The 48,844-nt window shown below is 73.4% G+C and carries 46 protein-coding genes; 25 read left to right on the plus strand and 21 right to left on the minus strand.

Features of this window, described 5'->3' with window-relative positions:
• Positions 1–156: 156 nt before the first annotated feature.
• A complete protein-coding gene (locus ACZ38L_RS07660) occupies positions 157–465 on the plus strand; it encodes a hypothetical protein (RefSeq protein WP_465690222.1) in 309 nt (102 codons plus the stop codon).
• Between the two features lie 6 nt (positions 466–471).
• Here the strand turns inward: ACZ38L_RS07660 and ACZ38L_RS07665 are convergent, their stop codons facing one another.
• The 3 genes from ACZ38L_RS07665 to ACZ38L_RS07675 form a co-directional block, all read right to left on the minus strand.
• Complete coding sequence (locus tag ACZ38L_RS07665) at positions 472–1,818, minus strand: pyridoxal phosphate-dependent decarboxylase family protein (protein ID WP_465690224.1); 1,347 nt, start codon at positions 1,816–1,818, stop codon at positions 472–474.
• 152 nt (positions 1,819–1,970) lie between these two features.
• Positions 1,971–2,435: an Lrp/AsnC family transcriptional regulator gene (locus ACZ38L_RS07670; protein WP_465690226.1), complete on the minus strand. Its 465-nt coding sequence runs from the start codon at positions 2,433–2,435 to the stop codon at positions 1,971–1,973.
• A 77-nt stretch (positions 2,436–2,512) separates the two neighbouring features.
• Positions 2,513–3,439, minus strand: a complete 927-nt coding sequence (locus ACZ38L_RS07675; RefSeq protein WP_465690228.1) for an NADP-dependent oxidoreductase — start codon at positions 3,437–3,439, stop codon at positions 2,513–2,515.
• A 193-nt stretch (positions 3,440–3,632) separates the two neighbouring features.
• On the opposite strand from ACZ38L_RS07675, the gene nadA reads away from it, so the two are divergent.
• Entirely contained in the window at positions 3,633–4,817 is a 1,185-nt protein-coding gene (gene nadA, locus ACZ38L_RS07680; RefSeq protein WP_465690230.1) for a quinolinate synthase NadA, read from the plus strand.
• A gap of 78 nt (positions 4,818–4,895) precedes the next feature.
• On the opposite strand, the gene pspAA is transcribed toward nadA, so the two are convergent.
• Together pspAA and ACZ38L_RS07690 are read right to left on the minus strand one after the other, a co-directional pair.
• Positions 4,896–5,189, minus strand: coding sequence for a PspA-associated protein PspAA (pspAA, locus tag ACZ38L_RS07685; protein WP_396561732.1), 294 nt, complete (start codon positions 5,187–5,189; stop codon positions 4,896–4,898).
• 39 nt (positions 5,190–5,228) lie between these two features.
• The gene (locus tag ACZ38L_RS07690) at positions 5,229–6,044 is read right to left on the minus strand and encodes a PspA/IM30 family protein (protein WP_465690233.1); all 816 of its coding nucleotides are present in this window, start codon (positions 6,042–6,044) and stop codon (positions 5,229–5,231) included.
• 251 nt (positions 6,045–6,295) lie between these two features.
• On the opposite strand from ACZ38L_RS07690, the gene ACZ38L_RS07695 reads away from it, so the two are divergent.
• Together ACZ38L_RS07695 and ACZ38L_RS07700 are read left to right on the plus strand one after the other, a co-directional pair.
• On the plus strand, positions 6,296–6,895 hold the full coding sequence (locus ACZ38L_RS07695; RefSeq protein ID WP_465690235.1) for a DUF3043 domain-containing protein: 600 nt from the start codon (positions 6,296–6,298) through the stop codon (positions 6,893–6,895).
• 155 nt (positions 6,896–7,050) lie between these two features.
• Positions 7,051–7,848, plus strand: a complete 798-nt coding sequence (locus ACZ38L_RS07700; RefSeq protein ID WP_465690237.1) for a methyltransferase domain-containing protein — start codon at positions 7,051–7,053, stop codon at positions 7,846–7,848.
• Positions 7,849–7,885: 37 nt separating this feature from the next.
• Here ACZ38L_RS07700 and ACZ38L_RS07705 read toward each other — a convergent pair whose 3' ends face one another.
• Positions 7,886–8,086, minus strand: a complete 201-nt coding sequence (locus ACZ38L_RS07705) for a hypothetical protein (protein ID WP_396561739.1) — start codon at positions 8,084–8,086, stop codon at positions 7,886–7,888.
• A 125-nt stretch (positions 8,087–8,211) separates the two neighbouring features.
• Between ACZ38L_RS07705 and cobU the strand changes: the two genes are divergently transcribed.
• A complete protein-coding gene (cobU, locus tag ACZ38L_RS07710; protein WP_465690239.1) occupies positions 8,212–8,772 on the plus strand; it encodes a bifunctional adenosylcobinamide kinase/adenosylcobinamide-phosphate guanylyltransferase in 561 nt (186 codons plus the stop codon).
• Positions 8,773–8,790: 18 nt separating this feature from the next.
• Here the strand turns inward: cobU and ACZ38L_RS07715 are convergent, their stop codons facing one another.
• On the minus strand, positions 8,791–9,252 hold the full coding sequence (locus ACZ38L_RS07715) for a hypothetical protein (protein ID WP_465690313.1): 462 nt from the start codon (positions 9,250–9,252) through the stop codon (positions 8,791–8,793).
• Positions 9,253–9,371: 119 nt separating this feature from the next.
• Between ACZ38L_RS07715 and ACZ38L_RS07720 the strand changes: the two genes are divergently transcribed.
• From ACZ38L_RS07720 to ACZ38L_RS07745, 6 genes are all read left to right on the plus strand, one after another.
• Positions 9,372–10,487 carry a nicotinate-nucleotide--dimethylbenzimidazole phosphoribosyltransferase gene (locus ACZ38L_RS07720; RefSeq protein WP_465690241.1) on the plus strand — a complete coding sequence of 372 codons (1,116 nt, stop codon included), beginning with the start codon at positions 9,372–9,374 and terminating at the stop codon, positions 10,485–10,487.
• Between the two features lie 5 nt (positions 10,488–10,492).
• The gene (locus tag ACZ38L_RS07725) at positions 10,493–11,239 is read left to right on the plus strand and encodes an adenosylcobinamide-GDP ribazoletransferase (RefSeq protein WP_465690243.1); all 747 of its coding nucleotides are present in this window, start codon (positions 10,493–10,495) and stop codon (positions 11,237–11,239) included.
• Between the two features lie 162 nt (positions 11,240–11,401).
• Positions 11,402–12,895 carry a leucyl aminopeptidase gene (locus ACZ38L_RS07730; RefSeq protein ID WP_465690245.1) on the plus strand — a complete coding sequence of 498 codons (1,494 nt, stop codon included), beginning with the start codon at positions 11,402–11,404 and terminating at the stop codon, positions 12,893–12,895.
• A 413-nt stretch (positions 12,896–13,308) separates the two neighbouring features.
• The gene (lpdA, locus tag ACZ38L_RS07735) at positions 13,309–14,697 is read left to right on the plus strand and encodes a dihydrolipoyl dehydrogenase (protein WP_396561750.1); all 1,389 of its coding nucleotides are present in this window, start codon (positions 13,309–13,311) and stop codon (positions 14,695–14,697) included.
• Between the two features lie 65 nt (positions 14,698–14,762).
• Positions 14,763–16,571 (plus strand): 2-oxoglutarate dehydrogenase, E2 component, dihydrolipoamide succinyltransferase, encoded by a 1,809-nt coding sequence (gene sucB, locus ACZ38L_RS07740; protein ID WP_465690247.1) that lies wholly within the window; start codon positions 14,763–14,765, stop codon positions 16,569–16,571.
• Between the two features lie 172 nt (positions 16,572–16,743).
• Positions 16,744–17,259 (plus strand): DUF4240 domain-containing protein, encoded by a 516-nt coding sequence (locus ACZ38L_RS07745; protein WP_465690249.1) that lies wholly within the window; start codon positions 16,744–16,746, stop codon positions 17,257–17,259.
• A 41-nt stretch (positions 17,260–17,300) separates the two neighbouring features.
• Here ACZ38L_RS07745 and ACZ38L_RS07750 read toward each other — a convergent pair whose 3' ends face one another.
• Positions 17,301–18,377, minus strand: a complete 1,077-nt coding sequence (locus tag ACZ38L_RS07750; protein WP_465690251.1) for a hypothetical protein — start codon at positions 18,375–18,377, stop codon at positions 17,301–17,303.
• Between the two features lie 149 nt (positions 18,378–18,526).
• On the opposite strand from ACZ38L_RS07750, the gene ACZ38L_RS07755 reads away from it, so the two are divergent.
• Positions 18,527–19,432 (plus strand): TIGR01777 family oxidoreductase, encoded by a 906-nt coding sequence (locus ACZ38L_RS07755; protein ID WP_465690253.1) that lies wholly within the window; start codon positions 18,527–18,529, stop codon positions 19,430–19,432.
• A 255-nt stretch (positions 19,433–19,687) separates the two neighbouring features.
• Entirely contained in the window at positions 19,688–21,016 is a 1,329-nt protein-coding gene (locus ACZ38L_RS07760) for an NAD(P)/FAD-dependent oxidoreductase (protein WP_465690255.1), read from the plus strand.
• 68 nt (positions 21,017–21,084) lie between these two features.
• Here the strand turns inward: ACZ38L_RS07760 and ACZ38L_RS07765 are convergent, their stop codons facing one another.
• Positions 21,085–22,824, minus strand: a complete 1,740-nt coding sequence (locus tag ACZ38L_RS07765) for a regulator (RefSeq protein ID WP_465690257.1) — start codon at positions 22,822–22,824, stop codon at positions 21,085–21,087.
• Positions 22,825–23,156: 332 nt separating this feature from the next.
• Between ACZ38L_RS07765 and lipB the strand changes: the two genes are divergently transcribed.
• The 4 genes from lipB to ACZ38L_RS07785 all read left to right on the plus strand — a co-directional run bounded on the left by lipB (position 23,157) and on the right by ACZ38L_RS07785 (position 26,214).
• Positions 23,157–23,963, plus strand: a complete 807-nt coding sequence (gene lipB, locus ACZ38L_RS07770; RefSeq protein WP_465690315.1) for a lipoyl(octanoyl) transferase LipB — start codon at positions 23,157–23,159, stop codon at positions 23,961–23,963.
• Between the two features lie 136 nt (positions 23,964–24,099).
• Positions 24,100–25,056 (plus strand): lipoyl synthase, encoded by a 957-nt coding sequence (lipA, locus tag ACZ38L_RS07775; protein WP_465690259.1) that lies wholly within the window; start codon positions 24,100–24,102, stop codon positions 25,054–25,056.
• A 204-nt stretch (positions 25,057–25,260) separates the two neighbouring features.
• Positions 25,261–25,437 (plus strand): hypothetical protein, encoded by a 177-nt coding sequence (locus ACZ38L_RS07780; RefSeq protein ID WP_465690261.1) that lies wholly within the window; start codon positions 25,261–25,263, stop codon positions 25,435–25,437.
• An 87-nt stretch (positions 25,438–25,524) separates the two neighbouring features.
• Positions 25,525–26,214, plus strand: a complete 690-nt coding sequence (locus tag ACZ38L_RS07785) for a DUF4191 domain-containing protein (protein ID WP_465690263.1) — start codon at positions 25,525–25,527, stop codon at positions 26,212–26,214.
• A gap of 114 nt (positions 26,215–26,328) precedes the next feature.
• Here ACZ38L_RS07785 and ACZ38L_RS07790 read toward each other — a convergent pair whose 3' ends face one another.
• Positions 26,329–26,796 (minus strand): RDD family protein, encoded by a 468-nt coding sequence (locus tag ACZ38L_RS07790; protein ID WP_465690265.1) that lies wholly within the window; start codon positions 26,794–26,796, stop codon positions 26,329–26,331.
• Positions 26,797–27,101: 305 nt separating this feature from the next.
• Between ACZ38L_RS07790 and glnA the strand changes: the two genes are divergently transcribed.
• Together glnA and ACZ38L_RS07800 are read left to right on the plus strand one after the other, a co-directional pair.
• Positions 27,102–28,514 carry a type I glutamate--ammonia ligase gene (gene glnA, locus ACZ38L_RS07795; protein WP_396561770.1) on the plus strand — a complete coding sequence of 471 codons (1,413 nt, stop codon included), beginning with the start codon at positions 27,102–27,104 and terminating at the stop codon, positions 28,512–28,514.
• 272 nt (positions 28,515–28,786) lie between these two features.
• A complete protein-coding gene (locus ACZ38L_RS07800; RefSeq protein WP_465690267.1) occupies positions 28,787–28,954 on the plus strand; it encodes a hypothetical protein in 168 nt (55 codons plus the stop codon).
• Positions 28,955–29,032: 78 nt separating this feature from the next.
• Here ACZ38L_RS07800 and ACZ38L_RS07805 read toward each other — a convergent pair whose 3' ends face one another.
• Together ACZ38L_RS07805 and ACZ38L_RS07810 are read right to left on the minus strand one after the other, a co-directional pair.
• Complete coding sequence (locus ACZ38L_RS07805) at positions 29,033–29,671, minus strand: hypothetical protein (RefSeq protein WP_465690269.1); 639 nt, start codon at positions 29,669–29,671, stop codon at positions 29,033–29,035.
• A gap of 211 nt (positions 29,672–29,882) precedes the next feature.
• Positions 29,883–31,103, minus strand: a complete 1,221-nt coding sequence (locus tag ACZ38L_RS07810) for a cytochrome P450 (RefSeq protein WP_465690271.1) — start codon at positions 31,101–31,103, stop codon at positions 29,883–29,885.
• Between the two features lie 108 nt (positions 31,104–31,211).
• On the opposite strand from ACZ38L_RS07810, the gene ACZ38L_RS07815 reads away from it, so the two are divergent.
• The gene (locus ACZ38L_RS07815; RefSeq protein WP_465690273.1) at positions 31,212–31,568 is read left to right on the plus strand and encodes an arsenate reductase family protein; all 357 of its coding nucleotides are present in this window, start codon (positions 31,212–31,214) and stop codon (positions 31,566–31,568) included.
• A 55-nt stretch (positions 31,569–31,623) separates the two neighbouring features.
• Here ACZ38L_RS07815 and ACZ38L_RS07820 read toward each other — a convergent pair whose 3' ends face one another.
• Positions 31,624–32,100 carry a pyridoxamine 5'-phosphate oxidase family protein gene (locus ACZ38L_RS07820; RefSeq protein WP_465690275.1) on the minus strand — a complete coding sequence of 159 codons (477 nt, stop codon included), beginning with the start codon at positions 32,098–32,100 and terminating at the stop codon, positions 31,624–31,626.
• A 62-nt stretch (positions 32,101–32,162) separates the two neighbouring features.
• Between ACZ38L_RS07820 and ACZ38L_RS07825 the strand changes: the two genes are divergently transcribed.
• Positions 32,163–32,717: a DUF1697 domain-containing protein gene (locus tag ACZ38L_RS07825; protein WP_465690277.1), complete on the plus strand. Its 555-nt coding sequence runs from the start codon at positions 32,163–32,165 to the stop codon at positions 32,715–32,717.
• Between the two features lie 13 nt (positions 32,718–32,730).
• On the opposite strand, the gene ACZ38L_RS07830 is transcribed toward ACZ38L_RS07825, so the two are convergent.
• On the minus strand, positions 32,731–33,693 hold the full coding sequence (locus tag ACZ38L_RS07830; protein WP_465690279.1) for a DUF1152 domain-containing protein: 963 nt from the start codon (positions 33,691–33,693) through the stop codon (positions 32,731–32,733).
• A 49-nt stretch (positions 33,694–33,742) separates the two neighbouring features.
• The gene (locus tag ACZ38L_RS07835; protein ID WP_465690281.1) at positions 33,743–34,390 is read right to left on the minus strand and encodes a TetR/AcrR family transcriptional regulator C-terminal domain-containing protein; all 648 of its coding nucleotides are present in this window, start codon (positions 34,388–34,390) and stop codon (positions 33,743–33,745) included.
• Positions 34,391–34,464: 74 nt separating this feature from the next.
• On the opposite strand from ACZ38L_RS07835, the gene ACZ38L_RS07840 reads away from it, so the two are divergent.
• Positions 34,465–35,916, plus strand: coding sequence for an FAD-dependent monooxygenase (locus ACZ38L_RS07840; RefSeq protein WP_465690282.1), 1,452 nt, complete (start codon positions 34,465–34,467; stop codon positions 35,914–35,916).
• On the opposite strand, the gene ACZ38L_RS07845 is transcribed toward ACZ38L_RS07840, so the two are convergent.
• The 3 genes from ACZ38L_RS07845 to ACZ38L_RS07855 form a co-directional block, all read right to left on the minus strand.
• The gene (locus tag ACZ38L_RS07845; protein ID WP_465690283.1) at positions 35,903–36,478 is read right to left on the minus strand and encodes a hypothetical protein; all 576 of its coding nucleotides are present in this window, start codon (positions 36,476–36,478) and stop codon (positions 35,903–35,905) included. The two genes, ACZ38L_RS07840 and ACZ38L_RS07845, sit on opposite strands and share 14 nt — an antisense overlap.
• 143 nt (positions 36,479–36,621) lie before the next feature.
• Positions 36,622–37,347: a hemerythrin domain-containing protein gene (locus ACZ38L_RS07850; RefSeq protein WP_465690285.1), complete on the minus strand. Its 726-nt coding sequence runs from the start codon at positions 37,345–37,347 to the stop codon at positions 36,622–36,624.
• 192 nt (positions 37,348–37,539) lie between these two features.
• On the minus strand, positions 37,540–38,559 hold the full coding sequence (locus tag ACZ38L_RS07855) for an alpha/beta hydrolase (protein ID WP_465690287.1): 1,020 nt from the start codon (positions 38,557–38,559) through the stop codon (positions 37,540–37,542).
• Between the two features lie 319 nt (positions 38,560–38,878).
• Here ACZ38L_RS07855 and ACZ38L_RS07860 point away from each other — a divergent pair, with 319 nt between their 5' ends.
• Both ACZ38L_RS07860 and ACZ38L_RS07865 read left to right on the plus strand, forming a co-directional pair.
• Positions 38,879–39,619 (plus strand): SDR family oxidoreductase, encoded by a 741-nt coding sequence (locus ACZ38L_RS07860; protein ID WP_465690289.1) that lies wholly within the window; start codon positions 38,879–38,881, stop codon positions 39,617–39,619.
• Positions 39,620–39,918: 299 nt separating this feature from the next.
• On the plus strand, positions 39,919–40,893 hold the full coding sequence (locus ACZ38L_RS07865; RefSeq protein ID WP_465690291.1) for a phosphatase PAP2 family protein: 975 nt from the start codon (positions 39,919–39,921) through the stop codon (positions 40,891–40,893).
• 94 nt (positions 40,894–40,987) lie between these two features.
• On the opposite strand, the gene ACZ38L_RS07870 is transcribed toward ACZ38L_RS07865, so the two are convergent.
• From ACZ38L_RS07870 to ACZ38L_RS07880, 3 genes are all read right to left on the minus strand, one after another.
• A complete protein-coding gene (locus ACZ38L_RS07870) occupies positions 40,988–44,014 on the minus strand; it encodes a bifunctional [glutamine synthetase] adenylyltransferase/[glutamine synthetase]-adenylyl-L-tyrosine phosphorylase (protein WP_465690293.1) in 3,027 nt (1,008 codons plus the stop codon).
• 160 nt (positions 44,015–44,174) lie between these two features.
• The gene (locus ACZ38L_RS07875) at positions 44,175–44,819 is read right to left on the minus strand and encodes a DUF7927 domain-containing protein (RefSeq protein WP_465690295.1); all 645 of its coding nucleotides are present in this window, start codon (positions 44,817–44,819) and stop codon (positions 44,175–44,177) included.
• 532 nt (positions 44,820–45,351) lie between these two features.
• On the minus strand, positions 45,352–46,713 hold the full coding sequence (locus ACZ38L_RS07880) for a glutamine synthetase family protein (RefSeq protein ID WP_396561797.1): 1,362 nt from the start codon (positions 46,711–46,713) through the stop codon (positions 45,352–45,354).
• 206 nt (positions 46,714–46,919) lie between these two features.
• Here ACZ38L_RS07880 and ACZ38L_RS07885 point away from each other — a divergent pair, with 206 nt between their 5' ends.
• A complete protein-coding gene (locus ACZ38L_RS07885) occupies positions 46,920–48,677 on the plus strand; it encodes an NAD+ synthase (protein ID WP_465690297.1) in 1,758 nt (585 codons plus the stop codon).
• Positions 48,678–48,844: the final 167 nt, after the last annotated feature.

A 48,844-nucleotide genomic window follows, 5' to 3' on the forward strand; every position in this document is an offset into this window, starting at 1 on the left:
TTAGTCCACCTACCCCAGCCAAAAAAAAAGCGTACGGGGTGAAATCGACCAGGGGCGCCCCTCCCCCCCCCCCCCCCACCCCCCCCCCCCCCCCCCCTCCCCCCCTCTCCCCCCCCCCCCCCCCCCCCCCCCCCCCACGGCCCTGACCACCGCTTCATGCTGGCCCACTACGACGAGCTGCTGGTGGCCGACACCCTGGCCGGCAGCGGCTACTGCTACCGACAGGGCGGCGAGGTCAAGCTGCTCGCCGCCACCTCCAAACGGCTGGCGGTCCGGCTGCTGCGCGAGGCGCTGGCCCGGGTGCCCACCGGTACCGAGGCGCTGGTCCGGTTCGCCACCGCCGAGCAGGAGTGGGCGGTGGACGTCGGCCTGGAGCTCGGGCTGACCCTGGAGACCCACGGCTACCTGGCGCTGCACGGGATGAAGCCGCCGACCCCGTACCTGCCGAGCGGCGGCTTCCTCTGACGGGCCTCAGGCCATGGTGGCGAGGATCTCGCGGACCATCTCCATGGTGGTGCCGGGGTGCAGGAAGGCGAACCGGGCGACCGTCTCGCCGTCCCAGCCGGTCGGGGTGACGAAGCCGACCTGGTCCGCGAGCAGCCGGTGCGACCAGTCGTAGTACTGCTGCTCGGTCCAGCCGGTGCGGCGGAAGCAGACCGCGGAGAGCTGCGGGTCGTGCAGCAGCTCCAGGTGCTCGGTCTCCCGGATCAGCTCGGCGGTCTCCCGGGCCAGCGTGAGGCCGGCCTCGATGGCGTCGGTGTAGGCCTGGGTGCCGTGCACCGCCAGCGAGAACCAGAGCGGCAGGCCGCGGGCCCGGCGGGTCAGGTGGTAGGCGTAGTCGGTGGGGTTCCACTCGTCGCCCTCGTGGTGCAGCACGTCCAGGTAGGAGGCGTCCTGGGTGTGCACGGCCTTGGCGAGCCGCGGGTCTCGGTAGATCAGCGCGGCGCAGTCGAAGGGGGCGAAGAGCCACTTGTGCGGGTCGACGACGAACGAGTCGGCGTGCTCGATGCCGTTGTAACGGGCCCGGATCGAGGGGGCGAACAGGCCGGCGCCGCCGTACGCGCCGTCCACGTGGAACCAGAGGCCGCGCTCACGGGTGACCTCGGAGAGGCCCTGCAGGTCGTCGACGATGCCCTCGTTGGTGGTGCCGGCGGTGCCGACGACGGCGATCACGGTCTCCGGGTGCGGGTCGGCGGCCAGCGCCTCGCGCAGCGCCTGCCCGGTGAAGCGGCGGTCCACGGTGGGGACCTTGAAGGCCTCCACGCCGATGATGTTGAAAGTGTTCTTGACCGAGGAATGCACCTGGTCGGCGACGGCGATCCGCAGCCGGGCCTCCGGGCCGAGCCCGAGCCTGCGGCGCGCGGTGTCGCGGGCCACCACCAGGGCGGAGAGGTTGCCGGCCGAGCCGCCGGAGACGAAGGTGCCGCCGGCCGTGGCGGGCAGCCCGGCCCGGTCGGCTATCAGCCGCAGCACCTGGTTCTCGGCGGCGATCGCGCCGGCCGCCTCCAGCCAGGAGATGCCCTGCAGCGAGGCGCAGGAGACCACCATGTCGAAGAGGAGCGCGGCCTTGGTCGGGGCGCACGGGATGAACGAGAGGTAGCGCGGGCTGTCGGCGGAGATCACCGCGCGGGACAGCTCGTGGTCGTAGAGCTTGAGCACGTCGGCCGGGGCGTTGCCGTGCTCGTTCAGCAGTCCGGCCAGCTGGCCGCGCAGGTGCTCGCCGTCGCCGGGGTGGTCGAGCGGGACCGGGTCGTACTGCAGGCGCTCGCGCATGTAGCCGAAGACCAGGTCCACCAGTTCGTTGTCGGGCTGGTGCATGCGGTGCGCTGCTGCGGTCACGGTGCGGCCTCTCGATCGGCTGGAAAACTGCTGATCAGCGTAGGCAGCAGCGCCCCGCGCCCGCGCGTCTGAATGCGGCTATTCAGGCAGCTTTCGAGCGTGTTCGATGCTCTTCACGCAGGATTCCTGCGTCAGCCGATCAACCGTGACAGCACCACTGAGCTGCGGCTCCGCTGGACGCCCGGCTCCTTGCGGATCCGCTCGATCACCGCCTCCAGGTGGCGGGTGTCGGCGGCACGCAGATGGACCAGCGCGTCCGGGTCGCCGGTGACCGTCCAGGCGGCCACCACCTCGGGGAACTGCCGCAGGGTGGCCAGGATCTCCTCCGGCGGGGTGCGCTCGCGGCAGTAGATCTCGACGAACGCCTCGGTCTCCCAGCCCAGCAGGGCGGGGTCGAGCACCACGGTGAAGCCGCGCACCACCCCGCGGGCCCGCAGCCGGTCGATCCGGCGCCGCACGGCGGTCGCCGAGAGGTTGGCGAGCTGCCCGATCTCGGCGTACGAGGCCCGGCCGTCACGGCCCAGGTGGGCCAGGAGCAGTCGGTCGGTCTCGTCGAGGGAGACGCCGCCCGTCTCCGGCGGTCGGCTGGTGCTCATCGGTGCGGGTCTCCACTGATCGAACTCGGGCTCGGGTCTCTCGGGTTTACCGCCCCTATTCTCACCAAGTCGAACGATCAGTCCACCGTTAGGACGATCTTGCCCCGGGTCCGGCCCTCGGCACTGAGCAGCTGCGCCGAGCAGGCGTCCTCCAGTCGGAACGTCGAGGCGACCGTGAGGGCGAGCCGGCCGGTCTCGACGAGCTCGGCCAGCACGGCGAGATCGGCGGCGTCCGGGCGGACGAAGACGTAGTGCCCGCCGGCCTCGCGGACCGAGGCGTCGGCGATCGAGGCGATCCGGCCGGGGTCGGCCACCAGGTCGAGCGAGACCGCCACCGCGCCGCCGCCGACCGCGTCGAACGCGGCGTCCACGCCCTGCGGCGCCAGCTCGCGGACCCGCTCGACCAGGCCCTGGCCGTAGAGCACCGGCTCGGCGCCCAGCTCGCGCAGGTACCCGTGGTTGTGCGGGCCGGCCGTGCCGATCACCCGGGCGCCCAGGCCCAGCGCGAGCTGGACCGCCAGGCTGCCGACCCCGCCGGCCGCCGCGTGCACCAGCACGGTCTCGCCGGCCTGCACCCGGAGCGCCTTGACCACGCTCTGGTAGGCGGTCAGGCCGGCCAGCGGCAGGCCGCCGGCCTGTGCCCAGCCGAGCCCGGCGGGCTTGTGGGCCAGCGTGCGGACCGGGCAGGAGACCAGCTCGGCGTAGGTGCCGTGCTGGACCGCGTCCTTGCGGACGTAGCCGAGCACCGCGTCGCCCGGCCGGAACTCGGTGACGGCCGGACCGACCCGCTCCACCACCCCGGCCACGTCCCACCCCATGACCAGTGGGAAGTGGACGTCCAGCACGCCGTCCAGCCAGCCCTCCCGGATCTTCCAGTCGACCGGGTTGACCCCCGCCGCCCGCACCCGCACCAGCACCGAGTCGGGGCCGACCTTGGGGTCGGGCAGCTCCATGCACTCGACGACCTCGGGGCCGCCGTACCGCCTGATCGCGATCGCCTTCATGGCACCAGCCTCGCCGACCGGCGGCCGATCCGCGCGGCCGCGCGGCGCCGACCGCGCGCTCCACGGAGTCCAGCGGATCGCGTCACATCGACGCGATGGCCATCGTCAGAGTGACGCGAACGCGTTATGATAGATAGCGTCAGATAGACGAGAAGGCTGGGACTCTCCGGCCGCAGCAGGAGGGCACCCGCCCGTGACCACCACCGTTGACCCCCAGCAGTTCACCGAGCCGAGCCAGACCCCGCTGGCACTGCTGCTCCTCGGCCGGCAGGCCGACCCGAACAGCGAGCGCGGCGTCGAGTGCCCCGGCGACCTGCCGCCCGCCTCCGACCCGGACCTGGTCGAGCGCGCCCGCGCCGCCAAGGCCGCCCTCGGTGACCGGGTCTTCATCCTCGGCCACCACTACCAGCGCGACGAGGTCATCGAGTTCGCCGACGTCACCGGCGACTCGTTCAAGCTCGCCCGGGACGCGGCGGCCCGACCGGAGGCCGAGTACATCGTCTTCTGCGGCGTGCACTTCATGGCCGAGTCGGCGGACATCCTGACCACCGACGCCCAGCAGGTCGTGCTGCCCGACCTCGCGGCCGGCTGCTCGATGGCCGACATGGCCACCGCCGAGCAGGTCGCCGAGTGCTGGGACGTGCTGACCGAGGCCGGCGTCGCCGACGTGACCGTGCCGGTCTCGTACATGAACTCCTCCGCCGACATCAAGGCCTTCACCGGCAAGCACGGCGGCACCATCTGCACCTCCTCCAACGCCAAGCGCGCCCTGGAGTGGGCCTTCGAGCAGGGCCAGAAGGTGCTCTTCCTGCCCGACCAGCACCTGGGCCGCAACACCGCGGTGCGCGAGATGGGCTTCTCGCTGGACGACTGCGTCCTCTACAACCCGCACAAGCCGAACGGCGGGCTGACCGCCGAGCAGCTGCGGAACGCCAAGATGATCCTCTGGCGCGGGCACTGCTCGGTCCACGGCCGGTTCTCGCTGGACTCGGTCAACGAGGTCCGCGGGCGGATCCCGGGCGTCACCGTGCTGGTGCACCCCGAGTGCAAGCACGAGGTGGTCACGGCCGCCGACATGGTGGGCTCGACCGAGTTCATCATCAAGGCGCTGGACGCCGCCGAGCCCGGCTCCAAGTGGGCCATCGGCACCGAGCTCAACCTGGTCCGCCGGCTGGCCAAGGCGCACCCGGACAAGGAGATCGTCTTCCTGGACCGGTCGGTCTGCTTCTGCTCGACGATGAACCGGATCGACCTGCCGCACCTGGTCTGGGCGCTGGAGTCGCTGGTGGACGGCCGGGTGCCCAACGTGATCACGGTCGACCCGGAGACCGAGAAGTACGCCAAGGCCGCGCTGGACCGGATGCTGGCGCTGCCGTAACCGGGCGGGGCACGACGAAGGGGCGGCATCTCCCGTTCGGGAGGTGCCGCCCCTTCGTACGTCCGGCCGGAGCCCGTGCTACTCGGGAATACCGGGGATCAGCCCGTCACCCTCGGCCCGCAGCAGCGCGCGGACCTCGTCGATGGTGGCGTCCTCGGTGGGCAGGATCAGGTCGGACGGCTCCAGGGAGTCGACCGGCACCGGGGAACCGACCTCGCGGACCGCCGTGAGCAGATTGCCCAGCGTGCTGCGGAACGCCGTCTCGTCCCCCTCGTCCAGAGCGGTGAGCAGCTCGTCGTCGAGCTGGTTCAGCCGGTTCAGGTGCTCGTCCGCCACCTGGAACTGACCCTCACCCATGATCCGCATGATCATGCTGGCGTTTCTCCCTGCTGTCGATCCGAAGCGGGCTGGTTACTTGTGGTAGTTGATGGTGGGCGGCGGGGTGTCCTGCTGGGCCTGGCCCCCCTGCTGCGCGGCGCCACCACCGTTGCCCTGCTCGATCGCGGCCGGGCCGGCGGAACCACCGCTGAGCTCGGCCTTCATCCGGGCGAGTTCCAGCTCGACGTCGCTGCCGCCGGCCACTCGCTCCAGCTCGGCCTCGATGTCGTCCTTGCGCATGCCGCTCGGGTCGTCCAGCGCACCGGAGGCGAGCAGCTCGTCGATCGCGCCGGCCCGGGCCTGCATCTGGGCGGTCTTGTCCTCGGCCCGCTGGATGGCCAGGCCGACATCGCCCATCTCCTCGGAGATGCCGGAGAAGGACTCCGCGATCCGGGTCTGCGCCTGGGCGGCGGTGTAGGTGGCCTTGATGGTCTCCTTCTTGGTGCGGAACGCGTCCACCTTGGCCTGCAGCCGCTGGGAGGCGAGGGTGAGCTTCTCCTCCTCGGCCTGCAGCTGCTGGTACTGCACCTGCAGATCGTTGATCTGGGTCTGCATCGCCGACTTGCGGGTCAGCGCCTCGCGCGCCAGGTCCTCACGGCCGAGCGAGAGGGCCTTGCGGCCCTGGTCCTCGTACTTGGCGGACTGCTGCTGGAGCTGGGTCAGCTGCAGCTCCAGGCGCTTGCGCGAGGTGGCGACGTCCGCCACGCCCCTGCGCACCTTCTGCAGCAGTTCGAGCTGCTTCTGGTACGAGTAGTCGAGCGTCTCGCGCGGATCCTCCGCCCGGTCCAAGGCCTTGTTCGCCTTGGAGCGGAAGATCAGCCCCATACGCTTCATGATTCCGTCGCTCATGGGCCTCGGGTGCCCCCTTCTCCGGCCTGCGGTTTCTATCTCGTACCAAATCTAGTGCGAGTGTAAGTGCAGCGAGGCAATCACCGCAGTACACCTAGTGGCAACAAGCCTGCTACGGCTTGCCGCCGCCGGCCTCCTCCCAGGGGTGGATTCCGCAGGTGGAACCCGGTCGGGGTGCGACCCCTAGATCGATACGGGTTTGCGTCCTGCGGGCCTCCGGGGACACTCCCGCCAGCACGTAGGCTTGTCCTGTGTTCCGACGCCGTTCAGATGATGCTCCCTCCTCCGCCACCGCCCTGGCCGAGCAGGATGAAACGCCCTCGAGCCGCGACCCGCAGGCGAAGAAGGGCCGTCCCACGCCGAAGCGCAGCGAGGCCGAGGCCAACCGGCGGACCCGGGTGACCGTGCCGAAGGACCGCAAGGAGGCCGCCAAGCAGTCCCGCGAGCGACTGCGGGCCGAGCGCGAGAAGCAGCGGGTGGCGCTGCTCAACGGTGACGAGCGGGCCCTGCCCGCGCGCGACAAGGGCCCGGTGCGGCGCTTCGCCCGCGACTACGTGGACTCCCGCTGGTCGCTGGCCGAGTTCTTCCTGCCGGTCGCCGTGGTGATCCTGGTGCTCAGCGTGCTCCGGGTGCCGGCGCTGCAGCTGCTCTCCACGCTGCTCTTCCTGGTCTTCCTGATCATGGTGGTGCTCGACTTCCTGCGCCTCGGCCTCGGCCTGCGCAAGCAGCTGCTCACCCGTTTCCCGAACGAGAACATCCGTGGCGCGGTGAGCTACGGCCTGATGCGGATCCTCCAGATGCGCCGGCTGCGGCTGCCCAAGCCGCAGGTGAAGCGGGGCGAGCGCCCCTGACCGCCGAGCCGCTGCCGTACGACTGGTCGCCCACCGTCCAGGGGGTCGGCGCCGTCCAGGGATCCGGGCTGTACGCGCTGCCCGGACAGCCGGACGGTGACCACGACCGTTCGCCGTACGAGCTGTCGCCGTACGAGCGGGCCGGCCACGAGCGGGTGCCGGCCCGCGGCGGATCGTTCGCCGGCGGCGCCGGGGCCTGGCTGGACCGGCAGCACGGGCTGCGCAACGTGGTCCGGCAGGAGCTGGTGGGCCGGCAGCTGGCCGAACAGCTCACCGCGCACTTCCAGGGCGCCGGCGCGCTGCGGGTGCTGGACGTCGGCTGCGGCCAGGCCGTCCAAGCGCTGCGGCTGGCCCGGGCCGGCCACCTGGTCACCGGGCTCGACGCCGACCCGGTCACGCTGGGCGCGGCACAGGCCGCGCTGGCCGCCGAGCCGCCGGAGGTGCGCGAGCGGGTCCGGCTACTGAGCGGCGACGGGCACCAGTGCGGCCGCTGGTTCCGGCCCGGCAGCTTCGACCTGGTGCTCTGCCACGGCGTGCTGATGTACCTGCCCGACCCGGATCCGCTGATCGCCTCGCTGGCCCGGATGGTGGCCTCCGGCGGGCTGCTCTCGCTGGTCGCCCGCAACCGGGACGCGCTGGCCATGCGGGCCGGTCTGACCGGTGACTGGCGGGCCGCGCTGCAGGCCTTCGACACCGACCACTACGCCGACCGGCTCGGCCTGACCGCGCGCGCCGACCGGCTGACCGACCTGGCCACCACGCTCACCGAGGTCGCCGTCCCGCTGCGGAACTGGTACGGCGTGCGGGTCTTCACCGACGCCGCCGCCGACCACGCCCCACTGCCGGTGGACGGCCGCCAGCTCGCCCAGCTGCTGGACGCCGAGGAACGGGCCGGCCGCGAGGACCCGTACCGGCGGGTCGCCGGGCTGCTGCACCTGGTGGGCGCCAAGTAGCGGGGCCCACCAGGTGCGGCGGATCGGGTCCGCCGCCTCAGCTCTCGCTCAGGCTCATCGTGTAGATCTTCTGCTCGTCCTCGAGCAGGGTGACCCGCTCGACCCCGTCGGCCAGCAGCTGCTTCCAGGACTCGCCGATCCAGGACTCCGCGTCGCTCTGACCGGCGAACTCCTCGGTGCCCGCGGCCGGGGTGATGACCGTTCCGTCCGCCGCCTCGTACCGCCACGTCCACACCATGCCCGGCTCCTCCCTGTGGTTCGCTCGCGCCCTCTCGACGCCCGTCCGCGCAGGCTATCGCGCGGCGCGCAGGGGTCAGGCTGCCCACCGCGGGGGCGGTCAACCCCGTCCGGCAGGATGTGCGCATGGCACGCACCCTGATCCTCGGTGGCGCACGGTCCGGCAAGTCGACCCGGGCCGAGCAGCTGCTGCTCGACCACGCCGACGTCCTCTACGTCGCCACCGGCGGCAGCCGCCCGGACGACGCGGAGTGGGCGCAGCGGGTCGCGCTGCACCGCGAGCGCCGTCCGGCCGGCTGGCGCACCGCGGAGACCTGCGACCTGGTGGCGGTGCTGGCCGACCGGGACGACCCGGCGCCGGTACTGGTCGACTGCCTGGCGCTCTGGCTGACCGCCGTGATGGACCGGGCCGACGCCTGGGACGACGCCGCCTGGGCGGCCGGCGCCGAGGCCGAGGTGGCCCGGCACTGCGCGGAGCTGGCCGAGGCCTGGCGACTGACCGGACGCCGGGTGATCGCGGTCAGCAACGAGGTGGGGATGGGCGTGGTGCCCGCCACCGCGGCCGGTCGGCGGTTCCGGGACGCGCTGGGCCGGCTCAACATGGCGCTCGCCGACGAGTCGGAGCGGGTGCTGCTGGTGGTGGCCGGCCAGGTGCTGGCGATCCGGGACACCGGCCGGCCGGACTGACGGCCCGTCGTCGAGGCGTCAGACGGAGACGCTGCGGGCGTAGTTGACCCGGTTCATCAGATCCGCGACCTGCTCGGGCGAGCTCACCGGGATCGAGGTGGAGTGGAACCGCCCCCCGCTGCTGACCGTGATCTGCAGGTGGCCGACCGTGCGACGCTCCTTCATCAGCAGGAAGAGCAGGCCGATCAGGCAGAACAGGAAGAAGACGATGGCCAGCACGATGCCGGCCGGTGCGATCCGCTCCTCGGTGCGGGAGAGGTCGGTGACCGTCCAGACCGCGCCCTGCAAGGGGAAGGTGCCCGCCGGGGTGACGATCCCGGTGGTGGTCACCGCGATGTCCCCGAAGGTCACCAGCTGCTGCCCGGCGGCCGGCGCCGCCGGAAAGCCGTAGCCGGGCGGCGGGGTCGCGGCCGACTGACCGTACGGCGGGGTCGACTGCGGATATCCGTAGACCGGGGCGCCGGCCCCCTCGGGCGGCATGGACGGCGGGAACGGGGGCTGGCCGGGTGCGCCGGACGGCGGCGGAGGAAAGGTCACAGTGGAGAAGTCTCCCGCACCGGCCCCGCTCCCGGCGAGCCGGATTGGTAACCTTCCGAGCGATGGACACCACCGTGGATCTCGACACGTTCGCCTCGCTCGTGGAGCGCCCCGACGACGACGCCCGCCGCGCGGCTTCGGAGCGCTGGCTCGAACTGGATCAACCGCGTGGCGGGTTCGGGCGGTTGGAGGAGTACGGCAGCTGGCTGGCGGCCGTTCAGGGCCGGTCGCCGCTGCGCGCGCTGAGTTCACCCAAGGTGGTGCTGTTCGCGGGTGACCACGGCGTGGCCTCGCTGGGCGTCTCCCGGCTGCCCGCGCGGGGCGGCACCGCCCGCCGGGTGCACGCCGTGCTGAACGGCAGCGCACCGGTCGCCAAGCTGGCCCGGCGGTTCGGTGCCGAGCTGCGGGTGATCGACGTGGCGGTCGACGCGGACCCGGGGCAGTTCCCCGCCGAGGTCGTCCAGCACCGGATCCGGCGCGGCTCCGGGCGGATCGACGTCGAGGAGGCGGTCAGCCTGGCCGAGGCCACCGCCGCCTTCGCGACCGGGATGGCGATCGCCGACGACGAGGCCGACCTGGGCACCGACCTGGTGCTCCTGGGCGACCTCGGGGTCGGCTCGACCGCGGTGGCCGCGGTGCTGGTCGGCGCGCTGTGCGGGACGGACGCGGCGGCGGTCTGCGGGCGCGGCTCGGGGATCGACGACCAGGTCTGGATGGTCAAGTGCGCGGCGATCCGGGACGCGCTGCGGCGGGCCCGGCCGGTGCTCGGCGACCAGCTGGCGCTGCTGGCGGCCACCGGTGGCGCGCAGTTCGCGGCGATCACCGGCTTCCTGTTGCAGGCCGCGGTGCGCAAGCTGCCGGTCGTGCTGGACGGCGTCGTCGCGGCCGCCTGCGCGCTGGTGGCGCAGCGGATCTCGTTCCGGGCGCCGGAGTGGTGGCGGGCCGCGGCGCCGACCGGGGAGCCGGCACTGACCAAGGCGTACGACCGGCTGACCCTCACCCCGCTGCACGAGGAGAAGATCACCACCGGCGAGGGCATCGGCGCGCTGCTGGCGCTGCCGCTGTTGCAGGCGGCCTCGGACGCGCTGGCCGTGGACCCGTTCACCCCCGCCCAGCCGACCGCGCCCAAGGAGCCGCCGCGGCTGCCCACCGCGCTGGAACTGCTCGGCGAGGCCTGAGCCGGGTGCACGGCCTGCGGTTCGCCTTCGGCACGCTGTCCGTCCTGCGGGTCCGGGTCGAGCGCTGGGACCGCGCCTCGGCCGGCCGGGCGATGCTGGTCGCGCCGTTGGTCGGGCTGGTACTGGGCGCCCTGGCGGCCGGCCTGGGCGCGCTGGCCGCCTGGCGCGGCGGGCCGCTGCTCGGGGCCGTCACCGCGCTCGCCGCGCTGGCCGGCCTCACCCGCGGACTACACCTGGACGGCCTGGCCGACGTGGCCGACGGGCTGGGCAGCGGCAAGCCGGCCGAGGACGCGCTGCGGATCATGAAGCAGTCGGACATCGGGCCGTTCGGGGTGCTTACCCTGGTGCTCCTGCTGGCCGCTCAGATCGCCTGCCTGGCCCAGCAGTTCGGCCATTCGGCAGGGCGCGGCGCGCTCGCGGTGCTGACCGCGGCGGTGGCTGGGCGGTGCGCGCTCGGCTGGGGTTGCCTGCGCTCGGTGCCGGCTGCCCGGCCGGGTGGCCTGGGCGCCATGGTGGCCGGCACGGTCCCCCCCGTCGGCGCGCTCGCCGGCACCGCGCTCGCCGCGCTCGCCCTCGCCGCGCTCGGCCACCACCCGCGCTACGCACTGGCCCTGACGGTCGGCCAGCTGACCGCCGGGCTGCTGCTGCGCCGCTGTGTCCGCCGGTTCGGCGGAGTCACCGGAGACGTGTTGGGCGCGATGGCGGAGACCGCGGCGACCGCCTGCCTGTTCTGCCTTGCCGTGGGGCCCTGAAATCCGGTGGGCGGACCGGGGGACGCGGGATCCCACTATGCGGACTACCATGCGGGGAGCACCGTAGCCCTGCGCCTTTCGGCGGAGCATGCTTGGGCTGTAGCCATGCCGCATTCCCGGCTGTGGACCGCGAAAGAACGCGAAAGAACAGGACGCAATTACGTGACTGCATTGTCTGTGAGCACCTCCTCCGCCGCCGCGCTGCGCGCGGACGCGCTCGTCATCGGCGTGGCGAAGGGGCCCAAGGGCCTGGTGGTGACCTCCGGCGCCGAGGCCGTGGCCGAGGCGTTCGAGGGCAAGCTGGCGGACGTCCTCAGCACGCTGGGCGCGACCGGCGGCGAGGGAGAGGCCGTCAAGCTGCCGGCCCCGGCCGGGCTGAAGGCCGGCTTCGTGCTGGCGGTGGGTCTCGGCGAGGCCGCCGAGGACGGCTACCCGCTGGAGGCGCTGCGCCGGGCGGCCGGTGTCGCCGCGCGCACCCTGGCCGGCGCCAAGAAGGCCGGTCTGGCGCTGCCGGCCGAGTCGCCCGCCGAGGTCGAGGCGGTCGCGCTGGGCGGTCTGCTCGGCGCGTACGAGTTCACGGCGTACCGCACCGCCGAGAACGGCAAGGGCGCGGTCGGCGAGCTGACCGTGCTGGCCCCGCGCAAGGGCAGCAAGGACGCCAAGGCCGCCGCCGAGCGCGCGGTCGTCCTCGCCGAGGAGATGAACCGCGCCCGCGACCTGATCAACACCCCGCCGAACGACCTGCACCCGAAGGCCTTCGCCACCATCGCGCAGGGCGTCGGCAAGGAGCACGGCCTCAAGGTCGAGGTGCTGGACGAGAAGGCGCTGGCCAAGGGCGGCTTCGGCGGCATCCTGGGCGTCGGCAACGGCTCGGACAACCCGCCCCGGCTGGTGAAGATCGCCTACACCCACCCGAAGGCCAAGGCCACCCTGGCCTTCGTCGGCAAGGGCATCACCTACGACTCGGGCGGCATCTCGCTCAAGCCGGCCGGCCACAACGAGACCATGAAGTGCGACATGTCCGGTGCCGCCGCGGTCTTCGCCGCCGTGGTCGCCGCCAAGCGGCTGGGCCTGGCCGTCAACGTCACCGGCTGGCTGGCGCTGGCCGAGAACATGCCGTCCGGCAGCGCCACCCGCCCGGGCGACGTGCTGCGGATGTACGGCGGCAAGACCGTCGAGGTGCTCAACACGGACGCCGAGGGCCGCCTGGTGCTGGCCGACGCGATCGTCCGGGCCGGCGAGGAGAAGCCGGACGCGATCGTCGACGTGGCCACCCTGACCGGCGCGATGGTGCTGGCGCTGGGCACCCGCACCTTCGGCGTGATGGCCGGCACCGACGCCTACCGCGAGAAGCTGCACGCGACCGCGCAGCGTGCCGGCGAGCAGTCCTGGCCGATGCCGCTCCCCGCCGAGCTGCGCAAGGGCATGGACTCGCCGGTGGCCGACCTGGCCAACATGGGCGAGCGGATGGGCGGCGGTCTGGTGGCCGGCCTGTTCCTGAAGGAGTTCGTGGCGGACGGCATCGACTGGGCGCACCTGGACATCGCCGGCCCGGCCTTCCACGAGAGCGCCCCGTACGGCTACACCCCCAAGGGCGGCACGGGCAGCGCGGTGCGCACCCTGGTGCAGCTGGCGGAGGAGACCGCGCAGGGCTGAGTCCCGCTCCCCGGTCCCCGGTAGGGCCCCGCGCTCCGGCGCGGGCCCCTACCGGCGTTTCGTCCGACCCTTCCGGTTACCAGCTGGTAGTGGTCAACCGGGCCCAGGATTCCTGTTCGCCTCGGGCGAAACTTTGTTCCACAGGGTGGAATCCGCTCCGCTCCTGTTCCGTCCAGCACACCCCGCAGGCCCGAAACGACCGGCCCTGACCTGCGCAGACCGGCCGCCGGAGGGCCGGCACCGGGTCACCCGGAGCCGTCCCGGACCCCCCGCAGGGTGGACCCGGACATCAGTCGCCGCGAACAAGTGCGAAGATGTATTTCCGGTACGACTGGGCACCCCACAAGGGCTTCCCGAACACCGGACCAGCACCGGCCCGGACGATCCACACCCCATGGCATGGAGGACGTGACGTGGCGAACGACGCCAGCACCGTTTTCGACGTAGTCATTCTCGGAGGCGGAAGCGGCGGTTACGCCGCGGCGCTCCGCGCCGCTCAGCTGGGTCTGAGCGTGGCCCTGATCGAGAAGGGCGAGCTGGGCGGCACCTGCCTGCACCGGGGTTGCATCCCCACCAAGGCGCTGCTGCACGCCGCCGAGGTCGCCGACGAGACCCGCGAGGCCGCCGAGTTCGGCGTGCTCGCCACCTTCCAGGGCATCGACATCAAGGGCGTCCACAAGTACAAGGACGACGTGGTCTCGGGCCTGTACAAGGGCCTGCAGGGCCTGGTCGCCTCCCGCAAGGTCCACTACATCCAGGGCGAGGGCCGGCTCTCCTCGCAGACCTCGGTGGACGTCAACGGCCAGCGCGTCGAGGGCCGCCACATCGTCCTCGCCACCGGCTCGGTGCCGAAGTCGCTGCCCGGCCTGACCATCGACGGCGACCGGATCATCTCCTCCGACCACGCCCTCAAGCTCGACCGCGTCCCGCAGTCCGCCGTCATCCTCGGCGGTGGCGTGATCGGTGTCGAGTTCGCCTCGGTCTGGAAGTCCTTCGGCGTCGACGTCACCATCGTCGAGGCCCTGCCGCACCTGGTCCCGCTGGAGGACGAGAACTCCTCCAAGCTGCTGGAGCGCGCCTTCCGCAAGCGTGGCATCAAGTTCGAGCTCAAGGCCCGCTTCTCCGGCGTCGAGTACACCGAGAACGGCGTCCGGGTCTCCACCGAGAACGGCAAGCAGATCGACGCCGACCTGCTGCTGGTCGCCATCGGCCGCGGCCCGGTCTCGCAGGGTCTGGGCTACGAGGAGGCCGGGGTCGCGATGGACCGCGGCTACGTCCTGGTCGACGAGTACATGCGCACCAACGTGCCCACCATCTCGGCCGTCGGTGACCTCGTCCCGACCCTGCAGCTGGCGCACGTCGGCTTCGCCGAGGGCATCCTGGTGGCCGAGCGGCTGGCCGGCCTCAAGGCCGTGCCGATCGACTACGACGGCGTGCCGCGGGTGACCTACTCCAACCCCGAGGTCGCCTCGGTCGGCATCAGCGAGGCCAAGGCCATCGAGGTGTACGGCAAGGACAAGGTCGTCACCCTCAAGTACAACCTCGCCGGCAACGGCAAGAGCAAGATCCTCAAGACCTCCGGCGAGATCAAGCTCGTCCAGGTCAAGGACGGCGCCGTCGTGGGTGTCCACATGGTCGGCGCCCGGATGGGCGAGCAGGTCGGCGAGGCGCAGCTGATCTACAACTGGGAGGCGCTGCCCGCCGAGGTCGCGCAGCTCATCCACGCGCACCCGACCCAGTCCGAGGCGCTCGGCGAGGCGCACCTGGCGCTGGCCGGCAAGCCGCTGCACGCGCACGACTGAGCGCGCCCGACCTTCCCCCTTCCTGAACTTCCTGAACGCAAGACTTGATAGGAGTCGCTGAAACCATGGCGGTCTCAGTAACGCTGCCCGCACTGGGCGAGAGCGTGTCCGAGGGCACTGTCACCCGTTGGCTCAAGGCCGAGGGTGAGCGGGTGGAGGCCGACGAGCCGCTGCTCGAGGTCTCCACGGACAAGGTGGACACCGAAATCCCCGCGCCGGCCTCCGGCATCCTGGCCGCGATCAAGGTCGGCGAGGACGAGACCGTCGAGGTGGGCGCCGAGCTGGCGATCATCGACGACGGCTCGGGCGCCCCGGTCGCGGCTGCCGCCCCGGCCGCCGCCGCTGCCCCGGCCCCGGTGGCCGAGGCTCCGGCCGCTCCGGCGCCGGTGGTCGCTGCCCCCGCGGCGCCGGCTCCGGCCGCTGCCGCCCCCGCCGCTGCCGCCCCGGCCGCTCCGGCTGGGGACGCCACCCCGGTGCTGCTCCCGGCGCTGGGCGAGTCGGTCGCCGAGGGCACCGTCACCCGCTGGCTCAAGGCCGAGGGTGAGACCGTCGAGGTCGACGAGCCGCTGCTGGAGGTCTCGACCGACAAGGTCGACACCGAGATCCCGTCGCCGGTCGCCGGTGTGCTGGTGAAGATCCTGGTCGGCGAGGACGAGACCGCCGAGGTCGGCGCTCAGCTCGCGCTGATCGGTGCCGCGGGTGCGGTTGCCGCCGCCCCGGCCCCGGTTGCCGCCGCTCCGGCCCCGGCCGCCGCTCCGGCCCCGGTGGCCGCCCCGGCCCCGGCCGCTCCGGTTGCCCCGGCTGCTCCGGTCGCCCCCGCCGCTCCGGCCCCGGCCGCTCCGGTTACCCCGGCTGCCCCGGCCCCCGCGCCGGTCGCCGCCCCGGCTGCTCCGGCTCCGGTCGCCGCCCCGGCTGCTCCGGCCGCCGCCCCGGTGGCCGACGCCGGTGACGCCTACGTCACCCCGCTGGTCCGCAAGCTCGCCGCCGAGCAGGGCGTCGCGCTGAGCTCCGTCACCGGCTCGGGTGTCGGCGGCCGGATCCGCAAGCAGGACGTCATCGCCGCCGCCGAGGCCGCTGCGGCTCGACTGGCTGCCGCTGCCCCGGTCGCCGCTCCCGCTGCCGCCAAGGCCGCCGCCCCGGTGACCCCGTCCCCGCTGCGCGGCCAGACCGTGCCGATGACCCGCGTCCGCAAGGCCATCGCCAAGCACATGGTCGAGTCGCTCAAGGTGTCGGCCCAGCTGACCACCGTGGTCGAGGTCGACGTCACGCGCATCATGCAGCTGCGCGCCAAGGCGAAGGCCGGCTTCCAGCAGCGCGAGGGCGTCAAGCTCTCGCCGATGCCGTTCTTCATCAAGGCCGCCACCGAGGCGCTCAAGGTCCACCCGATCGTCAACGCCCGGGTGAACGACGACGACACCATCACCTACCACGACGTTGAGAACGTCGGCATCGCGGTGGACACCGAGAAGGGCCTCTTCGTCCCGGTGATCCACGGCGCCGGCGACCTCAACATCGCCGGTATCGCGAAGAAGGTCGCCGACCTGGCGGCCCGCACCCGCGACGGTGGCCTCAAGCCCGACGAGCTGGCCGGCGGCACCTTCACGGTGACCAACACCGGTTCGCGCGGCGCGCTGTTCGACACCCCGATCCTCAACCAGCCGCAGGTCGGCATGCTGGGCATCGGCGCCACCGTGCGCCGCCCGGTCGTCGTCAACCACCCGGACCTGGGCGAGACGATCGCGATCCGCGACATGGTCTTCCTGGCCCTGTCCTACGACCACCGGATCGTCGACGGCGCCGACGCGGCCCGCTTCCTGGGCACCGTCAAGGCCCGCCTGGAAGAGGGCGCGTTCGAGGGCGACCTCGGCCTGTAAGGCGTAGTTCGTAGTTCCGTCCGAGCCCCGGTCCGTCCCGTACGGACCGGGGCTCGGTCGTGCCCGGCAGCGGTCCGGCGTTCCGCGTTCACCCGAACCGGCGGCGCGGGCCCGTGCCGCGCGGCGCAGCCGCAGTGCATTTGCGCCGGCTAACGGGGATGCTGGAGCGGTGATGTACGAGACCGACTTCTGGCAGCTCATCGACGAGACCCGGGACGCCGCCGAGGGCGACCCGGACGACCAGGCCGACCTGCTGGTCGACCGGCTCGCCCAGCTGACGCCCGATGAGGTGATCGACTTCGCCCGGCTGTTCGAGGCGCGCTTCCAGCGCGCCTACACGTGGGAGTTGTGGGGTGCCGCCCACCTGCTGCTCGGCGGCGCGTCGGAGGACGGCTTCGACTTCTTCCGCTGCTGGCTGATCGCGCAGGGCCGGGAGGTCTTCGAGGGCGCGGTGCACGACCCGGACGCGCTGGCCGAGCTGGTGCCCGACTTCGACGAGGAGGAGGACGGCGACGCCGAGGACTTCGGCTACGCCGCCGACGAGGCGCACGAGCAGCTCACCGGGCTGCCGTTGCCCGACCTGGGCACCCGGCAACCGCGGCAGCCGGCCGGCCAGTCGTTCGACTTCAACGACGAGCGGATGATGGCGAAACGATTCCCCCGCCTCTGGGAGCAGTACGGACGGTAGGCCTCCCGGGGCCCGGACCGGCGCTCCCACCGTCCCCGGGATCAGATGCCGCTGCGCGGCGCGGTGGGGCGGATGCCGAGCAGGAGTTGGTCGAGGACGGCCGGGGCCGGGGCGTTCGGGGCGTTGTCGACCGTGCCGACCAGGGTGGTGTAGCCGCCGATGCCGTCCGGGACGGCGACCACCGTGACGAAGCCGCCGGGACCGGAGCCGTCCTGCGGGGTCACCTGCCAGTGCACCGAGTAGCCGGCGATCCCCGCCACGGTGGCCTGGCCGGCGGCCAGCTCCTGCTGCGAGGTCCGGTCGCCGTAGTGCTGGGCGGCGCCCGTCCGCGTCGCGTCCTCGGCCACCGAGCGGGCGTCCGGGCCGGTGGCCGGGCTGCTGTCGATGGTGAAGGTGCCGTGGTAGCAGCCGTTCGGGTCGGTGCAGTCGTAGCGGCCGGTGACCAGCTGGACGGCGGGGTCGCCGGCCTGGCGGGCGGAGGTCCAGCCGACCGGCACGGGCACGGTCCAGCCGTGCAGGGCGTCCTGCACCGTGCCGTCCGTGCCGTCCGGCTCCGGGAGGCTCGGCACGGCGGACGCCGCCGACACGGCAGGCGCCGACGGGGTCGGCGCGGCCGCGGCCGGACGCCCGCCCGCCGCCTGGTGGGCGCCCTCCAACAGCACCGCCGTGCCGACCACCAGGACGGCCGTCACGGTCAGCGCGCCCGCCGCGACCGCCGCGATCAGGCCGACCCGGCGGCGCGGGCCGGCCTGCGGCGCGGGGTGGGGGGCACCGAACGGCGGCGGGAAGCCGGGCACGGGTACCGGCACGGGCGGCGGCGGAAAGCGGTACCCGGCGGGCCCGGGGAGGTGCGGGAACCCGTAACCGGCGCCCGGCGTGACGTCCGGCGCGGGAACGGCCGGGTGCCCGTACGCGGGCGAGGCGTCGGAGACCTGGGACGGCCCGGTCCGCCGCACCGGCACCGGTGCCGCGGCCCCGGACGCTCCCCCGGCCGGCCGGCTCCGCGGCGTCCAGGCGGTGCCGTCCCAGTACCGCTCCCGGCCGCCGCCGACGCCCGCACCGACGCCCGCGCCCTGGTCACGGTCGGGGTACCAGCCGGCGGGGGTCGAGTTGTTCACGGCCGTACCGTACCGGTCCCACCCGACGGCGGAGCGACCCGGTCCGCCCGGCCGACGGACCGTCAGCAGGCCCGCACCGACCGCGACACGCCGCCGGTGTGGGTCGGCCCGGGGGCCGCCCGGACCGGCCGTGCTGCCAGGATGGCCGCATGCGCATCGCTGTCACCGGTTCCTCGGGCCTGATCGGCTCCGCCCTTGTCCGCTCGCTGCTGGCCGACGGCCACCAGGTGGTCCGGCTGGTCCGGCACCGCAGCGCGACCGGCCCGCACCCCGACGGCTCGGTCGGGGTCGGCTGGAATCCGGCGCTCGGGGAGGTGGACCGCGCCGGGCTGGCCGGCACCGAGGCGGTGGTGCACCTGGCCGGCGCCGGGGTCGGCGACCGCCGCTGGACCACCCGGTACAAGCAGGAGATCCGGGACAGCCGGGTATTCGGCACCCGGGCCCTGGCCACCGCGCTGGCCGCCGCCGAGAAGCCGCCGGCCGTGCTGGTCAGCGGCTCGGCCGTGGGCTTCTACGGCCAGACCGGCGACCGGCTGATCGACGAGACGGCGCCGGCCGGGGACGACTTCCTGGCCCGGGTCTGCGTGGACTGGGAGGGCGCGGCCCGGCCGGCCGCCGAGGCGGGGATCCGGGTGGTGCACCCGCGCACCGGCCTGGTGCTCTCGGCCGCGGGCGGCGCGGGTGGCCGGCTCTTCCCGCTGTTCCGGCTCGGGCTGGGCGGCCGGCTCGGTTCCGGCCGGCAGTACTGGAGTTTCATCTCGCTGGTCGACCAGGTGGCGGCGCTGCGGTTCCTGATCGACGAGGAGGAGCTGCGCGGGCCGGTCAACCTGACCGCGCCCTCGCCGGCGACCAACGAGGAGCTCACCGCGGCGATGGGCAAGGTGCTCGGCCGGCCCACGCCGTTCCCGGTGCCGGAGGCGGTGCTGCGCCTGGCGCTCGGCGAGATGGCGGTGGAGGTGGTCGGCAGCCACCGGGTGGTGCCGGAGAAGCTGCTGAGGGCCGGGTTCCAGTTCGCTCATCCGGACGTCCTCTCGGCGGTGCGGGCGGCGCTCTGAGGAGCGCCGGAGGCGGCTGGGACGGGTGGGAGCGGCACCGGGGAGCGAACGGGCGGGCGCGGGGGCGCACAGGACGGCGCACAGCGCCCGGGCGTGCCCCCGGGACGTGCCACCGACGGGGTGTGCGCCCCTGGATCCGATTCGAACACCCTTGCCTGAACACGGTTCTGACTGGGCATCACCTGTTCTGACCGTCCCGGCACCCCGTAGCCGTCCGCCGGCCCGGAGCTCCGGGACCAGGGAGGGAGTTCGTCCGTGACCCCACATGACATCGCCCGCCGCACCCGCTCCGCCGACCCCGACGTGGTCGTGGTCGGCGCCGGGCTGGCCGGTCTGGCCGCCGCCCACGCGCTCTGCGGCGCCGGCCTGGACGTCCAGGTACTGGAGGCCACCGAGCGGATCGGCGGCCGGATAGCCGGGCACCAGGTGGACGGCTACCGGCTGGACCACGGCGGCCAGCTGCTGAACACCGGCTTCCCGGAGCTGGTCCACCGGCTGGACCTGGCCGGGCTGGAGCTGTGCCCGCTGGCCCCCGGCGTGCTGGTGCACAGCGCCGGCCGCCGGCACCGGGTCGGCGGCCCGCCGCAGCCGCCCGGCCGACCCCCGGCCGGCCGCCCCCCGCGCGGCGGCGCGCTCGACAAGGCCCGGCTGGCGGCCACCCTGAACCGGCTCGCCACCACCCCCGTCCCCCGGCTGCTGGCCCGCCCGGAGACCACGACGGCCCGGGCGCTGGTCGAGCGCGGCCACTCGCCACGGGTGGTGGACGGCTTCCTGCGCCCACTGCTCACCGCCCTGCTGAGCGACCCGGCGCTGGGCACCAGCAGCCGGGTGGCCGATCTGGCACTGCGCGAATACGCCCGGGACGGGCTCTGCCTGCCCGCCGCCGGGGCCGGCACCGTCCCCGCCCGGATGGCCGGGGCGCTGCCGCCGGGCACCGTCCGGCTCGGCGTCCGGGTGACCGCGATCGGCGCGGAGGGCGTGCGGACCGCGGGGCACGGGCCGGTCCGGGCCCGCGCGGTGGTGCTGGCCACCGACGCCCGGTCGGCCGCCGAGCTGCTGCCCGGCCTGCGGCTGCCCGAGTTCCACCCGGTGACGACCTACTACCACGCCACCGGGCCCGCCCCGCTGGGCGAGGCCGCGCTACTGCTGGACGCCGACCGGACCGGCGGCGCCGCGCCGGTCTCGCACTCGCTGGTGCTCAGCGAGGTGCACGAGTCGTACGCCCCGGCCGGTCGCTCGCTGGTGGCCACCACCGTGCTCGGACGGCGCGGCTTCGACGCCGGCGGGCCGGCCGGGCTGGAGCCGGCGGTCCGGTCCCGGCTGACCGAGCTGTACGGGGTGTCCGCCCGGGAGTGGGACTTCCTGAGCGTGCGTCACCTGCCGGACGCACTGCCCGCGATGCCGCCGCCGCACAACTTCCGCCGCCCGGTGCGGGTGCTGGCCGGGCTGTACGTCTGCGGGGACCACCGGGACACCAGCAGTGCGCGGGGCGCGCTGGTGTCCGGCCGGCGGGCGGCCGAGGCGGTGCTGCGCGACCTGGGGGTGGCCCGGGACGGGCTACCGGAGGCCCGCGCGGCGGCCTGAGTCGCCGTCGGGGCCCGGTCGACGGAAGCGCGTGGGGCCGGGCGGCGGCCCGGCCCCACGTCACCGCCTCAGATCGCGCCCGCCTGCCGCGCCGCCTCCTCGAAGGCCCGGGCGACCGGGCTGCCCCGGTACGGCGCGAGCCGGCGGTGGAAGTCGCGCAGGTACTCCACCGTGCGGGCGGAGCGCATCTCCCCCGCCGCCCGGAGCGCCTCGCTGGCCATCGCGCAGGCCTCGTCCAGGTCACCCATGCCCAGCCGGGAGGCGGCCAGCACCATCCGGCAGAACACCCGGCTGCGCGCGTACGCGGCCGAGCGCAGCCGCAGCGACTTCTCCGCGTGCTGCGCGGCCGGCCGCCACTGCTGCAGGTCGCGGTAGCAGTGGGCGAACTCCTCGGCCAGCTGCGCCTCGTCGAAGTACCGTGCCCAGGAAGGGAGTTCGTCACCGCTGCGGGAGAGCGCGAGGGCCCGCTCGGAGCGCACCAGGGCGGCGGTGCAGGAGCGCACGTCGCCCAGTATCCCGTGCCCGCGGGCCTCGGCCGCGTGCATCAGCGCCTGCACCACGGCCGGGGCCCCCGTACCCACGCCCTGCTGGGCCACCCGGGCCAGCTGCACCGCCTCCCGGCCGTGCCCGAGGTGGACCGCCTGCTGGCTCATGGTGATCAGCACGTAGCCGCCGAGCACCCGGTCGCCGGCCGCCTGCGAGAGCCGCAGCGCCTGCACGAAGTAGCGCTGGGCCAGCCCGTGCGCGGCGATGTCGAAGGACGTCCAGCCGGCGAGTCTGGTGAGGTCGGCGACGGCGGCGAACAGCGCCCGGCCGATCTGCTCGCCGTAGCGCCCGCGGAGCATCGGCTCGGCCTCGCTCTCCAGGTAGCGCACCAGCGCCTGACGGGCGTGGCCGCCGCCGTAGGCCTGGTCGAGCGCCCGGAAGAGGTCGCCGACCGCCCGCACCGCGGCGATGTCCCCGCGGCCGACCCGCAGTCCGGGCCGTTGCTGGCCCCGGGCGGCGCCCTCGCCGGCCGGTCCGGGTGGCGCGGGCAGCGGGGCCGTCCGGGCGGTCGAGACCAGCGGCCGGCGGCCCTGCGAGGGCACCCGGCCGGGCGGCGCCGGGCGGGGCGCCGAACCGCGTGGCAGCGGCTGGTCCCCCGGGTCCGGCGAGGCGTCCAGACCGGCCAGCGGTCCGGCCGGGCCGGAGACGAAGATGCCGGTGGAGCCGTCCCGGGCGACCTGCTCGTCGCTGCGCCCGATCAGCCAGTCCCGGCTGGGCACCACCAGCCCGGCCGGCGTGAAGGCGATCCGGCGCAGCTCGGACTGCGGGCCGGTGTCCTTGCGCCACATGCTGGCGACGATGTCCACCGCCTCCTGCGGCGTCTCGGCGAACTCCAGCCCGGCGTAGACCGGCCCGCAGGCGTCCAGGCCGATGTCCTGGGCCGAGAGCCGGCGGCCGAGCCTGCGGGTGAAGACCTCGGCGATCAGCGCCGGGGTGGCCCCGCGCGGCTGCTGGCCGCGCAGCCAGCGGGTCACCGAGGTCTTGTCGTACCGCAGGTCGAGGCCGTGTTCCAGACCCAGCTGGTCGACCCGGCGGGCCAGCCCGGCGTGCGAGAAGCCGGCCTCCTCGATCAGCTCGGCGAGCAGCGGGTTCTGGGTGCGGGCGGGCGGGACCCGGCCGGGGGCGGCCGCCTCCTCGGGTTCGTCCCGAGGATCTCCGGGCAGGGAGGCGGCCGGCAGCGGGCGCTCGGCCGCGGGTTCGTCCGGGCCGAGCGGGTCGAGCGGGTCGTAGGCCGGGCTGTCGGTTGCAGGCCGTTGGGGCATGTCAGTCAACACCTCTCGGACGCCGCACCGGCAGCTCCAGCCCCCCGGTGCCTTGCACGACGCCCCCTGTCGGGAATCGGCGTGAATGTAGCGAGCATTCTGACGCTATGGGTGGATCTGGGCGGGCAATCCTCCGAACGGGTGAAGCAGGCGCGCCCGTTGTGGGGAAGGTGCGGCCTGCGGGGTTTGAGGCGGAGAGAGGCTTTCCGACGTCTCGCGCGGGCCGCGTGACGGCTGCTCTCGGGCAACCGACCGCACGGGCGTACAGTGGCGAGGTTGGTCGCAACGCCCGGCAAGGAGCAGTGGTGAGCGAGAACGTACGGTTCGTGACGATGGGCATAGGCGAGCGCGCCGTGCCGTACCAGGAGGCCTGGGAGGAACAGCAGCGACTGCACGCGCTGCGGATGGCCGACGAGATCCCCGACACCGTTCTACTGCTGGAGCACCAGCCGGTCTTCACCGCCGGCAAGCGCACCAAGCCCGAGGACCTGCCGCTGGACGACACCCCGGTGGTGCAGGTCAACCGCGGCGGCGAGGGCACCTGGCACGGGCCGGGGCAGCTGGTCGGCTACCCGATCGTCAAGCTGCCCGAGCCGATGGACGTGGTCGCCTACGTGCGGCGGCTGGAGGAGGCACTGATCCGGGCCTGCGCCGAGTTCGGGGTCGGCACCAGCCGGATCGAGGGGCGCAGCGGGGTGTGGGTGCTGGGCCAGGAGCTGCCGGACGCGCAGCCGGACCCGGCCAAGGTGGTCGACATCGGCAAGCTGACGCTGCGGCTCGGCCTGCCGCTCGGCATCGACCCGCGGCTGGCCGGCCCGGAGTACGCGCCGTCCAACGCCGGGCAGCGAGGGGACGACCGCAAGCTGGCGGCGATCGGGGTGCGGGTCGCGCGCGGCGTGACGATGCACGGCTTCGCGCTCAACTGCAACCCGGACATGACCTGGTTCGACCGGATCATCCCGTGCGGCATCCGGGACGCCGGGGTCGGCTCGCTCTCCGGCGAGGCGGGGCGGCAGATCCCGGTGGGCGAGGCGGCGCCGGTGGTGCAGCGGCACCTGGCGGCGGTCCTCGCCGAGCTGCCGGAGCCCGCGCCGGCCCGGGTCGCGCCCGCGGCGGCCCCGGCCGCGGCGGCCCGCTGAGCGTCCTGGCCCGCTGAGTCGGGAATCATCATGCCGCCGCGGCGGTTGCCCTGCGATTGCGGGGCCCGCGCCGGGCGGAAACCGTACAAGCAGAGGCGTACCCTGGGGGTACCCCGTCTAGTTCTAGGAGTCGCTCGTGTCCGCTGTCGCCCCCGACGGCAGGAAGCTGCTCCGCCTGGAGGTCCGCAACAGCGAGACCCCCATCGAGCGGAAGCCGGAGTGGATCAAGACCCGCGCGAAGATGGGTCCGGAGTACAACGCCCTTCAGTCGCTGGTGAAGAAGGAGGGGCTGCACACGGTCTGCCAGGAGGCCGGCTGCCCCAACATCTTCGAGTGCTGGGAGGATCGCGAGGCGACCTTCCTGATCGGCGGCGACCAGTGCACCCGGCGCTGTGACTTCTGCCAGATCGACACCGGCAAGCCGGCCGACTTCGACCGCGACGAGCCGCGCCGGGTCGCCGAGTCCATCGTCACCATGGACCTGAACTACGCCACGATCACCGGCGTCGCCCGCGACGACCTGCCGGACGGCGGGGCCTGGCTGTACGCCGAGACGGTCCGCCAGGTGCACGCCATGACGGCCGGGCGCGAGGCCGGCCGGACCGGCGTCGAGCTGCTGATCCCGGACTTCAACGCGGTCCCGGAGCAGCTGGCCGAGGTCTTCTCCTCGCGTCCCGAGGTGCTGGCGCACAACGTCGAGACGGTGCCGCGGATCTTCAAGCGGATCCGCCCGGCGTTCCGCTACGAGCGCTCGCTGGACGTCATCACGCAGGCCCGGGCGGCCGGGCTGGTGACCAAGTCGAACCTGATCCTGGGCATGGGCGAGACCCGCGAGGAGGTCAGCCAGGCGCTGGCCGACCTGGTCGGGGCCGGCTGCGAGCTGATCACCATCACCCAGTACCTGCGGCCGTCGGTGCGCCACCACCCCGTGGAGCGCTGGGTGAAGCCGCAGGAGTTCGTGGAGCTGCAGCAGGAGGCCGAGGAGCTCGGCTTCGCGGGAGTGATGTCCGGGCCGCTGGTCCGATCCTCGTACCGCGCCGGGCGGCTGTACCGGCAGGCACTGGAGCACCGCGAGCGCGCCACCGCGGTGTGAGTCCCGGCGGAACGCCGACGTGGGGCCCGGTTCGCCGGGCCCCACGGCTGTTCGGGGGAACGCCGGGGAGCCGGCGGGGCGCCGAGGCGGAACCGGGTCTGCAGAACGGTTTCATCAGCCTTTGACGGTGCCGTCATCGGCCCGTCACACCGGCGGCCGAGACTGGTCCCAGGCTTGGCGAGGCTCGGCGAGGGAGTACCCGACATGCGTACCACCCGTACCACCATCGGCGCCGCGATCCGGCTCGCGGACCGCGTCCTGCTGGCCCCCGGACGGCGGCAGGCCCGGCTGAACGCCTGGACCGCGGTCTGCGAGAACCGCCGGCACGCGGCGGAGCGGACGGCGGCGCCGGTCGGCCCGCGGACCCGGCCCGGGCAGTAGCTCCGCGGACCCGGCCGGATCACAGCTTCGGACCGATTGGGGACCGGGCTTCGATGTCCGCTGTCCATGCCACGTACCATGACCTTCATGGCGAGGGAAACATCCGATACCCCTGGGCGGCTCCAGCAGATCCGCCAGGCGTACATCATGACCAAGAAGGTCGACACCAAGATCGGCCTGATCATCGGAGGCGTCGGCCTCCTCACCTTCGGCGTGTTCCTCGCCATCGGTTTCCTGATCGGTCACCCGATCTACCTGGGCATCCTGGGCTTCATCGTGGCCTTCCTGGCCGCGGCGATCGTCTTCGGCCGCCGGGCCGAGCGAGCCGCCTTCGGGCAGATGGAGGGCCAGCCGGGCGCGGCCGCGGCGGTCCTCAACAACATCCGCCGGGGGTGGAGCAGCAACCCGACCCCGGTCGCGATCACCCGCAGCCAGGACGCGGTCTACCGCGCCGTAGGCCGGGCCGGCATCGCGCTGATCGGTGAGGGCAACCCGAACCGGGTCCGCGCGCTGCTCGCCGCCGAGAAGAAGAAGATGGCCCGCGTGGTCGGCGACGTGCCGGTGCACGACATCGTGGTCGGCGATGGCCCGGGCGAGGTGCCGCTGAAGAAGCTGCAGATCCACCTGATGCGGCTGCCGCGGGCCATCACGCCCGCGCAGGTCACCGAGACCAACGACCGGCTGCGCGCACTGGGCGACCTGCTCTCCAAGGCGCCGGTCCCCAAGGGACCGATGCCCAAGGGTGCCCGGATGCCCAAGGGCGGCCAGGGGCGCTGACCCCGCCCCGGTCGTAGCACCCTCAGACAGCAGAGGCCCCGCCGGACGGCGGGGCCTCTTTCGCGATGTCTCCTGATGTTCGCGATGTCTCCTGATGCCTGCGGGGCTTCCCGCTCAGATCCGGACCTCGACGGTGCCGACCGCCTTGTCGTGCAGGCCGCGCGAGTCGCGGTCCCAGACCGCCGCGGGGATCACCAGGCAGAGCAGGAAGGTGCGCAGCAGCACCTGCGGGATCGAGGCCCGGCCGCCGCCCAGGCGCACCACCCGCAGACCGAAGAGCCGCTTGCCGATGGTCGTCCCGGTGGTCGCCAGGAAGATCGCGGTGACCGCGTAGAACAGCGGCAGGTTCCACAGGTTCGCCTCGCGCGCACTGCCGTGCGCCAGCATCCCGTACGCGACCAGGCTGCAGAGCCAGCCGTCGACCAGCAGCGCGCCGATCCGCCGGCCGGGGCCGGCCATCGAGCCGGACCCCTCCTGGGGCAGGCCGAGCCGCTCGCCCCGGTAGCCGAAGTCGGCGCCCATCCGCTCGGCGGCGGCCCTCGGCCCCTCGATCCACGATCCCAACGCTTCTCTGCTGTCCACGAATCCACACTATCCGGGCAGCCCGGGCCGACCGGCGGCGACTCCCCCTGCGAGTGAATCCGCGTGGCCACGCTTCCTCTAGTGGTCTAGACCACTCATCTCGCGGAGCCCGTGTTCCGGAACGATTTGCCCCCTCCCGGGCGACTTTGCCGCCCATTCGGGGGCATCTGGTTAACATGGGCGAAACGATGGGGTCACCACGAGGAAACGGCCGATTCCTAGGGTGAGCCGCACCATGGCCGGTTGGGACGACTGGTCGGTGCACGTCTGAACCCGGCCCCTCACGGCCGGGCCGAGGAGGATGGATGTTCAAGAACGCCGCCGAGGTCAAGGCCTACATCGCGGAGAACGACATCAAGTTCGTGGATGTGCGGTTCTGCGACCTGCCGGGCGTCATGCAGCACTTCGCGGTCCCGGCGGCCACCTTCGACCCCGCCGAGACCCTGATGTTCGACGGCTCGTCGATCCGCGGCTTCCAGGCCATCCACGAGTCGGACATGGCGCTCGTCCCGGACCTGGCGACCGCCCGTCTGGACCCGTTCCGCAAGGACAAGCACCTCAACATCAACTTCTTCATCCAGGACCCGATCACGGGCGAGGCCTACAGTCGCGACCCGCGCAACGTGGCCAAGAAGGCCGAGGCGTACCTCGCCTCGTCCGGGATCGCCGACACCGCGTTCTTCGGTCCGGAGGCCGAGTTCTACGTCTTCGACTCGGTGCGCTTCGACACCAGCGCGAACGCGTCCTACTACCACATCGACTCCGAGGCCGGCGCCTGGAACACCGGCTCGACCGAGGGCGACGTCCGCGGCTACAAGGTCAAGTACAAGGGCGGCTACTTCCCGACCCCGCCGGTCGACCACTTCGCCGACCTGCGCGCCGAGATGTCCCTGGAGCTGGGCAACGCCGGCCTCCAGGTCGAGCGCCAGCACCACGAGGTGGGCACCGCCGGCCAGGCCGAGATCAACTACAAGTTCAACACCCTGCTGCACGCCGCCGACGACCTGATGCTGTTCAAGTACATCATCAAGAACGTCGCCTGGCGGAACGGCAAGACGGCCACCTTCATGCCGAAGCCGATCTTCGGCGACAACGGCTCGGGCATGCACGTGCACCAGTCGCTGTGGGCCGAGGGTGCGCCGCTCTTCTACGACGAGCAGGGCTACGCCGGGCTCTCCGACACCGCCCGCTACTACATCGGTGGTCTGCTGAAGCACGCCCCCTCGCTGCTCGCCTTCACCAACCCCTCGGTGAACTCCTACCACCGACTGGTCCCCGGCTTCGAGGCACCGGTCAACCTGGTGTACTCGCAGCGCAACCGCTCGGCGGCGATCCGGATCCCGATCACCGGCTCCAACGCCAAGGCCAAGCGCATCGAGTTCCGCGCGCCCGACCCGTCGTCCAACCCCTACCTGGCCTTCTCGGCGATGCTGATGGCCGGCCTGGACGGCATCAAGAACAAGATCGAGCCGCTCCAGCCGGTCGACAAGGACCTCTACGAGCTCGCCCCCGACGAGCACGCGGGCGTCCCGCAGGTCCCCTCCTCCCTCCCGGCCGTCCTGGAGGCCCTGGAGGAGGACCACGAGTACCTGCTCGCCGGCGGGGTCTTCACGCCCGACCTGATCGAGACCTGGATCGACTTCAAGCGCACCAACGAGATCGCCCCGATCGCGCTGCGCCCGCACCCGCACGAGTTCGAGCTCTACTTCGACCTGTAGGAAACCTCCGGGCCTCCGGCACTCTCCGTGGCGAGTGCCGGAGGCCCGGCGCGTTCTCCCGGGACCGGCGGGGTCGGACAGCTGCGCCGGACAGATCCGTCGGACAGGTGGGCATACGAACTTTCACTCCTGTGAGTGATACCGATCGGACCAGTCGGTCGACAGCATGGTTCTCATCCTCCCAAGCTCCCGCAGGGCTCTCTCCGTCCTCGGCTTCACCCGCCGTCCGAGCGCCCGGCGCCACCCTGGTCGGCGCCGGCTTCTCCGTCCACATGGACGAGGACCAGAAGGACCGCGACACCACCGTCACCGTGACCGTCCGCGACGTCTACGGCGGGACCGCCGCCCGGGTCTCCTCCACCTTCGGCCAGTGGGACCAGTACGGCGACCAGGGGCCCTCCAGCTGGCCATCCTCAACCACTCGCCGTACGAGACGCTGAAGGGTGCCCAGACCACCTCCCGCATCGACCCGCACGGCCACAACCACATCGAGCCCGACCTCTTCGTCGACCTGGTCTTCAGCGACGGATCGCAGCTGACCTCGGACTGCCCCCAGCTCGGCCGGGTCGGCGGTCTCGTGCGCGGTCATCCGGAAGGCGCCGAGCACGTCGGCCACCGTGCGGATCGCCTCCAGCCCCTTGCCCCGGGACGTCACCGAGCAACACCCGGGTGCCGTAGGCGGTGTCGCAGATCTCGTAGAGGTCGCCGCCGATCGCCACCTCGGCCTGCGCGGCCCGGTAGAGGCCGGCCGCCCGTAGGCCGCCGACCTGTTCCGGTACCGGGTGCAGCACGGTGCGTTGCAGGGCCTCGCTGACCGTGCGGGCCCGGACCAGGTGCTGGGCCTGCCGCAGCCGCTGCCGGGCGAGCATCACACCGGCCAGGCCGGCCAACGAGGTGGAGACGTAGGCCCAGACGTGGTGCTGCTCGTAGAGGTGGCCGACCCGGGCGGCCAGCAGCAGCTGGAGACCGAGCGCGACCGTGCTGGAGGCGGCGGTGGGGACCGGGTCGTAGCCGAAGGCCACCACCACCGGGAGGATGATCAGCATGAGCCCGGCCGCGGTGGTCTGCGGCACGGCTGCCTCCACCGAGAGGTCCAGTACGATCAGCAGCGCCGGGAGCCAGCGCGCCCAGCGCGGGGAGTCGGCGCCCCCGACCACTGCCGCCGAGGCGGCGGAGTCGCGCCGGGCACTGGGGGCCGCGCCGCGGGGCGGCCGGTGGGCGGCCTGCCTCTACGGGCGCGGACAGTGCGGAACTCCTGGGGCTCGACGGCGGGGCTACGAGTCCATGGTCCCGTAGGTCGCGAGTGAGCGGCGGGGCGGACAGCCCGGCGAAGGGGACCTTCGACCACGCGGGCCGGCCCGGGGCCGGTCAGCCGAGGGTGACCGCCAGCTCCTGGTAGCCGCGCAGCACCAGACGGTTGCGGCGCACCGGCTCCCCCGCCGGGGCGAGCCGCGGGAACCGGCGCAGCAGCGTGGGCAACGCGACGTTGGCCTCCAGCCTGGCCAGCTGGGCCCCGAGGCAGAAGTGCACCCCGCCGCCGAAGGAGAGCGGGTGGCTGTCCCGGCGGGTCGGGTCGAAGACGTCCGGCCGCTCGTACCGCTTCGGGTCCCGGTTGGCCGCGCCGATCAGCACGAAGACTCCGCTGCCGGGCGGCGTCGGCACCCCGGCCACCGAGAGGCCCTCGGAGAGCGGCAGCCGGGAGGTGAGCTGGACCGGGGAGTCGTAGCGCAGCACCTCGTCGGTGAAGCCGGCCGGGTCCAGTTCGCCGGAGCGCAGCCCGTCGGCGGCCCACGGGTGCTGGAAGGTCTGCGCCAGGCCGTTGCCGAGCAGGTTGGTGGTGGTCTCGAAGCCGGCCGCCAGCAGCAGCACCAGGTTGGCCAGCAGCTCCCGGCCGCTTAGCCGGCCGTCCTCCGCGTCGGCGGCCCTGACCAGGGCGCTGACCAGGTCGTCCTGCGGACGGGCCGTGCGCTCGGCGCAGAGCTCGGCGAAGTAGCCGGCCAGCTCGTCGCAGGCGGCGTCGGCGCGCCGCAGTTCGTCCTCCGTCGTGGAGACCTCCAGCGAGCTGGTGAGGTCGGCGGCGAGCGGCCGGAACCGGTAACGGTCCTGCTCCGGCACGCCGAGCAGCTCACAGATCACGGTCACCGGGAGCCGGAAGGCGAAGGTGTCCAGGAAGTCCACCGGCTCGCCGCCGGCGCCCAGCTCGGCCATCTCGTCCAGCAGCCGCTCGACGGTGGCGGTGACCGCCGGTTCCAGCGCGGCCACCCGGCGGGCGGTGAAGACCGAGGCGATCAGCGAGCGCATCCGGGCGTGGTCCGGTGCGTTGACCTCCAGGATCGAGTGGCTGAGCAGCAGCCTGGACGAGTGCTGCGCGTAGTCCGGGTCGAAGCTCAGCCGCAGCTCCTGGTCCGCCACGCCGTAGGCGGGGTCGCGCAGCAGCTGGTGCGCGACCGGGTAGGCCAGCGCGAGCAGCATCTCGCCGTCCCAGACCGGGGTGACCGGGCCGAGCTGGTGCGCCTCGGCGTAGAGCGGGTACGGGTCGGCCGAACCCTCCGGCGTCAACAGCTGGTTGATGATCTCGGTACCGTCCAAGGCCTGCCCCTCGGTCCCTGTGGCCGGCCCCACGGCCCGCCCCCTACCGGGAACCGCCGTCCGTGGCGCCGGAGTTCCCGGCCCGGGCGAGTGCGTAGGCTGACCGGCATGGAGATCTGGATCAATCCCCGCTGTACCAAGTGCCGCTTCGCGCTCGGCGAACTGGACGCCGCCGGCGTCGAGTACACCGTGCGCCGCTACCTGGACGACCCGCCCAGCGTGCCGGAGCTGGAGCAGGTGCTCGACCGGCTGGGCCTCGACCCGTGGGACATCACCCGGCTCGACGAGGCGGTCGCCAAGGAACTGGGCATGCGCGGCTGGGGCCGGCAGCCGGCCGACCGGGCGCGCTGGATCGCCGCGCTGGCGGAGCACCCGATCCTGGTGCAGCGGCCGATCATCACGGCGGACGACGGGCACGCCGTCGTCGCGCGGACGCCGGAGGCCCTGCGCTCGGTGCTGCCCTAGCGGGTCCAGCCCCTGGGTGTACTGACCACGGAGTTGGTGACAGGGGTCAGTACACCTAGCGCCGCTGGACGGTGCGCACCTCCTCGCCCGGGCGCCAGCTCCGGATGAGGAGGTGGTCGCCGCCCTCGCCGACCGAGGTCAGCACCACCTCGGTCAGCTCCAGCCGGAACGCGTGGAACGGCCCGGTCGGCGGCTCGGGCAGCTCGGCCTCGTACCCGGCGAGGGCGGCCTCGTCGGTGATCTCCACCGCCCGCCCCGCCAGCTTGGCGTCCCCGCCGGCCATGCTGCCGTCCCCCGGGTTGGCGTGCAGCGCGAAGCGCGGGTCGCGGCGCAGGTCCAGCGCCTTGACCGCACCCCACATCGACCCGAGGGTGAGATCCGCCCCGACCAGCCGCACCTCGGTGCCGCTCACCCGGGGCGTGCCGTCCTCGCGGAGGGTGGCCAGCACGTGGTGCCGGTGCGCGTCGAGGCGGGCCCGGACCGCCTCCGCCAGCTCGGGCGCCGCCTGCTCGAACTCCTGCCGACTGCTCATGTGCCCACTGTCACACGGGGCACCGACCGCCGCCCCGGGCGGCGGTCCGGCAGACTGGCCGGATGGCCGAGCAGACCTTCATCGCCTTTCTCCGTGCCGTGAACGTGGGCGGACGTGTGGTCAGGATGGAACGGTTGCGCGAGCTCTTCGCGGAGCTCGGGCTGGCCGACGTCCGCACGTACATCCAGAGCGGCAACGTCTTCTTCACCGCGGACACCGGGACGGACCGGGCCGCGCTGAGCCGGCGGATCGAGCGGCACCTGCACGCGGCGCTCGGCTTCGAGGTGCCGACCGTGCTGCGGACCGTGCCGGAGGTCGAGGAGCTGCTCGCGGCCGATCCGTTCCGCGACGTCGAGGTGACCCCGGAGGTACGGCTCAGTCTGGTGTTCCTGACCGAGCCGCTGCCGGCCGACCTGGAGCTGCCGCGGCGCAGCCCGCGCGGCGACCTGGAGGTGATCGGCGCCACCGGGAGCACCGCCTTCGTGGTGACCCGGACGCTCGACGGCCGGCCGGCGGGGAATCCGGCCTGCGTCTTCGGCCCGGCCTACCGCGGCCACGGCACCGCGCGGTTCTTCCACACCACCGCGAAGATCGTGGCCGCGGCCAAACGGGGCTGATGGCTCGGACGGCTCAGTGCGGGAACGCCCGCGGCGGCCGGAGCCGGGGCAGCTCGTCGCGGAACTCCTCGATGACGGTGCCGAGTTGGCGCATCAACACGGTGCGTTCCAACCGGTCGAGGTAGCGGTTGCGGTCGGCCAGGCCGGCCACCGTGACGGTGAGGTAGAGCGTCATCAGCGGGTTGATGAAGAGCTCGCTGTGCCGGGTGCGGGCGGTGAACCGGACGTCACCGAACTCGCCGCGCAGGGCCGCCGCGACCGAGCCCTGGACGATGCTCGGGCGGTCGGGCGTGGCGGCCTGGGCGTCCGCGACGGCGTCCAGGTAGAGCGCGCCCTCCCGGCTGTCCCGCGGGATCGAGAAGGCGCCCAGGTAGTCGCCGGTGCGGGCGAGGTCGGCCAGGTTCTCCAGCACCAGCGAGTGGTTGACCCCGTGGTAGGCGTCCACGCCGTAGCCCAGGCAGACCACCAGCCGCTCGGTCAGCCCGTCCAGCCCGGCCACCGCGGCCAGGCTGGCCATGTCCTCCTCGGGCGTGCCGAGGCCGGCCTCGTCGCCGCGCATCAGGATGTCGGTGCCGCCGTCCACCAGCACCACCGCGTCGATGTCCAGGTGGGCGACCAGCTCCCGGTAGGCGGCCCGCAGCGGCTGGACGCCGACCGGGGCGAAGGCCCAGACGGTGTCGGGCAGGCCGTGCCGGTCGAGCCAGCGGGCCAGCGTGAGCTCGGGGAAGTACTGGTCGTGCGTCCGGGTGTCGGGGCGGATCTCGGCGACGTCCGGCGCGAGCCAGACCTCGGCGGGGAGCCCGTGCAGGTGACTGAAGGAGAGGTTGGCGAGGTGCACCCGCTTGCCGGCCGCGCGCAGCGCGAGGGCCAGTGGGAGCCCGGCGTAGACGTCGAAGCCGCCGCCCGCGCCGGCCACCAGGATCCGCTCGGCGGCGCGCAGCCGGGTGAAGACCGGGGGTTCGAGGAGGGAGAACACCCGGAGGACGGTGACAGGCGCCCGGCCGGTTGGCAAGGGGTCGCGCTGCTCAGGGCCGCGTCGCGGGCCCGGTGGCCGCGATGCCGGCCACCAGCACCGCCAGCCCGCGCTCGAAGCGCTCCTCGAACCCGGTGAACAGCCCCGCACCGGCGGCCGCGGCGAGCGGGTGGGCGGGCCCGATCAGCTCGGCCCGGGCGGCGACGTCGAAGCGCTCGTCGCGCTCGCCGGGCAGCGGGTGGACGGACTGTTCCTCGATCACGAAGCCGACCGTGTAGGCGTAGCCGGTGGAGAGGGCGAAGACCGCGTCGTCCAGCGGGAAGCCGGCCGCGACCAGCGCGGCGAGGTGGACCTCCAGCAGCCCGGCGTGGTCGGTGTCGATGAAGTGGGTGCCGCCGAAGACCTTGGCGCCGTCCCGGTAGCCGAGCAGCGCGCGGCGCAGGGTCCGGCAGGCCGAGGTGATCCAGTCCGGCCAGCCGGCGTCCGGCCCGGGCCGCCCGTCCTGTGCCATCCGACGGAACATCTCGGTGGCCATCGCGTCCAGCAGGGCCTGCTTGCTGGCGAAGTGCCAGTAGAGCGCGGGCGCCTGGACGTCCAGCTCCTTGGCGATCCGGCGCAGGGTCAGCCCGTCCAGGCCGGTCTCGTTGAGCAGTCGCAGCGCGGTTTCGGTGACCTGCGCGGGGTCGATTTTGCTTGCCACCGCTCCATCCTCTCAGCCTGCTGCGACACGGCCCACGCTTGACAGCTTAACAACGTTAAGCACACACTGGCGACATGGAACTTAACAACGTTAAGTCAGATCTGGACGTGCTGGTGGTCGGCGCTGGCGGCACCGGCCTGATGCTGGCCTGCGACCTCGCCCGGCGCGGGGTGCGCGCGCTGGTCGTCGAGCAGCAGGAGACGCTCTTCCCCGGTTCCCGCGGCAAGGGCCTGCAGCCGCGCACCCAGGAGGTCTTCGACGACCTCGGGGTGATCGACGCGGTGCGCGCGGCCGGCGGGCGCTACCCGCGGATGCTCAGCTGGCGGAACGGCACGCCGCAGGAGGAGTGGGATCTGATCAAGTCGGCGACCGAACGCCCGGGCGTGCCCTACCCGGCGCCGTGGATGGTCCCGCAGTGGCGCACCCAGGAGATCCTCTTCGCCCGGCTGCGCGAACTCGGCGGCACCGTCGCCTTCGGCACCGCGCTCCACGCGCTCACCCAGCACCCGGACGCCGTCGAGGCCGTGCTGACCGGCGCCGACGGCGGCACCCGGACCGTCCGGGCGCGCTACCTGGTCGGCGCCGACGGCGGGCGCAGCGCGGTGCGGCGGGCGATCGGGGTCGCGATGACCGGCGAGACCGTCGACCCGCGGCCGGTCCTGGTCGCCGACGTCCGGATCGACGGGCTCGGCCGCGACAACTGGCACGTCTGGCCCGAGGCGCCGGGCGGGATGCTGCTGCTCTGCCCGCTGGCCGGGACGGACGAGTTCCAGCTCTCCGCCCGCTTCGACGAGGGCGAGCCGGACCTCTCGCCGGAGGCCGTCCGGGCGGTGATCGCCGAGCGCACCCAGCTGACCGCCGAGGCGGTCCGCGAGGTGCGCTGGTCCAGCGACTTCCGGCCGCGGGCCGCGCTCGCCGACCGCTACCGGGTCGGCCGGGTGCTGCTGGCCGGGGACGCCGCGCACGTCCACTCGCCGGCCGGCGGGCAGGGGCTGAACACCGGGGTACAGGACGCCTACAACCTCGGCTGGAAGCTCGGCCGGGTGCTGCGGCACGGCGCGCCGGACACCCTGCTGGACAGCTATGAGGCGGAGCGCCGGCCGGTGGCCGCCGCGGTGCTCGGGCTGAGCACCGCGCTGTACGGGATGGCCACCCAACGCGGCGACCAGACCTCACAGTTGGGGATCGGCTACCCGACCGGCCCGCTGACCGTGGAGGACCGCGCGGAGCCACCGGCCGACACGCTGCGGGCCGGCGACCGGGTACCCGACCTGCCCTACCGGGGCGGGCGGCTGTTCGACCTGCTGCGCGGACCGCACGCCACCCTGCTGGCGATCGGCTGCCCGGCGCCGGCGGTCGAGGACCCGGAGCTGGTGGTCCGCGAGACGGCCGGCCTGGCGGGGTTCGGGCCGGGGCTCTTCCTGATCCGTCCGGACGGGTACCTCGGGCTGGCCACCCGGAACCCGGCCCGGGTGGCGGCCTACCTCGGGCAACTCTCCGGCGCCCCCGCCCTCACGACCGGCTGAGCCGGGTGACGGTGGCGCTGCTCAGGCCGAGCAGATCGGCGGAGAACGGCGGCAACGCGGCGTCCACCGCCGTCGCGTCGCGCCGCTCGGTCGCAGCCGCCACCAGGTTGGCGGCGTCCTGGGCGAGCACGCCGAGCCGGTCCTCGACACTGCCGGCCGGCGCCGGCGCCTCGCGCCGCAGCGGCCCGCCCGGCAGCACCGGCCGCGGCTCGACCGGTGAGGGCGCGGCCGGGTCGGCCGGCAGCGCCCGCCGGAGCGCGCCGGACGCCGCGTCCAGCTGGTCCAGCCGGCCCCGCAGCGCGCCCGGGTCCGGCCGGCCGCCGGCCGGGGCCACCGCCCCCGCCAGGTCGCCCGCCGTCCGCAGCACCTCGCCGAGTGCCCCGAGGGCCGCCGTGGTCCGGGCCGCGGCCGCGGCCCGCGCGGCGACCGGCCGGATCACCGGGTGGCCGTGCGCGCCGACCGGGCCGCCGGGCGAGCCCGGCGCGGAGGCGGCGGCGCTGCCGGCGAGCCCACCGGCCAACGCGGTACTGAGCAGGACGGCGGTCCACGACGTGCGAGGCATGAGCTGGTTCTTCCTTCCACCAAGGACGAGCGGCGACGGCTGGGACGGGCCGGCCACTCCTCACCTTGGGCACCCCGGCACCGGTTCCGCCATCGCGGATGGTCCGAACGTGCGTCAACTCGCCCGCACCACAAGCGGCCCGGTCACTCGCCGGCCGGGGCCACCCCCCAGAGCTGGGCCGAGCAGCGGGCGTAGACCGCCTGCCAGTGCGGCCACTGGCGGACCGTCAGGTCGTCGCAGTCGGCCAGCAGCGCGTCGATCTGCTCCTCCGCCACCCCCTCCAGCAGCCAGGCCAGCGCGTCCGGGGCGCCCGGCCCGTCGGCGAGCCGCAGCAGGTCGAGCAGCTCGGGCAGGGTGCCGACCCGGGACTGCGGGACGAGCAGCCGCGCCATCACCGGGAGCACCTGCTCCTCCTCGATCCGCAGGTGGGTCTCCAGCCGGGCCGCCAGCTCCTCGACCGCGTACGCCACCGACCAGCAGCTGGCCGGATCCCGGGTGGCCACCCGCATCAGCGTGGTGGTCCGGGTGAAGCAGTGGTCCAGGTTGTGGTGGTCGTCCTCCAGCCAGTTGACCAGCAGCCGCAGCTCGGGGGCGAAGCGCCGGAGCAGCGGCCAGAGCCGGCCGTCCTGCTGCTCGTGGTGGCAGGTGAGCATCGCGGTCAGGAAGTCCCAGTGCCGCTGGAGCGCCGCGGCGCCCGCCTCGTCGCCGGGCTGCAGCAGCCGCAGCGCGGTGGGCACCCGGGCGAGGTCCCGGCGCAGCGCGGCCTGGGCGAGCCGCAGGCCGGCGAACCGCAGTGGCCGCGCGACCGCGACCGCCTCGCGGGGTCCGCGCGGGGCGGGAATGGACTGCAGGTGGGTCGGCGTCGGCATGGCGCTCTCTTCATGACTGGCGTGGGGACGGATCGGCGCCGCCCGCCTCGGGTGAGCGAAGCGGAGCGGCGCCGTGGGCCCAGGTTGTCCCCAGTCGATCAGTGACGAATCAATACCGGATTGCCGTGCAGGTCAGCGGCGGTTTCGCGGGTTCACCGGCGGTCAGCCGGGCCGCCGGACCGCCGACGGAGCTCAGTCGCTGGTCGGGCCGGCCATGTTCTGGGTCAGCCACTGCAGGGTCAGCGGGATCATCTTCTTGAAGTCCGAGGTGAGGTGCTTGCCACCGGGCTGCTCGTAGTACTGGATGTTCGTCGGCGCGGCGGCCTTCTGGACCCAGGCCTTCACCAGCTTGACCTCCGGCGGGTTGGCGCCGCCGGCGGTGGCCAGCATCCGCACGTCGGCCTTGCCCTGACTCACCATCACGCCCGGGCTGTTGGCCAGCCGCTCGTCCTCGTGCCCCTTCCAGAGCAGGGAGTCCGGGTCGAAGTAACCGTCGATCGGCACCGCGGCCTTGTACTGGTCCGGGTGCTCCAGGGCCATCTTGGCACTGCAGAACGCGCCGGTCGAGGCGCCCATCAGGCCCCAGCCGTCCCGGCTCTTCAGGGTGCGGAAGTTGGCGCGGACGAAGTCCGGGACGTCCTGGGACATCCAGGTGTCCATCTTCGGCTGGCCGGGGATGTCGCTGCAGTCGTAGGCCCGCTGCTCGTCGGAGGTCAGGTTCTGCACCGGCATCACCATGATGAACGGGTGCGCCTTGCCCTGCTTGGCCAGCTGCTCGTCGGCCTCCTGGATCGGCAGCTGGTTGTCGGTCCAGGTGTTGTAGCCGTTGCTCTGGCCGCCCGCGTAGAGGGTGAGCACCGGGAAGCCGGTCTTGGCGTACTTCGGGTCGTTGTACTCCGGCGGCAGCCAGATCCAGAGCTTGGCGGACACCCCGGACTTCTTGCCCTGCAGGGTGGTCATCATGATCGGTCCGGCCGCGGTGTCCCGGGCCTTGGTGAGCTGGGTGGTCGGGCCCGTCGGCATCAGCACCTTGGCGTCGGCCGCGGGCGACGCCGGCACGCTCGGGGCCACCGAGCCGCCGGAGCCGGCCGGGTGGGCGTCGGCGCCGGACGTGCCGCCACCGCCTCCCCCGCACGCGGTGAGGGCGCCGGCCAGGGTCAGCGCGGCGGCAGCGGTCAGAACGGCACGGGTACGAGCGAGCGGCGGATGCACGGCAGGTCTTCCGACTGGTGGGTGGCGCCCGAACCGTCTCGTAGTCGGGCGGCGCCGACCGGGTGTGGGGCGGCGCGGAGTGAGGACGATCCTATGACGCGACCTCGTCCCGCCATGGTTGCGACCGGGCTGCCTGGCAACCAACATTTGCTGTGACTTTGGCAAAATCCCGGCCATCCGGCGGGGGTCGACCGGCGGGTGGTGTCGACTCCGTCCAAGGCCCGGACCGGGCCGCCACCGCCCTTTGGCGGCTCCTACGGTGACGGGCCGGCCCGATGTCGGCGATCATCGGAGGACCGTCGCACCAGAGGGAGCACGCATGCCGCAGCAGATCGCCGTCGTCACCGGGGCCGGCACCGGCGTGGGCCGCGCCGTGGCCCTCGAACTCGCCCGGGCCGGCTGGCAGTTGGCCCTGGCCGGGCGGCGTGCCGAACCGCTCCGGGAAACCGCCCGGCTGGCCGGCGGCGGCCTGGTGGTCCCGACCGACGTCACCGACCCCGCAGCGGTGCACGCGCTCTTCGCCGAGGCGGCCGAGCACTACGGGCGGCTCGACCTGCTCTTCAACAACGCCGGCACCTTCGGCCGCGCCGTGCCGCTGGAGGAGCTGGGCCACGACGACTGGCGGGCCGTGGTCGACCTCAACCTCACCGGCGCCTTCCTCTGCGCCCAGGCCGCCTTCCGGCAGATGAAGGAGCAGCGGCCGCAGGGCGGCCGGATCATCAACAACGGCTCGATCTCGGCGCACGTGCCGCGCCCGCAGAGCATCGCCTACACCGCGACCAAGCACGCGGTCACCGGCCTGACCAAGTCACTCTCGCTGGACGGCCGGCCGTACCGGATCGCCTGCGGGCAGATCGACATCGGGAACGCCGCCACCGAGATGACCGCCGCCATGAGCGTGGGCGTCCGGCAGGCCGACGGACGGATCGTCGTCGAGCCGACCATGGACGTCGCCGACGTCGCGCGGACCGTCCGGCAGATGGCCGAGCTGCCGCTGGAGGCCAACATCCAGTTCGCCACCGTGCTGGCCACCACGATGCCGTACATCGGCCGCGGCTGACCGCCCGGGGCGGCCCGGTGGGCGACCGCCCGACGCCGATGACGGCCGGGAACCGCGCCCGGCCGGGGCTCCCGGCACCCGGACGGCGCTTGAGGGGGGTCGCCGCGCAGCCCACATTGCGAACGAGTAACAATGGAACGCATGTGTGTCCCTCCGACGCGCCGCACCCGCGTGTGCCGTGCCGCCTCCTCAGCCCCGGTCGGGGGCGGTCACCTAGCACTCTGGGAGGACAGCCGATGAAGAATCCACGACCAGAGGATGATCGGACGGCCACAGAACGTCTGGCAGACTTCTCGTCCATGGGGGAACCGACCGAGATCCAGTCGCCGGGCGCCGAGCGCGCCACCACGGCACGCAGCGGCGGTTCCGTCCAGTCCCCCGGCCGGCCGGCCGACGGGCCTGTGGACGGAGCCGGCGACAGCACCGCGCTTCGCGGAGCCTCCGGGGTCCGCGCCTGGATCAGCGCCCAGCGGCGGCATCCGGCCCGGCCCAAGGTGGTCTTCGAACTCGCGCTGATCGCGATCAGCTACTGGCTGTACTCGTTGGTGCGCAACGCCGTCCCGGAGCAGGCTTCGGCCGCCGAGCGGAACGCCTTCTGGGTCTGGCACACCGAGCAGGGCCTCGGGGTCGCGGTGGAACGTTCGATCAACCACGCCGTCAACTCGGTGACCTGGCTGATCGTGGGGATGAACTACTACTACGCGACGCTGCACTTCATCATGACGATCGGCGTCCTGGTCTGGCTCTACCGCTGTCATCCCGGCCGCTACGCGGCCTCCCGCACGGTGCTCTTCATCACCACCGGCATCGCCCTGGTCGGGTTCTACTTCTACCCGCTGGCACCGCCGCGGTTGATGACCGACGGTCACTTCATCGACACCGTCGCCGTGCACCACACCTGGGGTTCACTGGCCTCCGGCCCGGGCGCCAGCGTCTCCAACCAGTTCGCCGCGATGCCCTCGATGCACATCGGCTGGTCCTCCTGGTGCGGCCTGACGATCTTCTTCCTGGCCGAACGGAAGTGGGTGCGGGCGCTCGGCCTGGCCTATCCGGCGGCCACCCTGATGGTGATCATCTCCACCGCCAACCACTTCTGGATGGACGCGGTCGGCGGGGCGGTCTGCCTGGCCATCGGCTTCACGGTGACCCGGCTGGTCTACCACCGCTGGGCCTACCAGTTCCCGCAGGTTCCGGTCGCGCGGCAGAGCCCGGCGCAGGGCGCGTCGGTGCCCGAGCAGCGGCCCACCCCGGTCGGCGCCGGCTCCCGCCAGTAACTCCGCGTACGCCGCCCCGTCCGGTCCGCCGGGCGGGGCGGCGTCGTGTCCGGGCCCGGACCGGCCGTGGCGGACGCCCGGCCGTCGCACACGATCAGCCGTAGAAGACCCGCTCCATCACGCTCCGGGCCCGCCGGGTGGTCCGCCGGTAGTCGTCCAGCAGCTGGCCGCTGCGCCCCTCGCCGTACCCGAGGTAACGGGCCACCCCGGCCAGCTCCCGCGACTCCCCCGGAAAGCTGTCCCCGGGCCGCCCGCGGACCAGCATCACCGCGGCGCGCACCCGGGAGGCCAGCACCCAGGCCTCGTCGAGCACCCGGGCGTCGGCGGCGGCCAGCAGCCCGGCCTCCGTCGCGGCCCGCAGCGCCTCCCGGGTCCGGGTGGTGCGCAGCTCCGGCACCCGGTCCGCGTGCTGCAGCTGGAGCAGCTGGACGGTCCACTCCACGTCGGCCAGCCCGCCGCGGCCGATCTTGGTGTGGGTGGTCGGGTCGGCCCCGCGCGGCAGCCGCTCCCGCTCCACCCGGGCCTTGATCCGCCGGATCTCCAGCAGGTCCCCCTCCGGCACCCCGCCCACCGGGTAGCGCAGCGGGTCGATCAGCTCCCGGAACCGCTCCCCCAGCTCGGCGTCGCCCGCCACCGGCTCGGCCCGCAGCAGCGCCTGGCTCTCCCAGACGTGCGACCAGCGCGCGTAGTACGCCCGGTACGAGCCCAGGGTGCGCACCAGCGGCCCCTGCCGGCCCTCCGGGCGCAGGTCGGCGTCGACCAGCAGCGGCGGCTCGGTCGACGGCACGGCCAGCCGGGTGCGCAGCTCGTTGCAGACCGAGCGGACGGCCGCGGTGGCGTCCCGGTCCCCGTCCGACCGCTCCTCGTGCACGAAGAGCACGTCCGCGTCCGAGCCGTAGCCCAGCTCGTGCCCACCGAACCGGCCCATCGCGATCACCGCGATCCGGGCCGGCAGCGGCACGCCGTGCTCCGCCTCCCAGCTCGCCACGCAGGCCGCCAGCGCACCCTGCAAGGTGGCCGCGGTGAGATCGGTCAGCGCGTCCGAGACGGCTTCCAGCGCCTCGCCCGGGTCGTCCCCGAACCGGCCCAGCAGGTCGGCCGCCGCGGTGCGGAAGAGCTCGCGCCGGCGGACCGAACGGACCGCCGCGACGCCCGCCGCCGGGCCGTCCGCCCGGCCGACCGCCGCCAGCACCTCCTGTTCCAGCGCCGCCCGCCCGCGCGGCTGCAACCCCTGCGGGTCGCCCAGCATGGCCACCGCCTCGGGGGCGCGCAGCAGCAGGTCGGGGGCGAGCCGCCCGGCCGACAGCACCCGGGCCAGCTGCTCGGCCGCCGCGCTCTCGTCGCGCAGCAGGCGCAGGTACCAGGGGGTGCGGCCGAGCGCGTCGGAGACCTGCCGGAAGCCCAGCAGGCCGGCGTCCGGGTCGGCCGAGTCGGCGAACCAGCCGAGCAGCACCGGCAGCAGGGTGCGCTGGATGGCCGCCTTGCGGCTGACCCCGGTGGCCAGCGCGGTCAGGTGGCGCAGCGCGGCCGCCGGGTCGTGGAAGCCCAGCGCGACCAGCCGGGCCCGGGCCGCCTCGGTGCTCATCGCCGGGGTGCCCGGGGTGAGCGCCGCGCCGGCCGGGAGGTCGGCCACCGCGTCCAGCAGCGGGCGGTAGAAGAGCTTCTCGTGCAGCCGGCGGACCTCCAGCGCGTGCCGCTTCCACTCCCGCTCCAGCGCGGCCACCGGGTCGGCCCGGGTGTCGCCGTTGATCACCGCGGCCAGCGAACGGGCCAGTCTGCGCAGGTCGGCCGGGTCCTTGGGCATCAGGTGGGTGCGGCGCAGCCGGTGCAGCTGGATCCGGTGTTCCAGGGCGCGCAGGAACCGGTACGCGGCGTCCAGCGAGGCGGCGTCGGCGCGGCCGACGTAGCCGCCGGCCGACAGCGCGGCCAGCGCCTCCAGGGTGTTGCCGCTGCGCAGCGCGGGGTCGGTGCGGCCGTGCACCAGCTGCAGCAACTGCACCGAGAACTCGACGTCCCGCAGGCCGCCCGGACCGAGCTTGAGCTGGCGGTCCAGCTCGGGGGCCGGGATCGCCTCGACCACCCGGCGGCGCATCTGCTGGACGTCCGCGACGAAGTTCTCCCGCTCGGCGGCCTGCCAGACCATCGGCGCCAGCGCCGCGACGTACGCCGCGCCCAGCTCGGCGTCGCCGGCCACCGGGCGGGCCTTCAGCAGGGCCTGGAACTCCCAGGTCTTGGCCCAGCGCTGGTAGTACGCGAGGTGGCTGGCCAGGGTGCGCACCAGCGGGCCGTGCCGCCCCTCGGGGCGCAGGTTGGCGTCCACCGGCCAGATCGAGCCCTCCCGGGTGGTGTCCGAGCAGAGCCGCATCGTCCGGGCGGCCAGCCTGGTGGCCGCCTGCAGCGCGTGCTGCTCGTCGACGCCCTCACGGGCCTCGGCGACGAAGATCACGTCGACGTCCGAGACGTAGTTCAGCTCGCGGCCGCCGCACTTGCCCATGCCGATCACGGCCAGTCGGCAGGCCTCGGCGGCCTCCTCGTCCGCCTCCTCGGCCAGCGCCAGTGCGGTCCGCAGGGTGGCGCCGGCCAGGTCGGCCAGCTCGGCGGAGGTCTGCGCGAGGTCGGCGGTGGCGCTCAGGTCGCGGGCGGCGATGGCCAGCAGGCAGCGGCGGTAGCCGGTGCGCAGCACGTCGGCGGGGTCGCCCTCGGCGGCGGCCAGCCGCTCGGCCAGCTCGCGGCGGAACTCCTCGGTGCCCGGGTGGACGTCCCGCACCTCGAAGGTCTCCAGGGCGTGCCAGTCGCGCGGGTGGGTGGCCAGGTGGTCGCCGAGCGCGGCGGAGGCGCCGAGCACGCTCAGCAGCCGGTCGCGCAGTGGTTTGGAGGTGGTCAGGGTGTCCCGCAGGGTGTGCCGCTCGGTCTCGCCGAGCGCCTCCAGCAACCGGGCCAGGCCCAGCAGCGCGAGGTCGGGGTCGGCGGTGGCGCCCAGGGAGTCGAGCAGGATCGGGTCGTCGGCCAGGCCGTGCAGGGCGGGGGCGGCGAGCCGGCGGACGGCCGCCTCGGGGTCGGTGAAGCCGCGGCGGACCAGCCGGACCTCGGGCCTGCTGACGCGGCTGCCGGCGCTGGTCATCCGGACTCCCTTCGCTGGCGGTGATCGCTGGGTAGCGTACGTGTTCGTCAAGCTCCTTCCCCGCCCCGGGCGGGTGACGCACGCCGGCGGAGAACACGACCGCGGGGCCCGGCCGGTGGGCCGGACCCCGCGGTGTGTGCGCGGCGCGGGAGGCTACTGGTCAGTGCCGGCCCGCCCGACGGGACACCAGGAAGAGCGTGGTGCCGGCGATCACCAGCAGTACCGAGACCGTCCCGAGCAGGCCCGGCCCGTCGTCGGCCCCGGTCTGCGCGAGCTGTCCGGGGGCGGTGGGGGTGGGCTGGGCGGGCGGCGTCGGGTGACTCGGCCAGGTGGGCCGGGTCGGCTTCGTCGGCGTGCCCGACGGGCTGGGCGTGCTCGACGGGCTGGGCGTGCTCGACGGGCTGGGCTTGCTCGACGGGCTGGGCGACGGGCTGCCCGGCGAACCGCAGATGTCCACGCTGCAACCGGCCTCCGTCCCGGTCGGGCAGCTGCTGAACGGTGGGCCGGTCACCGCGTTGTGCAGCGTCATCGGACCGTTGTCCGGCCGGTTGGTGGTGACGCTGTAGACGATCACGGTCCGCTCGCCCGGCCTGAGGTCACCGGTCCAGGTCAGCACGGGCGCGTCGTACCGCAGCCGCCCGACGCCCACCCGCGCGTCCTGGTCGTACCTGGCATCCGCCAGGTCCCCACGGAGGTCGTCGGTCACCACCGCCCCGGTGATCGGCTCGTTCCCGTCGTTGTGGAGCCGGACGGTGAAGGTGATCCGCTGCCCGGCGACGTAGGAAGTCCGGTCGGCCGACTTCACGATCTCCAGGTGGCACCGCCGCGGATCGCGCGCCGGCGGCCCCTGCACGGGCGCGCTCGGGCCCGTCACCGCGCTGGGACTCGCCGGCGCACTCGGGCCGACCTCGGCGCCGGGGCTGGTCACAGCGCTCGGCCCAGGGCTCGCCGACGCACCGGCACTCGCGGTGGCACTCGCACTCGCCGCCCCCACCGGCTCCCCCAACGCCCGCGCCGGCAACGCCCCCACCAGCAAACCCGTACTGGTGGCGCAGAGCGCGACCAACGGGACAACCCACCGTCGCACGCCCCTCACCGGCGTTCTCTCCGACCGACCCACACCCGCACCTCCATCACTCCGAGTGAATGCCACTCAGATCATGGAGGCGACAATTCTGACGAAGAGATCAGAACACGGAGGCCACTCGGCAAGTCGTCAGAATTTCCCCCGAACCGCCCAATCACCACCCCTCCGGCCCACCCCCACCGAGCACGGCGGCTCCGGCCCGGCGGGGGTGATCCGCCGGCCCGGAGCCGCCGTACTGGCCGGCCGGTGACTACAACACCTGGAGGTTCTTGCGCAGCTCGAACGGCGTGACCTCGGAGCGGTACTCCTCCCACTCCTGGCGCTTGTTGCGCAGGAAGAAGTCGAAGACGTGCTCGCCGAGGGTTTCGGCGACCAGTTCGCTGCGCTGCATCAGGTCGATCGCCTCGCCGAGGTTCTGCGGCATGGGCTGGATGCCCATGGCACGGCGTTCGGCGTCGGAGAGGGCCCAGACGTCGTCGTCGGCGCCGGGCGGGAGTTCGTAGCCCTCCTCGATGCCCTTGAGACCGGCGGCGAGGGTGACCGCGTAGGCGAGGTAGGGGTTGCAGCCGGTGTCCAGGGAGCGGACCTCGACCCGGGTGGAGCCCTGCTTGCCCGGCTTGTACATCGGCACCCGGATCAGCGCGGAGCGGTTGTTGTGGCCCCAGCAGATGTACGACGGCGCCTCGCCGCCCGCGCCGGCGGTGCGCTGCGAGCCACCCCAGATCCGCTTGTAGGAGTTGACCCACTGGTTGGTGACGGCGGCGGTCTCGGCGGCGTGCCGGAGCAGGCCGGCGATGAAGGAGCGGCCGACCTTGGAGAGCTGGAACTCGGCGCCCGTCTCGTGGAAGGCGTTCCGGTCGCCCTCGAAGAGCGACAGGTGGGTGTGCATGCCCGAGCCCGGGAACTGCGAGAACGGCTTCGGCATGAAGCTCGCGTGGACGCCCTGCTCCAGCGCCACCTCCTTCATGACCAGCCGGAAGGTCATGATGTTGTCGGCCGTGGAGAGCGCGTCGGCGTAGCGCAGGTCGATCTCCTGCTGGCCGGGGGCGCCCTCGTGGTGCGAGAACTCGACCGAGATGCCCATCGACTCCAGCATGGTGATCGCCTGGCGGCGGAAGTCGTGGCCCACCCCGCGCGGGGTGTGGTCGAAGTAGCCGGACTGGTCGGCGGGCTGGGGCGCGGTGCCGTCCCCGGGGAGGTTCTTGAGCAGGAAGAACTCGATCTCGGGGTGGGTGTAGAAGGTGAAGCCGAGGTCGGAGGTCCGCTTCAGGGTGCGCTTGAGGACGAAGCGCGGGTCGGCGAAGGACGGTGAGCCGTCCGGCATCAGGATGTCGCAGAACATCCGCGCGGTGCCGGGGGTCTCGGAGCGCCAGGGCAGTATCTGGAACGTGGTCGGGTCCGGCTTGGCGATCATGTCGGACTCGTAGACCCGGGCGAAGCCCTCGATCGCGGAGCCGTCGAAGCCGATGCCCTCCTCGAAGGCCTGCTCCAACTCGGCCGGGGCCACCGCCACCGACTTGAGGAACCCGAGCACGTCGGTGAACCACAGCCGGACGAACCGGATGTCACGCTCTTCGAGCGTACGGAGCACGAACTCCTGCTGCTTGCCCATGGGGACAGTCTCACCTCTGCTCTTTACGTTCGTGTTACGCAAGCGGGACGGTCGCGGGACGCCGTTTCCGGACGTACGCACTGTTCGCTCCCATCATCGCGGATCCACCGCCCCCGGTGGCACCCCGGTCACGGCGAACGCTCGGGGAACGCTCGCGGGCCGGCCTGGCCGCGACATAATGTCAGTTAGACGATTAGACTGGCGGCATGCCCAGTCTCCGCCTCGCCCTGAGCCAGTTCGATCCCCACGTCGGGGACATCGCGTACAACAGCGAGGAGGTCGTGCGCTGGACCAGGCGCGCCGCCGAGCGCGGTGCGCAGTTGGTCGCGTTCCCCGAGATGGCCCTGACCGGGTATCCGGTCGAGGACCTCGCGCTGCGGCGGTCGTTCGTGGAGGCCTCACGGGCCGCGCTGGTGGCACTGGCCGAGCGGCTGGCCGCCGAGGGGCTGGGCGAGCTGCCCGTCCTGGTCGGCTACCTGGGCCGGTCCGAGCAGGAGTCGCGCCGCCCGTACCGGCCGGCCGGGTCACCGCAGAACTGCGCGGCGGTGCTGCACCGGGGCCGGGTGGTCACCCGGTTCGCCAAGCACCACCTGCCGAACTACGGCGTCTTCGACGAGTACCGGTACTTCGTGCCCGGCGAGCAGCTCTCGGTGCTGCGGCTGCACGGGGTGGACGTGGCGCTGGCGATCTGCGAGGACATCTGGCAGGACGGCGGACGGGTGACCGCCACCCGGGAGGCAGGGGCCGGGCTGCTGCTGGTGATCAACGGCTCGCCGTACGAGCGCAACAAGGACGACCAGCGCCTGGAGCTGGTCCAGCGCCGGGCCGCCGAGGCCGACTGCACGTTGGCGTACCTCAACATGGTCGGCGCCCAGGACGAGCTGGTCTTCGACGGCGACTCCCTGGTGGTGGACGCGGCCGGCCGGGTGCTGGCGCGCGCGCCGCAGTTCGAGGAGGCGCTGCTGGTGCTCGACCTCGACCTGCCGGCCGCCGACGAGCGCGACCGCACCGACGGCCTGTTGCTCAGCGACGGCCTGCACCTGGCCCGCACCGAGCTGGGCGGCGAGGTCGTCGAACGGCCCGCCGAGCCGCTCACCGCGGGCACCGCGCCGCGGTTGGAGGACGAGGCCGAGATCTACGCCGCCCTGGTCACCGGCACCCGGGCGTACGTGCGCAAGAACGGCTTCAAGTCGGTGCTGATCGGTCTCTCCGGCGGCATCGACTCGGCGCTGGTGGCGGCCATCGCGGTGGACGCGATCGGCGCCGAGAACGTGCACTGCGTCTCGATGCCGAGCCGCTACTCCTCGCAGCACTCCCGGGACGACGCGGCCGAGCTGGCCCGGCGCACCGGACTGCACTTCCGGACCGTCGAGATCGCCCCGATGTTCGACGCCTACATGGACGCGCTCGGGCTGACCGGGCTGGCCGAGGAGAACCTGCAGTCCCGGCTGCGCGGCACGCTGCTGATGGCGATCTCCAACCAGGAGGGGCACATCGTGCTCGCGCCCGGCAACAAGAGCGAGCTGGCGGTCGGCTACTCGACCCTGTACGGCGACTCGGTGGGCGCCTTCGGCCCGATCAAGGACGTCTACAAGTCGCTGATCTTCCGGCTGGCCCGCTGGCGCAACGAGCTGGCGGCCGAGCGCGGCGAGACCCCGCCGATCCCGGAGAACACCATCAGCAAGCCGCCGAGCGCCGAGCTGCGGCCGGACCAGCTGGACACCGACTCGCTGCCCGACTACGACCTGCTGGACGCCGTGCTGGACGCCTACGTGGAGGGCGACCAGGGCCGGGACGCGATCGTGGCGCAGGGCTTCGACCCGGCCGTGGTGGACCGGGTGGTGCGGCTGGTGGACACCGCGGAGTACAAGCGTCGGCAGTACCCGCCGGGCCCGAAGATCTCCCCCAAGGGCTTCGGCCGGGACCGCCGGCTGCCGATCACCAACGGCTGGCGTCGCGGCTGACCGGCCGCCGGCTTCCGCCGCGACGGCTCAGCTTGCAATTTTAGCTTCTGTCGTCACTCTGCGTGTTTGCTGGTGGTCGGTTCGCTCTTGCGGTAGGGCGGTCGCTTGGATTTCGGGCGGTTCTTCGAGCCTTTCGGGCGGCCTGGGCCGGGGCGGGTGGGTTTCGG

It is taken from the genome of Kitasatospora sp. NPDC024654, assembly GCF_055559155.1.

Coding starts and splice junctions, on each gene's coding strand:
- ACZ38L_RS07660 (WP_465690222.1), top strand. CDS start 157: ATGCTGGCCCACTACGACGAGCTGCTGGTGGCCGACACCCTGGCCGGC.
- ACZ38L_RS07665 (WP_465690224.1), bottom strand. CDS start 1,818: ATGCACCAGCCCGACAACGAACTGGTGGACCTGGTCTTCGGCTACATG.
- ACZ38L_RS07670 (WP_465690226.1), bottom strand. CDS start 2,435: ATGAGCACCAGCCGACCGCCGGAGACGGGCGGCGTCTCCCTCGACGAG.
- ACZ38L_RS07675 (WP_465690228.1), bottom strand. CDS start 3,439: ATGAAGGCGATCGCGATCAGGCGGTACGGCGGCCCCGAGGTCGTCGAG.
- pspAA (WP_396561732.1), bottom strand. CDS start 5,189: ATGATCATGCGGATCATGGGTGAGGGTCAGTTCCAGGTGGCGGACGAG.
- ACZ38L_RS07690 (WP_465690233.1), bottom strand. CDS start 6,044: ATGAGCGACGGAATCATGAAGCGTATGGGGCTGATCTTCCGCTCCAAG.
- ACZ38L_RS07705 (WP_396561739.1), bottom strand. CDS start 8,086: ATGGTGTGGACGTGGCGGTACGAGGCGGCGGACGGAACGGTCATCACC.
- cobU (WP_465690239.1), top strand. CDS start 8,212: ATGGCACGCACCCTGATCCTCGGTGGCGCACGGTCCGGCAAGTCGACC.
- ACZ38L_RS07715 (WP_465690313.1), bottom strand. CDS start 9,252: ATGCCGCCCGAGGGGGCCGGCGCCCCGGTCTACGGATATCCGCAGTCG.
- ACZ38L_RS07720 (WP_465690241.1), top strand. CDS start 9,372: ATGGACACCACCGTGGATCTCGACACGTTCGCCTCGCTCGTGGAGCGC.
- sucB (WP_465690247.1), top strand. CDS start 14,763: ATGGCGGTCTCAGTAACGCTGCCCGCACTGGGCGAGAGCGTGTCCGAG.
- ACZ38L_RS07745 (WP_465690249.1), top strand. CDS start 16,744: ATGTACGAGACCGACTTCTGGCAGCTCATCGACGAGACCCGGGACGCC.
- ACZ38L_RS07755 (WP_465690253.1), top strand. CDS start 18,527: ATGCGCATCGCTGTCACCGGTTCCTCGGGCCTGATCGGCTCCGCCCTT.
- ACZ38L_RS07765 (WP_465690257.1), bottom strand. CDS start 22,824: ATGCCCCAACGGCCTGCAACCGACAGCCCGGCCTACGACCCGCTCGAC.
- lipB (WP_465690315.1), top strand. CDS start 23,157: ATGGGCATAGGCGAGCGCGCCGTGCCGTACCAGGAGGCCTGGGAGGAA.
- ACZ38L_RS07780 (WP_465690261.1), top strand. CDS start 25,261: ATGCGTACCACCCGTACCACCATCGGCGCCGCGATCCGGCTCGCGGAC.
- ACZ38L_RS07785 (WP_465690263.1), top strand. CDS start 25,525: ATGGCGAGGGAAACATCCGATACCCCTGGGCGGCTCCAGCAGATCCGC.
- glnA (WP_396561770.1), top strand. CDS start 27,102: ATGTTCAAGAACGCCGCCGAGGTCAAGGCCTACATCGCGGAGAACGAC.
- ACZ38L_RS07800 (WP_465690267.1), top strand. CDS start 28,787: ATGGACGAGGACCAGAAGGACCGCGACACCACCGTCACCGTGACCGTC.
- ACZ38L_RS07815 (WP_465690273.1), top strand. CDS start 31,212: ATGGAGATCTGGATCAATCCCCGCTGTACCAAGTGCCGCTTCGCGCTC.
- ACZ38L_RS07820 (WP_465690275.1), bottom strand. CDS start 32,100: ATGAGCAGTCGGCAGGAGTTCGAGCAGGCGGCGCCCGAGCTGGCGGAG.
- ACZ38L_RS07825 (WP_465690277.1), top strand. CDS start 32,163: ATGGCCGAGCAGACCTTCATCGCCTTTCTCCGTGCCGTGAACGTGGGC.
- ACZ38L_RS07840 (WP_465690282.1), top strand. CDS start 34,465: ATGGAACTTAACAACGTTAAGTCAGATCTGGACGTGCTGGTGGTCGGC.
- ACZ38L_RS07845 (WP_465690283.1), bottom strand. CDS start 36,478: ATGCCTCGCACGTCGTGGACCGCCGTCCTGCTCAGTACCGCGTTGGCC.
- ACZ38L_RS07850 (WP_465690285.1), bottom strand. CDS start 37,347: ATGCCGACGCCGACCCACCTGCAGTCCATTCCCGCCCCGCGCGGACCC.
- ACZ38L_RS07860 (WP_465690289.1), top strand. CDS start 38,879: ATGCCGCAGCAGATCGCCGTCGTCACCGGGGCCGGCACCGGCGTGGGC.
- ACZ38L_RS07865 (WP_465690291.1), top strand. CDS start 39,919: ATGGGGGAACCGACCGAGATCCAGTCGCCGGGCGCCGAGCGCGCCACC.
- ACZ38L_RS07870 (WP_465690293.1), bottom strand. CDS start 44,014: ATGACCAGCGCCGGCAGCCGCGTCAGCAGGCCCGAGGTCCGGCTGGTC.
- ACZ38L_RS07880 (WP_396561797.1), bottom strand. CDS start 46,713: ATGGGCAAGCAGCAGGAGTTCGTGCTCCGTACGCTCGAAGAGCGTGAC.
- ACZ38L_RS07885 (WP_465690297.1), top strand. CDS start 46,920: ATGCCCAGTCTCCGCCTCGCCCTGAGCCAGTTCGATCCCCACGTCGGG.